Raw genomic sequence first — 54,806 nt, 5'->3', positions numbered from 1 at the left:
TTGAGTATTTTTTGTCACGCACTTACAATGGCAGTTACGTTATTGGTGGCAATGTGCTTGACGAAACTGGTAAGCCAACAAAATTCGAGGGAGAATTCCCTAAATCGAAGGAGTGATTATCTTGGGCAGACAAATTAAAACCACTGAAGATGGTAAGTGGCAGCTCTATTCTACTATTACCGAATCCAATATAGCCGAATTCGATACAGAAACTAAGATGAAGAAACATATAGCCATGGGAGCAATTTATGATGCTAAACGGGAAGCTATTAAGACTTTGATGGTATTTCCTTATGGCTTTATTGTTAACGACAGAAGAATCATGAATGATGCCGGTCTTTCTTCTAATCAAAAAGAATGCTATGAGTGGGAAAAAGAGCTACTGTCAACTTGTGATACTTTTGAAGAGTATTATAAAAAGATCGATGACAAACTTAATGAGCTTCTGGAGCAAAGCTAATTATGGGCGAATTCTGGAATGATTTATATACTTTGTATGCTGCCAAGCAGGCTTTTTCTGATAAGTATTGGTATATAGGTGATATACTAATCATGGGAGTTGTACTTATATTGGGTTATTCCGTAATTAAAATTAAAAGGAAATAAGGAGGTTAACATGAAAGGCTTTGCTAAGCGAATTAAAGAGATGGGCGGGACGGTCTATATTGTTGGCGGATACGTGCGTGATTCGCTACGGGGCAAGCAGCCAAATGACAAAGATTTTGTTGTCACCGGAATTACTGAAGATATGTTATTAACAGCATATCCTAAGGCTGAAAAAGTAGGTAAATCATTTCCCGTCTATTTAATCAAAGTCGATAATGAGCTTTGTGAGATAGCGCTGGCTAGAACAGAAGAGAAAACTGGTACTGGATATACTGGTTTTACTGTCCGATTTGACCCGGGTGTAACGATCGAAGAAGATCTAACGCGGCGCGATACAACAATGAATAGTATTGCTCTTGATATTCTTAGCGGCCAGCTCATTGATCCATTCTATGGCGTGCATGATATTAGAACCAAAACTATCAGGGCTACCTCGAATCATTTTAAAGACGATCCGGTTCGAGCATTACGAGCTGCTAGACAGGCTGCACAGTTTAAGTTTATGATCAGTACTGAAACTTACATGTTAATGTGTGATTGTAAGGAAGAACTTAAAAACGAACCTACAGAACGATTTGTAAAAGAACTTGAGAAAGCATTGCGGTGTGATAAACCGTCTTTGTATTTTCGGGCCCTAAAACAAGCCGGTATTCTTGATGCTGTATATCCTCAGATATATGATTTGATTGGACAAACTCAGCCGCCAAAGTATCATCCTGAAGGTGATGCGTTTGAGCATAGTATGCTCGTACTTGATGAAGTAGCAGCACTAACCGACCGTGTAGAAGTTCGGTTTGCAGCTTTAGTGCATGATTTAGGCAAGGGACTCACAGACAAGTCTGAACTTCCCCATCATAAGCATCATGATGATACAGGGGTAACAGCATTAGCTAGCTTTGATCGTTGTATGACATTGCCTAGTACCTGGTTGAAATGCGGCCGTTTTGCTATAGAAAATCATATGCGAGCTATGAATTTAGTGCGCTGTGGAAAAATCGTAGAATTGTTAAATCAATTAAGTAAAAACCCTATTGGCATCGACGGGTTTACTACTATTTTGTCTGTTGATTCTGGGAGCGTACCTTCGTATTTAGCTGATTACGATAAGCTTATTAAAGCTATTAAATCAGTTAGTGGTAGTTCAGCACCCGCTCAACTTAAGGGCAAGCAAATTGGTGATTGGTTATTTCAAGAACAAATCCGCGCTTTTCGAGCTTGTTATAAAAAATAATGGAGGTTAACATGCGTCGTTTACAGTTGATAAGCTTGTTAACATGTGTTATCATCTTGATGTTACCCATAGTAGCAATGGGCAAAACTTATGTTAAAGTCACTCACGAGGTTAAAACAGGAGAAGATCTTACCTGTATAGCTATGCAATATATTACACCTGATAGGTATTTACCTGAATTCCGTGAGGGAATCGTTGAACATAATTGGAATACTGTCTTTTACGATCGTGGCCGGCCTGCATATGTTGTGCCTGGAGACATACTGGAAGTATGCTACTGGAAAGATTAAGGAGGTATTATTTTGGCGCACGATCCGGAAAAGCTGCTACCATTCTGCATGCGTTGCTTTGGTGTGGGTTTTGTAGCCACCAGAAACGCTAATTTCTGCCATAAATGCGGTAGTCATGATACTTGTATCAATCTAAAATATAAGGAAATCAAATACATGAGCGATAATATCGATGTACTACTGAAACAACAAAAACCTGATTATATTAAATATATTCTTAAGGCTACTCAAATCATCTTAACCTTGGCATTGTTGGGTTATACGTATGCAGCTGTAAGTACAATCGCACAAGGAGGCATTTTTACCTGGATAGGTATCATCACACTAACGATCATTATTAAGTTCTGGAATGAAATCAAAAATATAAAGGAGTTATATCGATGAAAACAATTCTTGACCAGATAGATAAAGGCACTATCGAGATTAAATGCGAGCTTGGTGCTGGTTATGTAGAAACGCAAGACTTAGAAGGCCAACGGCAGCGTCGTGAGAGCTGGAAAAATGCATTATTGGATCTTGCTCGTCGTGGTGCAAAAACTCTCTGGATCGATATCAATCAAGAACGCCCTAAAAATCAGGAAATAGTTGATATATATCTTGAAAATGGTTCCATAGTAGCTGGTGTTATTTATAATGAAGAAACCGATGGACAAGGCGACGCTCATTTCTACGAGGAAGATTGGGATTATGTTTATGATTTATCAAAAGTCACTCATTGGATGCATCCTCCAGCAGCTCCGGAGCGGATACGATGAAATCTGGATTTATTAAAAGCTCATGGATTGCTATACACCCAACGCATCGTATGGATGCTTGTTTTTGGCTCAAAGTACTTGAAGCTATCAAGGCCGAGCAAACAGATATCAATGATGATATTGAGCTGGTCGACCTTGTTAAACGAATACAGCGAGCTTATGGCAACAATAATCCATACGATCCTATGTTTAGCGTTGAAAAGAAAAAAGAACATTTGGCTCAACTTGAAGCGGAAGCTAATAAGATTCGAGCTGCTATTCAAGAATTTGAAGAACGTAAATGGTAAGGGAGTGATATTTATGATTTCAATAGAGGCAATTAGCAGCTTTTTAGTAATATGGTTTTTCGTAAGCTGTATCTATATTCTTTTCAAGTTATTTCTTGAATTGAAACCTAAGTATCAAATTGGCGACATTATCTTATATCAAACCGACGAAGAAAATGGATATGGCACAATCGGTGCAGTCATTAAAACTGAAGTAACGAGAAGATGCGAATTATTCAATAAATATTCTTATGACACCGATTTTGACTATTACATTTCTAAAGATTCATTCGTCTATAATGACAATGAAAGTACTTATATTTCTGAGAACAATATTGTTTCTAAGTATATCGTTAAATAAAGAGCAGTAATGTAAAATAGATACGTTGAAAAACTAAAAAGGTATGAATATGCCTTAATTAGAGGTACTAAAAATGTTAGAAAAAGAGCAATGCCCTAACTGTGGATCGTTACTCGAAGAGATTGTTGATGGTGAAGAAGATATCGATCTAGATCACCGATATACAATTATTGTTGCTTCTCATAATGAATGTCCAAAATGCGGACTTGTTAGATGGGGAGATGATATTTTTCGTCCATATGCAGCTTTAACTCCAGGAAAGGAGGAGCAACCAAGTGGTTAGGTCCGTAACTACTTATTATTGCAGTAAATGTAACCAAGATTTTAAGACACGAAAAGAAGCCAAGCAATGCGAGGATAGTCATTATAAATTCGTTAAGGTATTCGAAAAGATATACCGTCCAGGAGCAAGAGCACCCAAATTATTGCATGTAGAAATAGATATTGGTGGGGATAAAAAAGAGGTCTATTACGAATTAGTGAGAGACGGATGGGGAAGTAAATAAACGGAGGAATGGTTGTTATGGCAAAAGTTAAATTTTATGCTGTTAGAGTAGGAAGAAAACCTGGCATATATAATTCATGGGACGAATGTGAAGAGCAAACAAAGGGGTTTCATGGAGCGGAATACAAATCGTTTACCGATATCAATGAAGCAAATAATTATATGTGTCCACAGGCTGCTAAGTTCATGGATACTTGCCCAGTATGTGGATATAAGGGCGCTCTTGAAGTTGAGTCATGTGTGTGTCACTTGAAAGGTGTTATATTGGAATCAGATGGATTTGTAATCCAACAAGCTAGACGCATCGATACTCATAATGAAATAATCCGATGTGGTAGATGTAATACTGATTTTAGTCTAAATGCATTAACGATTAAGGGGTAATTGCCGTGGCTAATTATGATCCAGTTTTTATGAGCGATGCCCATTTAAAAAATGCCATCGTATGGCATTACCAAAAAGGTAACAATAAGTATGTTAAGTTGCTTCAATTAGAGCTAGCTGAACGACCAAGGTGTTGGTTATAAAAACTTATACCTAGACAATGATCGATTACATAAACTTTGTATGAATAAAAGGAGCACATATGACAAAAACATGCAATGGTCATGATCAATCAATTGACTTAGTAAATGAATGTACTGTGATTATCTATCAACTACCCCAAGGCGATAGCCGTAAATTTTGGGGAAATAGCTCCAAATTTTCTAAACCGTTTGATAGAGCTGCTTATGAAAAAATCTATGAATGTAAGCGCATAAAAGAATACAATCAAAATACGGCATGGGAAGAATTTAATATTTGTCATCCCGCCGATTATAAAGGACATTCACTAAGTGTAAGTGATATTGTTTCGATCGATGGAAAAGAATTCTTTTGTGATTCAATAGGCTGGTTAGAAGTTGTCGACGGAAAATTACAACAATCTTAAAGAACGGTGAAACACAATGGACTTGATTAATGCTTATATTCAAAGAAGAAACCTTGTTAAAGCTGCACTTGACCGATACTATATGAAATGTAAAAATTGCAACGGAATCGGCATAGTATCACTAGGAGAAGAGGAACTGCGTCAGCTTCAGAATTATTGGTCGTTTCCAACATTTATATGTTGTCCAGTTTGCGATGGTGAAATTTATATTCATATGACCGAATCTGAAGCAACAAAAGAAGAAATAGAATGGGCAGTTCAACTATATATTAAACACAAAAATAGAAAAGAACGCCATGCGAAAAATCAAAAAACTAAGAAACCATGGCTTCAAAAATCTAATTACAATGATCCAAGATTTGGATAGTTAGGAGTGGTACTATTATTAGCTCATCGATTATAGCTATATTTACATTCAAGGCTTTTGATTGTGTGTTTGGCACCGTTAAAAGCATTATGTTGTACAAAGGAAAACCTTTTTCATCGGCTATGTGTAGTACACTTGCAACAGCTATGTATGCATTGTCTTTACTGTTTATGTTCCGTGATAATAGCATAGGTGGGCTAATAGCTCTATGCGCAGCAACATTTATTGGCAGTTATCTACCAGCGAAAGCCATGGACAAACTAGAAAAAGACAAGCTTTATGTTTATGAAATAACATCAAATACATTAGAAACAGGTAAAGAATTTGCCGATATATTACGGGAGTGTAATATTCCTGTTAGCACTTTGGTTATTCACGATAAAAATTTAAACAAAGTCTTATTTTGTAAGGCATATAGCCAAACAAAAGCAGATAGTAGAATAATTAAAAGCTTAATGCCAGATACTTTTAAGCTTACGATTATATCATCTGTCATTGTTAAGGAGTGATTAATTAATGTATATTCAGATTACGTCAAGATGTAACATGAATTGCTGCCATTGCTGTTATAATTGCACTGCTAAAGGCACTGATATGACTATGAAGGTATTCGAAACTGCTTGCGAACTCGCTAGTCAGTATAATCACGATATATTTATTGGAGGCGGCGAACCTACATTACATCCGAAATTTTGGGCAATGCTTGGTATGGCCATGACCTACTCAATTGAGGGTAAGGTTGGTTTAATAACTAACGGTAGTATAACTGAAACAGCTCTTAGACTTGCTAGGATGGCACATAACGGAATTATATATTGCGGGTTAAGTCAAGATATGTATCACGACCGAATCGACAAAGAAGTAATAGCTGCATTTTCTAATGGATTAAATCCTTATGGACGCAATAAGGATGAAAACGACTTACGTGAGGTTCGGAACGTTGGTTATAATGTATCGGCTATTGGCCGAGCTAAAACATATCAAATATCTAGTGATTTTCACTGTGTTTGCGAAGATATATTTGTAGCTCCATCAGGAAAAATTTATGAATGTGGCTGCAAAAAGAAATCACTGGGGACAGTATTTGAACCGAGCATCGAAGGCTATAAATATGAATGCTCAAGAGCGGCTTAATTATGGATCTTGTTGATTTATACATTGACAGCCATTTTAAAAGCGGCGAAACTGTTTATCATGAGCCCACCGGTGCAATAGGAAAGGTTTCATCGTTTTATTATGAACACGATGAAACGGGGTGGACTGGATCGTTAGTTGGAACAGTCTGTGTCGAAATAGAAAACCATGATCATCCACGTTATATTCCAAAAAAAGAACTTACTCATCATATTCCTCGCTTTGCGAGATGGAAGCATATCTACAAGAATTGTCCGAAGTATATTTATATGTGGCTTTATCTATTGGGCGGCGCTATGTTAGTTACGTGCGCATCCACCGGTCAACTTTATTTTGATATACTCGCATTGATATCGTTTTGGGTTTTAGTTCCGGATATGATATCAAAACGAAAAAAGAAATGGATTTATGCGCATCCGGAAATAATGGTACTGTATGGTGTTTACTTGTTAACCTTGCTATTATTAGCAATCCGATATCACATTTTGTATTAAAGGAGACTATATTGCATGAGAGTTTTAGTATTAATGAGAGGGGCCCCAGGAGTGGGCAAAAGCACATTTATTAAAAGTAATAGCCTAGAACAGTACGCATTAAGCGCCGACCAAATTAGGCTATTAATTCAATCTCCTATTCTTGATGTTAACGGAAGTCTTGCAATCACTCAGATGAATGATAAAAAAGTATGGCAGCTACTGTTTGACATGCTCGAAAGCCGTATGGAACGCGGAGAGTTCACTGTGATTGATGCTACAAATAGCAAAACTACTGAGATGAATCAGTATAAAAAGCTCTGTGATAAATATCGTTATCGGATTATCATGGTCGACTTTACCGATGTTCCCATCGATATTGTTAAATCACGAAATGTAGGACGGGACACATTTAAGCGTGTGCCTGAGTATGTTATTGACAACATGTACTCCAGATTTGAAACACAGAAAATTCCTAGTGGCTTTACTGTTATTAAGCCCGAACAATTCTATGAAACCATCAATTCACTGTATTCCTTACGTGATTTCTCTCAGTATAATAAAATTCATCACATCGGTGATATTCATGGATGCTATACAGCATTAGCAACTTACCTAGAATCAGCTGGCGGGATGAAAGATGATGAGCTCTATATCTTCTTGGGTGACTATATCGACCGAGGTATTGAAAATGGCAAGGTTATTAAATTCTTACTGTCAATTTACACAAAACCAAATGTCATCTTATTAACAGGTAATCATGAAGATCATTTGTATCGGTTCAGTCATGAGGTTCCTGGAGTGAGTGTTGAATTCGAATGCCATACTAAGCCACAATTAATCGATGCAGGAATCGACAAGAAAGAACTGAGACAGTTCTATCGTAAACTTGGTCAATTCGCTTTTTACCAATATGGTGAAAAAAGAATTTTAGTCACTCATGGTGGTTTAAGTACAATCCCATACAATTTTGCTTTCGTATCGACTCAACAACTGATCAGGGGCGTCGGCATGTACAAAGATATGGAGAAAGTTAATCAATCCTTCCTGGCAAATACTGATTCAAATGCATATCAAGTCCATGGCCATAGAAACGATTCAAGTTCTCCTACTCAAATCAATGAACGATGCTATAATTTATGCGGGACCCCTGAATACGGCAAAGAGCTACGTATCTTGACGCTAGATAAAGACGGCTTCTTAATTCATGAAATCAAGAATACTATCTTTGATGATGTTAAGTTCGCTGTAAAAGAAAATCCAGATGATGTTAATATCTCTGTTCAATCTATGGTTTCGCTATTAAGAGACAGTAAGTATGTGCAAGAAAAAGAATTTGGTAACATCTCTTCGTTTAATTTTACTCGTACAGCATTCGGTAACCGGATCTGGGATTCATTAACGACAAAAGCTCGCGGCCTATTTATTAATACGAATATTAATAAGATTGTTGCCCGCAGCTATAATAAGTTCTTCAATATGAATGAAGTAGAACAAACCAAAGTAAAACATCTACAGAATTCCCTTGTATTCCCGATCTCGCTCTACGTAAAATACAATGGCTTTTTAGGTATCGTGGGATATGATGAAGAGACGGATAGTTTGATGATAACTTCTAAAGCGTCATTGGAAAGCAGTCATACTCAGTATTTCAAAGAGATCTTCGATGCTAAGGTCAGAAATCAGAAAGATCTCAAGGAGTTCTTAAGAGATAGAAATCTATCACTTATCTTCGAAGTAATCGATCCAGTCAACGATCCACATATCATTGAATATTCAGAGCCAGACATCGTCCTGTTAGACGCCGTGTATCGCACGATGGAATACCAGAAGGTTGATCATTTTGAATTAACTATGATTGCTTTGCAATTTGGTCTAAAAGCAAAAGAGCAGGTCTTTATATTCACTAGCTGGAACGAGTTTTATGTGGCAAATGAACAGTTCCAAGAAAAAGACTACAAATGGATGGACGAGCATATCGAAGGATTTGTTGTCGAAGACGCGTCTGGCTTCATGTTTAAGCTTAAGCTTAATTATTATAACAGATGGAAGTTCATGCGCAGCGTAAAAGATGAAGTTCGTCGTTGTGGAAATATTAGACGTACTTCAGCATTAACCGATAGAGAACAGAACGAATTCTATGGCTATCTAAGGCAGCTGCCAAGAGAAGCGTTAGAACAAAGCATTATTCAATTGCGGAACAATTTCTATGCTCAACGAGATAAAGAAGATTTAGGACCAGCTGCATAAATTTAAAGCAACGGAGTGTTTAGTATTATAAAATTTGATAGCATTGAGATTGCAAAATGGATTATAGTCTTCTTAGCGGTTCTTCTTGTAGTGATACTTGGATTTTCTATATATTCGACAGTCGATAACTACAATAATCGTATGTCTGAAGGGATTATCGTTAAGAAAATTGTTGACGATGAATTCACTTCTGTACAAATGGTCGGTAAAACTCCAATATCGATATATCATCCAAAATCATATTCATTCGTTATAACAAACAATGTTAAAACATACTTAACGTCTGTCTCGGAAGAAGACTTTAACCGGTATAAGATTAAAGATCACTACGTTGTAAAAGGTGGTAATTAATATGTTTGACAAAGCTCAAAACCAAGACATCTACAACAGAATTATGTCGGCCGGTACTAAATCCGGTCACTTAATTGCTGACGAGATAAGCCTTAAGAAAATGGAATACAAAGACACAGATGATGCTTTACGATCTTTATGCACTCAACGTGGCTGCAAGGCAGACATAGAAACACCTGGGGATACCACCCCTATTAAGCTGTTAAAGACTGAGCGTGCCAATATCGATGCCGACATAAACAAACTCTGCTCCACCCAGTATGTAAGACTTTCTAGTGTGTTCAGAGCTTTAAACATTCAAGAGGAGGAAGAATAGTGTCATATATTCATGTGAAAGACGAGCGTATCGATCCATCCATTCAACCCTTAGCTGAAGGCGACATACTCTTGATGGGCAATGGTGGTAAGAGCATGATCATTAAGCTAAAAGAAGGCTATGGCGTGTTAGACTTGGGGCAATGTAACGTTCATTACACAGCTCCATCAATCGCACAATTGATTGGAATATTCAAGGATGCTAGATCAGCTCCGCGTCGAGCTGTGTCGTCGGCCCAAGTGCAGATCGTCATAACCGGTGAAAAGGGTTCTGAGATTAAAATAGAATACGGAGATGAACGCGATGCTAATGAAAACCGCAAAATTTAAAACCAAAAACACTCTATACGAGATCAACGAAGATGGCATACATCGTAATGGCGAGCTTATGATTAAATCAGAATGCATCAAGAATTATAATTATTACGGTGTACCAGAAGCAACTACGTTAGAGCCGCAAACGGGCGCTAAATTATGTGTTGTGTATTATGATCCAGAAGAGGACGCGATCATGAGTATGGACACTACACGAATTCAAGAGGTGTTTTGATGGAAAAAGCTTGGCTCTTTATATGGCTTGTTATGGGGCATTTTGTATTCGATTGGTTGTTACAAACTAACTGGATGGCTATGAACAAAAAAAATAATCCTTTCGCTTTGTTAGTGCATTCATTGGTATACGCCTTAGGAGTAACGATTACATTGTTTTTTGCTATAGGGGCAATGCCGACACTTTCAGTATTTGCGGTAGTATTTTCTCCTTTATTTGTTAGTCATGTGCTTCTCGATTCTTACCATTTTCACGTTTGGTGGTGCATCTATATAAAACGGATGCCGCCAGATGAAATACCATTATGGATGCTTATCTGTATCGATCAAATTTGGCACATACTAATATTGTTTGGATTAATCGAATGGTTGAAACATTAAGCCAAGATCTAACTCAATTTCTTATTTGTCGTCGTCAAGCATATGATTTATATCCAGGAGCAGAGGTTATATACAGATATCAATTTACAATGCATCTATGTGTAATCAATGAAGTACTTGAAAATACTGCTTACGTAACATTCGCAGGTAGTACGTATCCACGACGAGTAGCTAAAATGAATTTGTATTGCAAGGACTAGCCGCCTAGTAGGCGGCTTTTTGTATGTAAAAATAAAAGAAAATAAACGAAATGAGGAATTTTATTATGAAAAAGAAATATAGCCTTGAGTTTAAAAAAGAAGTACTGCTTGTAGCATTAAAAAGCCAAAGTGATTATACTCAAGTTTCAAAAGATTTTGGATTACCTGCAAATACCGTCTCTAGCTTTAAATGGCAGCTAAAAACCCTCGGTTTATTCAACGACATCTTAAAAGAAGCTCACAAAAAAGAACAAACAGTTCTTAGATTCGATTCTACTCCGCTAAGTTCAATGCCGAAAGCCAAACCTGTCAAATCAGATTTTGCTTCTGCTCTCGGTATAATAACATACTACAAGATTGATAATACCGTATTCAAGCAAGGCGGTATCGCTATATTCAAGAAAAACCAAGTTCGTGGTCCTAGAACGGGCAATGGCGAATATCCGGCTAGCATTATCAAGGTTAATCAAGATTCGATTGTTGTCGGCTATTATGAAGCTGCTTCGGAAAAACAGTTACGCCAGAAGATTACATTGGAAGACCTAATATCGCAAAATCCACGTTTTACATTGAAACCAGCAGTAATAAAAGCAATTAGTTAAAAAAAATAAGAGCAGGCGATCTTTTCGCCTGCTCATTTGTTATGCTACATGTTTTAATAGGAGTCCTTCTTTTTTTCGTAACAACTTAACGATATAATCAAGACCTCTTTGGCTGACTACTACTTTGGTGTTAATGCCAGATTTCTTTTCCTTGTTTCCCTTCATATAATACTCATAAGGAGATTCAATTACTTTGAAATAACAAGCTTCAACAAAACGACGATACGGTGTTCTGGAATCAACCAGGATTTCATTTTTAACTAAGAACTTAAATAGGTTATTGCGGCCATAACGCTTAAGATTAATAATGTTGGCCACATCCTGCATGCTTAACCAATTTTCTGAATTTGCAACCACATCATAAAACTCAGCTTTAGGTTTCATTTCTTCATTAGCTGTAGTTAGTTCAGTATTATGCTCTGTGAGTTGTCTAACTTCTTTTGTTTTAGTAAAGAAAGCAATAGCTCTATCTTCTTCGGATAATGCCAGGTATTCGGATACCATGGGTGGAATTTCAGGAACAGTTGTTAACTGTTGATATTGTTTTTCTACTTCGATGAAATAATTGCGAGCTTGTTCACCGCGAGCTGATTTGGAAACCATACAAAGCTTTTTTGCAAAATCAATTGACAGTTTGTAGTCAGTGGCTTTTTGTCCCCTACCAGAATACTCGCCCTGTAGTGCGAGTAATATAAAGTCAGTGTTTTCAACGGCAAATTGATTATCGACGATATTTCTTTTAACCCATTTTGAATAATGACTTGGATTTAATTCTAAGAATTCATAAAGCTCCCGGGCTGTAGTTGTTCTGTCCTCTTCGTTGATAATGATTAGTTGTTCCATAATATAAACCTCCAAATATTTTTTAATGGAGGAGGGCCGGTAACTATCCGGCAAGCCCTACGCTATAATATTACATACTGTTTTCAGCTTTTACAGTTTGTAAAAATAATTTAGTTAGCATCTTTTACTTGATGTTAACCTACATGTTAAGTATAATAGATATCAAACAGATTTACAAGGAGGTTTTCCTATATGTTTGTAAAATGTTGGCGCTGCGGCACAATGCACGCTTTGGACTCTATTTGTCCACGGTGTGGAAGCGGAGGCGGCAATAAAAGCAGTATTAGTATTTCTATCAATAGCCTCATCAGGACTACCAAGGTTATTCCGGCTATACCAAAAGCAGTTATTCAAGGAGGAATTTACGCATGAAAATTTGCAACTTAGAAGAATATTCAGCAAGTCGTCGGGTGTCTGATCTTATTGATTATATACAAGAAACTTTTCCGGTTGCCTTTCCTAAAAAACCTAACCCAAAGGTAGCTCTTAAAGTTGGTATTCATGAGGACTTAACAGCTTGGGGTGCTACTATTGGTATTCCAAAGAATATGATTAGCCAAGCTCTTCGTGCTTGGTGTCAAGGTATTCGCTATGCTGAAGCTCTAAGCTTTCCTGGAGCTCCTCGTTACGGACTTTCTGGCGTTGTTACCGGAAACGTTCGAGAGAAAGATGCTGCCTACGCTCAGGTGTTATCAAAAGAAATCATACGCCTAAGAGATAAGGCTAGACTAAACAAAGCTATTAAGGCTGTCTTAGAAAATGAAGTGGCAGCCGCATAAGGAGTGATCTTCGTTGGCTGCAAATAAATTCTTAGAAACATTAAAAAAGAAACCAAGGAGTAGCCAGGCTCTTGTACAAACAATTATACCTGGCGCAAAAACTCGTGGAAATTGCAACGATGGCTGCCTAATATTAAAAAACTGTCAAATTCTTAATAAGAGATTAATCAGCGTGTTGATTTTATACCGTGAACATATAAGCCAATTTTTAAATACATCACCTAGATCTTATCGTCGTCGTCAAAACAATAATACGAGCTACGAATACCAAGATGGCTATAGTCAATGCAGTAATGATATAAGCGGCATCGTTAATAAAATGTTTGAAAAAGAAGACCATACTATTATGGCTATGCAAAGCATATTAGCTGAATCCTACGCATTAATACAAGATTTGGAAGATCATAATCAACATTATTCTCGTCGGGCTAGAGCTATTCGTTTGCGATACGACAAGCTTTATCGTGATATGCGAGGAGAAAACGATTAAACGGAGGTATTTTTATGTATGAAGACAACCTACCTGAATATGAAGGTAAACGCCGAGTGTATGTTAATTTAACTCAAAGGAAAGGCGAAGAAGTTGTTTGTGGTTTACATCTCGAAGATACATTTCAAGCGGCAATAGACTTGTTAATGCCTGCTGCTTATGGTGGTTTAAATCTACAACCACATGATGAAGTGATGGCCAAGATCAAAGCCAAACAAGAGTTGCTTAAAGCTATGGCTGTCGGCGATCGCCTTCAGGGTGTTTGTGACATTATTGAGTGTCGCGAATTAGACTGTGACGAATATGCTTGCTTAGATTTGGAGGTTCTTGAAAATGGTTTTTAAACATCAAATAGGACATCGTACAAGGGCTGCCTTTCGTGAATGCTGGATCGATAAGACTCGTACTTTATATCAAGCCTGGTGCCCCCAGATTGAGGTAGACGGCAAGTTGATGTGTATTTCAGATCCATCCACGCCTACCAGGTGCATAGAGCTACCGACTCAACAAGAAGCGGTTGAATATGCTAAAAATTATCGTAATGAATTAAAGGGTATCACGGCATAAGGACATCGCAGAAAGGATATGTATTGTGTCGGAAAAACAAACGAAAAAGCTTCCTCCCGCTGTAGTAAAGCTATTCCCTGGCTATGAAGTATTTAAGATGCCATGGGGCGCAGCTACCAAGAATTTAAAGACTGGGAATTGGGACATGGCATTTTTCTCTGACGGTCAAGAATTAAGTTTAGAAAACTGGGAAGTTGAATTACACGACAACGGAATTGAAATTTTAGGCTTTTATGGAAAGGTCATCAAAAATGGATCTGATTAAGCTACATGGTATCCCACGATATAACTGGTCAAAAATAATTGCTGAAGAAAAATGGCGACCTATCCATAAGCATTACAGAGCTGGTGATCCTTGTCCTCGTTGTGGTGAACTTATGAACGACGACAGCGAATGTATTGATGTTGGCGTAGGTTCTAATGTACAAGTAACTTACCTAATGAATTGCTATGGCTGTGGGCTTGAAGCCGGTAATTCAGGAAGGGACATTATGTATTTCGAATGGGGTGAAGATGGAGAAGCGCATGAATGGATAGATCAAAATGAGCTTTAAATCACACTTCTCCACGTACCATTTTTCCATAAAGAGCCCATTCATTTATTTTTCTTAATTCATTACTTTTCACTAGAGGAGCGAACAAAACATGGGGTAACGAATTGCCAGCCTGTTGTTAATAGTAAAATAGGCAATAAGCAAACAGTTGTTAACTCTCAACTATCAAGTGAATTCGCTAGAATATTAGCAAAAGAAATAAGGAGGTCAGTTGTTGACAATAACCAACAAACTCATCGAAATGCCCAGGCATCCTCATCAAGTTTATATCCTTATGGGCCCTTCGGGAAGCGGTAAAACTACTATTGCTCAAGCACTTCGTAAATATGGCGTTCATGAACATGTTAGCTGCACAACAAGAGCTCCGCGTAATAACGAAACTAATGGTATTCAGTATTATTTCATGACCCGTGAAATGTTTAATCGTCAAGATATGCTGGAGTGCGCTGAGCATTCAGGAAATTTATATGGTGTTACCGAAACAGAATTCCTGCATAATCTCGGTAAATATAAAGCTAGTGTTATTGTTACAGAGATTCAAGGAGCTATCCAAATCAAGCAAGCATTCCCTGAATGTACTACTCTTATTTTTGTTAACGCCAGTCGCGATGAGGTTGTAGAACGTATGAAAGAACGCGGCGATTCGTTAGATTCTATTATGAAACGACTCCAGTATGATGATGAACGTGATGTATGGAACAACTGGATTCATGCCGATTATACAGTCGACAATTCTGATGGAGCCACTATTGATAAGATAGTGGAAGATGTATTATTCATTATGGGTATCGAGCCCAAAGAATTAACCAAAGCATCTTAGGGGGTAAATATGTCAATAACAATTCACTCGGGCGGGGCGCAAGGCGCTGATTCTTACTTTGGCAATATTGGTATAGAGTTGGGATATAAAGTAATCCATCATAGCTTTATGAACCACAGAGTTAACTGCAAAGGAACTGTGCTTGTTCATAATTTGTTTCAACTCTTTTTAGCTGATGCATACCTACAAAAGGCAAATAAGTCATTGCACCGTGCGTTCCCGCCCAGGAGTGTTTTTGTTAAGCGTTTACTTCAACGTAATTATTATCAAGTCAAAGATAGCTCATGTATTGTCGCTGTTAGTAAGTTAGACAAAAACATGAAATTAGTATGTGGCGGCACCGGTTGGGCATGCCAGTTGGGTGTCGACATGGGAAAACCGGTATATGTATTTGACGACGGTCAGACAAATGAATGGTACATTTATGATTATGATCAACAAATTTTTGCAAAACTATCATCTATACCTATAATTAGTGATTCGTTAGCTGGAATCGGTACGAGAGAAATTACTCCGGCCGGAATTCAAGCGATTCGAGGCGTATTGACGTCTAGTTCTTCGACCGATTTAAAATTAAAATTCTGGACTGCTCAATATCGCTATAGCGGCGAAGACCGCTTCGATATCACAGTCAAAGGCGCTGTTAATTATGCATTTGCTCCAACGTGGAATATGGTTAACGCGTATAAAAACGGTTCTATGACAGAAGAGCAATACACTGTTGAATATAGAGCCTTGATGAAGAAGTCAATAGGCACTAATAAAAAAGCTTGGGAAGAATTATTGGCACTCAAAGAAGCTACTCTTGTATGTTTCTGTCCATCCAACACATTCTGCCACAGGCATATCTTAGCTGATATCCTTAAACAGCTTGGCGCTCACTATATGGGTGAGCGTTCAGTAGCTTCAAAAAACATTAAGTAACCAGAAGCGCCCACGTCTTATTAGGATTCTTTGCAGCAAGGATGCGCTACCCAATTTAAAACATGCCGATTGGCTCATATCTTTTGGTTTAACACGGTATTTGCCGTTTGAACATACATACATAAGATAAGGGGCTGTTTTTAAATGGAAAACGCTACAAAAGAAAAAGAAATGATCGTAACCAACGTTTGTCCTACCTGCGGAAGAATGCCGCTCAAAGCAACAATATCAGAAACCTGTAATCTGTATACCGATAAGACTCAAAGCCTATTTACGGTATGCGCTAAATCCAAGGAGCTATTAAGTTTTAGATGTGCTATAATCAGAGCGGAAGAAGCTGGAGAAACCGATATTGCGATAGAAGATCCATGCATGGATTGCTCCCACAATATAATCGTGCAGGATCCAGGGACTTTTGTAAAAATGAAAGATTTCAATTTTGAATCTGATGACAAGCCTACATTTACTGAAATTCATCAATGCTCTTGTGGGACTGTTTTTGAGGTGAATAGGTAATTTCTTAATTCCTGATTTATATCTATCACACATGCTAAGTTAATTGCTAATTAAAATTTCACATCTTTGCTAGTTGTAAAAGACTTTACTATGCGTAATATGTTTAGCAGCGGTAAGGTTATTAGCTAGTAAATTTGTGAAAGGATTGAAAACCGTGAAAATAGTAGTTGAAGTAGACTTGGATTTTTTATGTGATATGAGAAATCTGCTAGGATTATCAATAAGTGACGTAGCTGCTGAATTAGGATACAAAACCCCTACAGGGTATTGGTTAATCGAAAATGGCCAGAGAAAAGTTAGCGTCAGTGTTCTTTACAAACTTTCCAAGATGTATGAACGCAATATGGAAGACTTCTTGCTTGTACAAGAATAACTGAACTGACTTACTGCTGGAGGGGGAAAGTAATGTCAACGAAAAAATATGATGTAATGCTATACCCATACAAGCATGAATCAAAAGAGCAAGCACAGAAATTTGTCGGTGCCATAAAAAATGGTATACTGAAGCATCCGCAGAAACTGACTGTATCACAAATAGCACAAGCTGTTGTTAATGGTCACACGATTATTCTTGGGCATGCTGAATACGGCAAAGAAGAAACCGATCTTATACAAGAAACAAAGAAAAACATTGGAGCTAGTATAAGGCATTGGAAAGGCCAACAAGTATTCGCTATCGATTTTGACAATGAAGAAACCATAAATAATAAAGCTGTTAAGTTAACAGGCGACAAATACTTTTCGATTGATAAAGTGCTAGCTCATTGTAAAACGGCTAAAATACCTCCCGCTTTTTTATATACAACGGGCAGCCATAAAGAAGATCATCATAAGTTTAGATTAGTTTTTGTCTTGAACCAGATGATCGATACTCTTGAACATCATCGAGAAGTAATGAATTCCTTATTTAACATGTTTTTGGTTAACAACGAATGTGTTGTAGATATTAAATGTTGTGATCCATGTAGATTATTCTATCCAGGCAAAAAAATAGTCTACAAGAATTACAGTGCTATCGTCGACACAGATCGGTTAATCGAAAGATTCAACGGTATAGCAAATACAGCCAGGCACTTGAAATCTAATTCTAAAAAATCTGCTGTTAAGAATAAAACTATACCATGCACAGCTTCAAGAATGATAAATCTGATCAAGTCGAATAACTTAGAAGAAATATTTCCAATATTAGTAAGAGAAATCAATACCCTTAAACCCCGCGTAATTACTGGCTCGGAGGACTCTAGACTAAACGCAGAACAAGTATCTATTATATACACGAAGTGTATATCCTATCTTTTGTTAACCCCAGATACCTGTTCTGCGAAAAGTCCAACCCCTACGAAGCCAGTAACGGTGCGGCTTCCAGAGGACTACTATGCTGTTACTCGTAAATTTCCACTGCATATTTTGCTAGGGCTACCACTTCATACAAATTTTGAATGTATTTTGCCTGCTCATATCGACAATAAACCTTCAGCTCGTATTGAGATCGATAAAAACGGTGATTATATTTATCATTGTTACGGATGCGATTCTTACTTAGATATCTTCGGTATTTTAGAACACATAACCGGTTGGAGTCATATGCAGGCGAAGGCCTTTATCAATAGCTTGCTAAACATTCGTTTTGAAACCGAATGGCAAATTCAGAAGAAAGCGGCTATTACCGAATACCAAGATTATATATGGGGCGATCAATTTAAGATAACACATGAATGGTTCAAAAAACGTTTGGTCCGCGCTAATGCACTCGGCATTCTTAATCTGATGCTACAAATGGCAAGATTGTATATTTATGACCGTAAAATTACGGGCAATGAAAATCCATTGTTTTATATGTCGCTATCTTTAATAGCAAAAAAAGCTAAAGACTTTGGATATGGTTACATGTCAAAATCCGCTATTCATACTAAGATCAAGTTGTTAACCAGGTTGGGCTTAATTGAAATTATCAAAGAAGAAGAGCTACCGGTTAAATTTAAAAAGGATTTGCAAAATCGTAGAACTGAAAAAGAACAATGCTATCGTATCAATTGTTTTTCCATACCAGAGTTCTCTATACAGCTGTTAAACAGCGCAGAAGCAAAGCTTCGTGAGATAGAGCAAAATGGTATGCGCCGCAGATACTATTGCCGTGAAGCGGAACTGAGAGCTAATGGATCTACTTCAGCTAACGAGCAATATGTTCAAGATGAAAATAAGGCTCGGTCGAAAAAAATCGAAGAGTTTTATATAAAGTACATGAAGGTCGCAACCAAGCTTATAGCTAAAGGCTGGACCACAGAAAAAGAAATATTAGCCAAAATAAAGGGCTACACCTCTCGCCGCAAGCAAGATCTGAGCGGCATATGTTTGCCGCAGCTCTTGAAAGAACTAAATCTGAAAAGAGTAGCTTACTCCAAACAATATGAAACCGACTTTGCTATTAAGAAAGGTTTGTTGTCTTACGGTGTCAATAAGATTATCGTAAGGGAGGTGAGCTTATAGCATGTTAAGAAAATGGTTACACAAACAACGGTGCAAAGCTGTTAGGCGTAGCTCTAACTTATATCAATGGATGGCAAAAAAGATGGTTAAGCTTGGTTTGTTTGATACATGTTTTAGCCAGGTACTGCTCGATACAATGGATTGGCCAGTAAACCAATTATGCAATTGCAAAAAATGTGATGTTTTACAAAGGAGAGACTGGTAATGTTTCATACCAAAGAGATTGAACGAAAGTTTTTAATAAAATCACTGCCTATAAACACCGAAGTGTATCCTGGGCTAAGTATCGAGCAGTTTTATATTTCTGACAAACCAGAAATACGTGCTCGGAAAACCGACAATATGTATCAGATTGATATCAAAACCGATGTTGCTAGTTTAGTGCGCAATGAGTATTCTATTACAATAACTGAAGAAGAATATTATTCTTTAAAAAAGCAATGCATCAGCTATATTATAACGAAACAACGTCATCAGGTTCCGCTCGATGCTTCTGTAAGCTGTTTTGCTGATGTTGATATTTATACCAGTTCTAACTTGTTGGGCCTAGAAATAGTAGAGGTTGAATTTCACGATGAAGAAGTTGCTAAATCATTTGTTCCGCCTGACTGGTTTGGCAGAGAAGTAACAAACGAACTGGAATATCGAAACAGAAATTTAGCGAAGTTGCCGTTTTATGTCATAAATTAAAGTAGCTCATTAACCTCGGAGGGGAATTTGGGAGAATTAAAATCCGAGGAGTGAATATCATGAATCCTATTGAAAATGCTAAAGAAGAATTGGAAAAGGCAAACACTTTAGTGGAAGCGCGCAAGCAAAATGCTGTATCATTTCTTACTCAAAATAAGAAAACTATCTCAGTTGTGCTTGTTGCTCTGCTTATTACAACAATCTTCACTGTTTTTGGTTTTGTTCTATGGAAGATTTTTAACAAGGTGAATGAGCCAACGAAACCATTTACGCCAGCAATCAACTTAAGCCTGGATGGTAAGAAATCCAGTGTTTCGGATCCGCAGGTAGTTTATGTTCAAGGACAAAATACTGTCACTAAAGAAATCTCTTATATCGCAAAAGAAATCGATTCACAAACAGGGATAAAAGAGCCGACTGATGTCCAGTTCGAGACAAAAGATAAGAAAGTATATGTTAAAGTTAATGGCCGACTGCACGAGGTTCCAATTGAAGTTACAGAGGATTCGAAGTTTGAAAATGGTAAGCTCGTAGTGGCCGAAACTACCAAGACAGATATTAATATTACCGGGCCCGATCCGGCCCAATGGAGTTTATCTTATTTACGCAATCTAAAAGGGGAACAAGCCGCCGGAATATCGTATGGATTAAATAAAGTAGTACGAGCAGATTTGTTATTCGTACAAAACAAAGATCCATTTATCGGCGTAACTGTATCACTTGGCGATTTGCAGAGCAGATCCGCTCCTAAAACTGTAGCTAGAGAGCCTGAGAAGGGCGCTGCTGCGTCAAAAGGTGCTTCCTCGAAGTAATAGTTGTCTCGACTTTAATCGTCGCTCACAAAGGAGAAGATAAAATGAGTAATGTAGTTCAATTAGTAAAACACGATCAAGATAAACTGTTTGACCCAGATAAATGCATTTTACCAACAATTTATGTCGGTAAAGATGAAATCGTTATTCGCGAATATAAAAAACAGCGTGTTATTACTTTTGATATCATCGATAAGTTACACGAAAAAGAAGAAGGCGTTTCTAGGTCAAATTTTAGTCGCCAGAAAAAGCACTTTATTGAAGGCGAAGACTACTTTGTTTTTAGAGGGCAAGAAGGCCGCGAAGCCTTACAACTCGGTAACTATAGCAATTTGCTAGAGTTAAGTACGAGTAAAAATTTCGTCTTTTATCTGTTTACTCAAAGCGGATATCTGATGCTCGCTAAATGCTTTAATGACGATTTAGCATGGTCCGTGCAAAGAACACTCGTCAATAATTACTTCTCTTCAAAGGCTGCAGGTAATATGTTTAGCCTCATGCGCCGCATTATCGATGTTCTTGAAGAAAACCAAAAAGTTATCGAAGATCAAAAGCTCCAAATTGAAGCTGCTACTGAACGGCTCGATGAAATCGATGAAATGCACGATGTCGAAGTTGATCCGTCATGGTTAACAGCAAATAAGATCGCTAAAAAGCTCAAGCTCTATTCGACCAATGGACTGCCCCATTCCTCGCTTGTGTCGGCAATAGCCACTAAAGCAGGTATTAACATATCTCGTCGTGCAAAGCATAAAGATGATTATGTAGCAGTTATCGCCAAAAGAGAAGGCGATACCGTCATCTGGGAAGTGTATTTCACTCCCGTAGGCGAAGATGCCATCGTTGACTGGTGGTATAAAAATGAAAACAAAACCCGTTTTACTAACCTTTATAAGCGTAGTACAGGAGAACATTCTCCTGGCGATGTTAAGCAAATGGGACACAAAATTGGAAGGAGGAGCTATTATCTCGCTATTTAACAAACGAATTTAATCAGAAGGGTTGTGACGACGAGTGAAACTACACTCATCCGTTAAGCACAAGGGAGCATTTATTGTTTCCATTCTGGTGATCCTTGCGATTGCCGGATCTGCTGTAGCGTATTACCCGCCAGCTCAGCAACCCACTACAGAGAAAATCTTAGATAATAAGATAGAAGTACCATCGACTGCTTTACAATTTACACTTCCAGAAGTAAAACCACCTCCAAAAGGCGAGATTTATACAGTAACTGCATATGATCTCAGTATCCAATCGTGTGGCAAATCGATTGGAGCCCCAGGATACGGCAAAACAGCAAGCGGATACTCCTTGGCGGGACATACATGGTATTCGGCTAAATCAATTGCTGTAGATCCAAATCGTATTCCGCTAGGCTCAAAAGTACTAATTAAGTTCTTGGATGAAAAATTCCATATGTACAATGGCGTCTATACAGCCAGAGACACTGGTGGCGCCATTCGCGGCGATAAGATTGATTTCTTTATGGGCGATTTTGAAAGTAACGAAACAAGTGATATCACATGGGCTTTCGGTAAACGCCAAGCTGAAATAATTATCTTAGGCGAATCATAAAAAGATCTTGCATACTTGTTAACCTCATGCTATAATAACTTTGCATCTGGTTAACAAGTATTTTTTTATTAACATGTACTTTTCAATGTGTAAAAAACATACATATATTGCTAATATACATATTGTAAAACAAACGGAGGTTTCTGTGTATAGTATTAAATATCTTGGCTGCGATATTGACAGCACATTGATTATGAATGAGCACAATTTCCCTGTATGCGCCAATCCAAGCGAAGGCTTTGAAGTTTTGAAAGACTTCCAAGCTAAGGGCGGCAAGGTAATCTTTTGGACTTGCAGAGAAGGCGAAGCATTGCAAATGGCTGTCGACTATTGCAAATCCCTTGGGCTATATCCGGACGCCGTCAATGAAAATTTGCGGGAACAGATCGCCTTGGCTGAAGCCAAGAATTTAAAATGTGGATCTCGCAAAATTTATTGCGACATGTACATTGACGATAAAGACCCCCGGGCACTCATGTATGGCATTGATTGGAACTTAATTCGCGTAATGATTATTGATTACAACACAGCACTACAAGCAGCATAATACTCATATCAAGCTTCCTTTGCGATTTATCGATCGGAAAGCTTGACATTGAGCTGGTAAAGCGTAACAGTACGGGAGCGACAGACGCCGTAAGGCTAGGAGCGCTAGGTCGCCGCACCGGCAGGGAAGACCGGTATCCACATTCGATAAAGCTTTAATAGCTACTACACTCCCGATAATAATATTAAACATTATGATGGGAGCGAATGAAAAATGCAAATTGAACAAACAACCTCAGTAGTCCTAGAAGGAAACCCTGAATGTAATCACGCTTTTTTAACCAAAGGAATGGGAAACCTTACTCTAAAGCCGCTTATCAAATCCACGATGCTTGGCAGATGGAAAGTAAATTCAAGGTTACACAGTATTGAGCGTATCTGTTTTAATTGTGGCCGCCTTGAAGTCGTCGATACCGATATTAACTGGTCGACTCCATTCTCATTCGAAGCAGTAATCGATCGTTTTAAGCAGCAATTGCCAAAATAAAACAGATGGAGTGATACAATTAATGGAACAACAAGAAAATCGGGCACATATCGTTGAATTTGCCGACGGAGAAAACAAAAGTTTTTTCGCTGTTAGCATGCTGGTTGAACTTAACAACAAGAAGTTTGCGTTGCTAAGTGAAGTTGAAATGAAAGACGGAATAGCTCAAATGATAGATTCACCGGACACATTCGTTGCTCGCATTGATATTGCCGAGGACGGGTTAGATGTTTTTGTAGAGCCAACAGAAGAAGAATTTGTTGAACTCATGAATAATATCGAAGAGCTCCAAGAGCAACCAGCTGCAAAATAAAATTGACAGGCGTTTCTCGCCTGTCGGGTGTTGCTATATTACTAACTGCAGCTTAACTGCCAGCCAGAGTTATTAGGTTCTTGACTCATGATAGAGAGCTAAAAACTGTCGATCTGGGTTCAATCCCCAGTAGGGCCGACATGGCCCTACGAGTAGGATCATTCGATCACTGGAGCATCTGTATGCCAAATATATAGCGATACCCGACAGGTGATAAATCTGTATTATGGGGATGTAAAGGTTTCGACGTGGTAAGTTTGGTGTAATAAGCGAGCTGGCAGGCGTCCTCCATAACGGCGCAAAGCAATAACTGCTACTGAATATAAAATGGCTGCGTAAGCCCATCCCGCCGATAGTAAACGGAGTCTGTCGGTTAATCAAGTGAATATTCCTAGCTTTCAGGGTAAGCCGTATAGTCTAGAATGCAGTCGACTATGGCTCACTTGTCAGGGGTGTCAATTAGTTCCGTGTAGGTGCAGTGTAAGCTGTCTCAACTGCACCGAAAACAAGATAGCGGACTTTGGGATTACACTAGCCACGGTGTTATTTCGTTCAGAGTGAACTAAAGATTGGCTGGCCCACACGAATCGTTGACGTTCGATGTAATGTGGGTAAGATTAACTGAACGGCTACGCTCGTAGAAAATTACATAGTGCTTATTGCGGACCCGAGTTCGACTCTCGGCATCTCCACCAAAAAATATTCCAAAAGGATGAAATATATAGTATGACAAAAAGAAAATATTGCAAGCTCTTTATTGGATGTGCCTAATGGATAAAAGAACTAAACATCTTTTATTAGCAGGTCCAATGGTATTTGGTTTTATCATGGCATTAACAACGCCAATTGTGCAATTATACTTCGTAAAATTAGTAGACTCTTCAGTCTATGCACTATCAGGAGTTATCGCAACAGGTCTTGCTGCTCTCGTACAGTCAGTAACAGCAAATGAACGCTTAAGACTAAAAATCCGTAAGTTTTTTTATTGGATTCTCTTATTTGACTGTATAGCGTTTACTATTGTGTCATTCGCAGGAATAGACAATGTAACTATACGTTTCATAGGGATTTCAATTTTGTCGGCGGTATCTGTGAATCTATGGATGACCATTATGAGAGATGCAATAAATAATGTTCTTTCCGGTGCGAAGCTAACTGATTTTCAATCATTGTCAACGGCTTCATACTTATGGTGTAATTTGGGCGGAGGAATATTATCAATATTGCTGATAGATTGTATCCCAATCAATTTTGCCATAGGAGCACAATGCGTAGCCAACTTTATATGTGCAACAAGTGATTGGGTAGCATATAAAAGAGTAACATAATCTAAATGTAATACTTTTTATAAAGGATGATATAAATGACACAAAAGATAACAATCTGGCAGTCTGTTAGTATAGACAAAGACGGTAAAACAACTACTGAACATAACCACTGTGAAGAAGGCTGGGTAAACGACGAATACCCATTACCGTTAAACTCAGATTTTACAAAACAAAAGACTTGGAAAAATCAAAAATGGAAAAAGTCATTTGGTTATTCGCATAACGGCAAGGTTATTGTCGATGAACGGCTGGAAAAATGGCTTATAACACAAACTAGGTATTTATCAATATTGAATTTGCTCAAAAATGCCAAACTCGGATTAAAATCCGAAGGAAATAGCAATAGTAATATCGTTCCATGTGCATTTTGCTCAGATGGGAAACAATGCTCGGAATGTGATTGGAGCCTTGTTTTTGGCTTATGTATTTCAGCCGGCGGCAATGGCGATGCAACGTACGTATGCGCTAGAAATCATTTAACAGCATCTATTACAGGTTTTGAGCTAATACTGAAGCGTATTAACGAAAGAATTGACAACTTGAAGTTAACATCAAGAGTATTCTTGGATAGACATAGTTAAAAATTTTTATTTATGAGGTGAGTGATATGAGTATGGCACAAGCACCATCTGTTTGTCCGCATTGCGGCAAAAAACAAGGTTTTTTTCATAGCAGCTGGACGTGTGGTAAATGCGGCAAATCAATGATTCAACCAAGGCCTTCGGCTCCTCCTGCTTCAGCGACCTGTTCTCGATCGTATTCATCGAATAGTAGTAACAGGAACAAACGTCAAGATGATGACGATGATTTAATCGATACAATTGCGACTGTTGCAATCATTGATTCTATTACCGCAATATTTGATGATTAATAAAAAGAGCGTGGGCGTGAAAAACTGTAACGGCTTGTCCACTTAAGGCAGAAAACCCAATTCTGTAGGACGCTTAAGGCGTGGATCGCTCTTTTTCTAAGTTTTTTTGCTGGATCTTTCGCGACAACCGCCGACTTTGACTCGTGTGAGTAGCTCTTAACTCCTAGCTTAGCGGCCGGGAAAGTGGGAGATAGACGGAGATTCAGCTGGCCATGGGTCTGAGCCAAGGCGGCAATCCGGCCTCCAAAGCCGTAGAAGCGGGTTCGATTCCTGCCAGGCCCGCCATTAATACAAGGAGAATAGAATAAGATGTTGATAACAGTTACTGTTGCATTGGTTTTTATTGGATTAATTAGCTACAATTTATATCGCGACAAAAAGAAAGCTAAGGCAAGACAACAAAAAATTGATTCTTGCGATCACGATATAGAATATGATTACGTAGGGCGCGGCTATGATGACGACTACAAATATGAGGTTTGTCACAAATGTGGATATAGAAAGTTTTTAGCTTGATATATCAGTTGGTTACATGTAATGGAGGCTAGCTTAAGATACGGAGAATTCAGTTCGGCTGTCAGCCCGTATCCTCCTTGATTAAAGGGAGCATGTCTGAAGTGTTGTGGAAAAAGCATGCGTATATCGTCCATCGGTGGGGATGGGCGGCTAAATATTTATAGCAAAAAACAATTATCAATTTGCAATGTAATGAATTTTGCTGGGCCATTCGTGACGGCGGCATCCAAAGGGATGTGCAGCTACGCGGTGAAATGCAAGAGTTGCTTCCTGCAGAGTAAGAACCCGATAGACGGTGACCTGGCTAGCCATATGCGGGAGTACATAACAAGGTGTGTCAGGGTAGCTCCCTGGGCTTAGCGGCTGGGTGGGTTCAATCCCCACACTCACGCTCCAATTTTATGCGCGGCATAGCTCAAGTGGTAGAGCGGCTTCTGAAAAGAAAACGACGTGAGTTCGAGTCCACCGCCGTGCAATCATGCGAGGGTAGCTCAATTGGCTAGAGCAGGGGCAATAATCGTGGTAAATGATAGCGCTGTCAGACTACGTAGCCTCAGGTTGCGCGTTCAAATCGCGTCCCACGCTTTCTGTTGCAAAGAGAACTGCCTTGTCGTGGCGCAACAGCCTAATCCAAGAGTTCTCTGTTTGAGCGCACTGGTAAAGCAGACGAGGTTCGAATCCTGCGATGCGTCATCGCGCTCAATCTTAATAAGATTTATCAGTAACTTCACGTTTACAGAAAAAATAATCAAAATTACAAAATGAAAAATAAAGGGGATAAACATATGTTCATCGATTTTAAAAATGCAGTAGCTAAACAGTTCAACGTAATGAAAACCCATGATCTTTACCATACTCAGGTAAGCAAAGATGAGTTATGGGACAAGTACTTATCCAGCTTTCCTGCTGGCACCAATCCGTTATATCGCGAGCGTACTGAGCACGACTGTAATTGCTGTAAACAATTTATCCGTGCTATAGGTAACGTTGTCGCAATCATTGATGGCAAATTAGTAAGTATCTGGGATGTTAAGGTAAATGATTCTACCTACCAGATAGTGGCCGATTCGTTATCGGAATTAGTCAAATCAAAACCAATCGAAAATATTTTCCTGCATACCGAACGTACTGCAGGTACAGATAAATCCTTCGAGGATACCCTCAGCGGTGTTAAGGAATGGGAGCATTTCTTTGTAAATATTCCTGCAGGCCGCAATGGCGAAAAGAATTTTGTATCTAATGATATCGGCACCCGCCTTGGCGAAACTCGTTCTGCATTTGATGTATTTCATCGCGGCCTAAAAGAATTAACTGCTGATGCGTTTGAGGCTGTAATCGATTTAATTAATCAAAATTCACTGCATCGCGGTATTGAGTTTAAGGCTGCCGTCGAGGGCTTTTATACCCTAAAGAAAGATTTTGACAAGATCAAAAAGGTAAGCGACCAAGTCTTGTTTGCATGGCAACATTCAGTTACAGACCATATTAGCGTTACCCGTATTCGTAATACGGCCATTGGTACGCTGTTAATCGATTTGTCTGAAGGCATGGACCTAGACAAAGCTGTTGACTCTTTTGAATCAAAAGTTTCCGGTAATACATATAAGCGGCCAAACGCTGTTTACACCGAAAAAATGAAACAAAGTGCCGCAAAGACAGTAGAAGAACTTGGCCTCACATCAGCTCTTTCCCGCCGCCGGGCCGTTATGTCTGATGTTGGTATAAATAATGTACTGTATGCTGATCGGGATGCAAAACCAAAAATGAGCGGTGATAGTCCGTTTGATCTAATCGATGATTCTACAGCTTCTAAAAAGTCCAAGAAATTAGATAAGGTAGAAGAAGTTAGCATCGAAAAATTTATTGCCGATATTTTGCCTACTGCAACCGGCATCGAAATCTATCTTGAAAATAACCATGCTAAAAGCCTTGTAAGCCTTATTGCACCAACCGATCCAACTGCCGGCAAGCTGTTTAAATGGGATAACAATTTTAGCTGGGCCTACAATGGTGGTGTTGCTGACTCATTTATCAAAGAGCGTGTTAAAGCAGCCGGTGGTAATGTTGATGCTGAAATATGTTTCCGTTTGGCTTGGAACAACTTTGACGATCTTGATCTTCACATGGTTGAACCAGGTGGAGCAGAGATCTATTACGGACAATATCGCAAAGGCCGTACTCGATCTGATTTTTCTCCATGCGGAGGCCAGCTTGACGTAGACATGAATGCCGGTCACAAAGATACTCGTAATCCGGTAGAAAATATCTACTATGCTGATACCTCTAAAATGAAAACCGGTCGTTATAAGTTGCATGTTCGTCAATTCAATAAACGTGAAAATGTCGATTTTGGTTTCGAAGTAGAAGTTCAGATCCGCGGCGAAATCACTCGTTATTCTTACAACAAACCAGTCTCTGGCAGCGTAGATGTCGTTACATTTGATTACGATGCCAAAACTGGCGAATTTAAAGTTGTAACATCTTTAGAAGGCGACGTAATCTCAAAAGATATTTGGGGAATTAAAACAAATGAGTTCCACAAGGTTTCCATGGTAATGTTGTCTCCAAACTATTGGGATGGTCAGGGTGTTGGCAACAAGCATTTCTTCTTCATGCTTAACAACTGTAAGAACGAAGAAACTGCTCGTGGATTCTTCAATGAATTTTTACGTGCCGATCTTAATCCGCATCGTAAAGTATTTGAAGCTCTCGGAAGTAAAATGCTTACATCATCCGCGCCCGACGAACTTAGCGGCGTAGGTTTTTCAAGCACCCAGCGTGCATCCGTTCTCTGCCGTGTATCTGGCAGTTTTAATCGTGTAGTTAAAGTTTTATTTTAAGGAGCGATATCGTGAGAACACCTGAACAAATCAAAGAAAAAGCCATTATAAATGCAATGTGTCATGTCTTTTCTGGCCTTGAAGAAGACAATGACACGAAAGCCGCTTATGAATCACTTCTTGAACAAGCTGAAAAACATCCGGATAATCAACTGGAAGAACTTGAACCGTGGGAGCCATTTGAGTATCGCAGTGCTCAAGAAATCTTGGATATTGTCGATGGCTTAATAGATTGCTTTGAACGTGTAATGAAATGGGCGCAAGAACAGCCCACCGAATAATAAAAAAACTTATTCTAAAGGAGAGTGTATATTATGTTTGAAAAAGCAGCTCGTTTAAAAATTAGATTCAATACTGAAAAAGGGGTACTTTCTGTTGAAGATTTATATGATAAAAGTATGCCGCTTACCAGCAACACAGGTAAGGTAAATCTAGACAGTATTGCTCAAGAGTTAGATAAACAACTCAAAACAAATGATACTGTATCTTTTGTTAATCCAGGTAAAGTATCTGATGACATCACTCAGCTCAAGCTTGATCTTGTTAAACATATTATCAATGTCCGGCTGAAAGAAAGAGAAGAAGCAAATAAAGAGCAAAACAATGCTCTACAAAGACAGCGGATTCTTGGACTTATTGCCAAAAAGCAGGACGAAAGTCTCGAAAGTATGTCTGAAGAAGAACTCCAAGCAATGCTCAAAACTCTTGACTAATTTGCAGGAGGCAAAATATGAAATCAACCGGTATTATTCGTAGAATTGACGACTTAGGTCGTGTGGTAATTCCTAAAGAGATTCGAAGGATCGCCAAACTTCGGGAAGGCGATCCAATGGAGATATATGTTGATCGCAACGGAGAAATAACTTTAAAAAAATATTCTCCTGTTGCAGGATTAGGAGAGTTTGCTCAAAAATATGCTGACTCATTACATGAAGCAACAGGCTATATAGCACTTATTGCTGACTGTGATGTTATACTAGCTGCTGCTGGCGCTCCATTAAAGAACTTCTTAGGGATACCAATCAGTACTCATATGGAAGCAGCCATAGAAAACCGTAAAACTATTATGCTTAACAATAATAATTCTGACCAATCCGTTTATCAGGCTATGACAATTGCTCCAATCATCGTAGAAGGCGACATTACCGGTACAGTTTCATTATTGTCATTAAAGCCGGACACTAAAATGTCTGATATGGAAATAAAGCTGTCCGAAACGGCTGCAAATTTTCTTGCTAAGCAAATGACTTTGTAGAGGTTAACATGGGTAAATATGATCCGCCGGCCGACGCCAATAAGAATTCTTCAGTCCGAATTGATTACTTTCGTGGTGACTATGGTTTTTGTAGTAACATGCACAGCTGCACTGTCTGGTGTGGAGGTATAAAATATCCATCCTCTGAACATGCTTTCGTTGCTTCAAAAGTTAAGCTTGATGGTGGATTATTGACGATATTGCATCGAATCAAAATAGCCAAAATTAAAAGCCCAGGCGAAGCTAAGAAGTATGGAAAAACTCTCACGCTATCTCCCGATTGGGAAACAAATAAAGTAGACATTATGCGTGAAATTGTGTTTGAAAAATTTACACAAAACTATGATTTAGCCGAAAAATTGTTAGCCACCGGTTCGGCTGAATTGATTGAAGGAAATCAGTGGTGGGATTTTTTCTGGGGTGTTTGTAATGGGCAAGGACATAATCAATTAGGAAAAATTTTAATGGAAGTTCGAGATTTCTTGCCTGAGTATTTTGCCAAAATGGATATGATCGCAGAAGCTGAATTCTGCGGAGACTAAGTAAGAAATGTTAGGAAAAAAGCAACTGGATAGGTCGGATAAAGCCCGGCCAAACCAGAGCTAAATCGGTACTCTTATGCGCTTGGCAATAAGTGTTTTGGTCAACATCTGCCAAAGTACACAATGAGAGTGGGTGGTTTGCATTAGACCAAATTGCAAACTGGTGCCTTCGGTGGGGAAGCGCACAAAAAAATTGGAAACCTATTTATGAAGGACAGGATGATTCGTTGCGTAAGAGATTCTATATCCTGAGAAGTAAATAGTGGAGTCGCGCCAAGTTTTAACGCAACAGCAACGCGGCTATGGCGACAGGTTGGGGCCGCCATTGAATTATAAAGCAGGGAATGAAGTTCTTTGCTTTATAATACCCGCTCTTCGCTTAGGAGGGCGGTCAAAAGAGGCCGTTGTGCCCACAGACTTGTTAGGTTGTTAGGTGAACAAGATGTTACGATGGTGTTGGTGGGGCTTTCGTTGCTGGCTGACAGGCGTTTGTCAGATCGTTTTTTCTCCTTTTGCACGGTAGCCCAAAAAGGAGAGGTTGTTAGACCTACAAAACTAACTCCTGTATAGTAAGGTAGACTATGCCGCTTAAAGCGTTGTGCGAAAACAACTGGCGAGGTGCATATCCTACCAATTATGCAGATGAATCCGTGGCAATTGCAAGCCGACATCAAATTGTAACGAGCTGTTAAGTTTTATACGGACAAACAGCGCCCTGTAAGGCCAGTGTGGATACAACTCAAAAAGACATATAGAGTATGGCGCCCAAATAATACGATAATATCCAGTATCTCTGGAGGCGCTTCGGCTATATGACTTACACCGGTAGGCGGCTATGTACATCAACGCGCCGCTGAATGGTGACCAAACGGAATAATTGGCCGTTGCATTGCGTGAGAGTGGGATGTGAATGGTAACGTAATGAAATTGAGTAGTGAAAATGCCACAGTATCAAAACTAGGTAAATCTCCACCTTAAGCGAGAATAAAATCAGCTGGTGCGGCGTGGTGTGAACACGTAGGCCGGAGTTTGGTGAATAAGCGAAAGCTCGGCCATAAAACTCGTTAAAAACATGCACTTTCGGTGGTGTGTCTTGAAGGACAAAGGTCACAGCTGTGCTTTTGTGAATCACACAGGAAGACGAACCGAGCAGGTTAGAATCCTGCCACCAAATTTTATGAACAAACTTGCTAACGTAACTATGTTGCGTTGTTCCTGAGAGTACAGCGGGGAATTAAAATAAAAGCTGTCAATGAATCCGTGCCGATAGCGATTCCCGTGTCATTTAGGGCAGCTGAAGAGTGTTGACTAGGTGAGGCAGGAGGAGGCGAGACGGTGGAGTCGATATGGTGTCGGCGAAAGGCGAAGGTAATACGAGGGAGCTTATACCCTGGAATTTACTGCAGGGTTCAGACCCGTATGGCGAACAAATCGCAGGGAGATGGAGAACGGGATGGTGCATAGCGGTGAGTTAGAGGGCTATGCGCAAATTGGAGGCCTGTTCGAGTGATCGAGCATGGACTTGGCCGTATTATACCAGCGAGATTCAGAGCTGTCCAATGATACGGACGCGGCATAAGCCGGTGCGGTAAAGAGATATAGCCGCAATCCCACGCCCACGGGAAGTTAAATATAGCGGGCTACGTCCTGACCCGGGTCTAAGCGGGTATGTCTCTAGGGATGACGATTGATATTTGATGATTGAGTATATCGAATGCCCGAAATTTGGACGAATAAAATCATCTCTCCGGAGTGCTAGCGAGTAGCTCAGTGATAGAGCACCTGACTGATAATCAGGAGGTCGTTGGTTAAAATCCAACCTTGCTGGCTGTAACCGGAGAATACTCAAAGGCGGTGAAAATATGCTGTGGTATCTTAAACAACTTTTTCCGTTATCTTATTGGACAGTTTACGGAAAAGATGGCAAAACCTATTTTACGATTTGGAGAATGTGGTTCGGCAAATGCTTCGACGTTATCGAATTTGAATTAAAGTAGATTGCATATGGCGCATACTGGCCAAAGTGGCCGTTAATGTATCGACAGAGGGGTTGATACATTCTCTAGTGGGGCCGTTACCCGCGTGCGTACAAAATAAAATATTTTATATTAATGGGAGGAGTCATTCACATGACAAACAACAACAACATTCCAACTGTAAGCGACAAGGACACTAAAGGGGTAATTATTGACAAGTTCAATCAAGTGGTTGAATTGCTCAAAGCAAAGGAAGCTGCTAAACTTGACCCCGCTAAAGAAGTCGCCCAGAAGGCTGTTACCTCCACATTAGAGAAAGCTGCCATTATCGTCAAGGCCGACGTTGGCACGCAAATTAATGAAATGGCCGATACAGTAACCAAAGCATTGACAACTGCATTAGCAGAGATCGATACTCGTGTTGCTAATTACAAAGAGCTGGACGATGCTATCAGTTTAAAACGGGATGAAATCAAAGAACTGTTTGATATTGAAGCTAGCGCTTATGCTCTTATCGCTCTTATCAATCTGCAAGAAGAGCAACAAACCACTTTCGACGAACACATGGCCGAAAGAAAAGAAAGGGCCCAAGCAGAGCTGCAGGCTGTTATTTCTGAGACCCAAGAACGCCGGACCGCATTCCGGACCGAAATCGATCAACTTCGCAAAGAAACCGAAGTTAGTCGCAAACGCGAAGAAACTGAATTTATTTATGCCCGGGATCGCGCTCGTAAGTTGGATAATGACAAATGGGAAGACGATAAAGCTGCCCGTTTAAAAGTATTTAACACCGAATTGGCTGTACAACAAACCGAACTAGACGCCTTCAAGGCGGATATCGACAAACGTGTCGAAGAAGTTACTGCCAGGGAAACTGCTGTAGCAGATCTTCAGGCTAAAGTAGATGAAATTCCTTCTTTGATTGAAGCTGCTGCCGCTAAAGCTGCAAAAGATGCTAAAACCTCTGCTGACATTAGTAATGGCTTTGCAGTAAGAGCTCTTGAAAAAGCGGCTGAATCTGCTAAGGCGTTAAGCGATATGAGAATCGAAAATCTTGAAAAAGCTCTCGCAAGCGAACAAGAGCGTGTTGCTGGCCTGGAAACAAAACTTGATGAGGCTTATGCTAAAATCGAAAATATTTCCGGCAAGGCTGTGGACGCTGCTTCTGGTGCTAGTTATGTGAATCGATTGGAAAGCGCATACAAGGAACAAACTAGCAAATTATCTGCTGTTAAGTGAAGCCTGAAATAAAGAAAATGTTTGACCAAGGAGCCGTCGCCGTAACTATGATCAACGGCAAGCTGGCGCCCTGGTCTCCCTTCGGGGTTTCCCCCGATCCAAGGGACTTTTCTAAAAAGAAACCAATAAAATGATTTGATAAAGGCCTTGTCCGTTGAGCCTATCAACGGTCTATAATGTCGGGGTAGCTTAAGTAGGTTAAAGCCTTGAGCGTAAGTGGATCTAAGTAAAAGCGAATGATCAGCGTTAGTAGCTTAGCAAAGCGGAAAAAGGGTTAGCAAGGAGCATAGTCTAATCCATGGCGCAGAATATGTAAGTAACTAATTCTTCTCTTGCAAGGAGGTTCAATTCCTTCCCCCGATACCATTTCATTATGTATGTAATAAAAAACAACTTATCAACTTTCATGTAGATAATAATGTAATTTAGTTTTTAAGACAAGTTTATAGAAATATCTGACGCTATAAACTTGTCTTTTTTTATATTAAGGAGGAACACTATGGTAAAAATAGCAGTATTTATTGAAGGTGGACTAGTACAAGGAGCCGTTGCTAATCAAGAAGATATTCAATTGCTCGTTGTAGATCGTGATATTGATGGAGCTATACCCGACGACCTCCAGCTAATAGAAGGCAGTAAAGTGTATGCCCACCAAGAAGATCTTGAAATTAACTCTAAACGAATAGAAACAGTCTTTGACGAATACAAGCAAAACATCCCTGTCAAGGAGAATTAGTATGAAAATAGGATTAACAGGAGCCGGCGGCACTGGCAAGGGCACTCTTGGTAATTTAATAGCAAAATATCTAGACGTACCATTCCTGCCTTCTCACATCAAAAATACCGGTATTACAATGGGCTTAGCCAAAAGTTATAAAGATGTAGAGCAAGCGGATAAGCACTTGGCATTCCAATGGACAATCATGATGGGGCAAATCTACCAAGAAAGATCTGCTCAAATCATAGGCACAAGCTACATAGCAGAGCGGACCACCCTGGACTATATTCCGTATTTCCTTGAACGGAAATTGGATGATCCATTTTATCTGCAAACAGCTCGTGAATGGGCAGAAAAAACTTATGATGGTATCATTTATCTACCTGTAGAATTCGAAGCACAAGATACGGTAGAAAACGCGTGGAAAGAACGCGATAAGGCTGCTCAAGAGCGCACTAGCGCGATTATTAATCAAGAGCTGTCCCATTTAACACTTGGTCCAGTTTTAACTGTTCACGGTACCGTAGAAGAGCGCTTTGAGCAAACTAGGTTTTGGCTTAAGCAAGTCTTAGCAGCTAAGAGCAAAATCGCATAACTCCACGTACTTTTACCACATCTTTTCTACTAAAATAATTATCTTATCTATAAAAACATAACTACCACTACACTTAAGGAGGAAACGAAAATGAACCATCAGACAAATAATTACATGACAAACATGATAGTTCCTACAGTAATTGAAGAAAGCGCAAATGGTGGAGCTCGTGCGTTTGATATTTATTCAATGCTATTAAGACAACGTATTATTATGCTTAATAGTCCTGTCGACGATCATATCGCTGGTTCCATCGTGTCACAGCTTATCCATCTAGAAGCAGATAATCCGGATGCTGATATCACACTATATATTAACAGCCCAGGCGGAAGTATTTCAGCCGGTATGGGTATTTACGACACTATGCGATATATTAAACCTGACGTATCAACAATTTGCATAGGCTTGGCAGCCTCGATGGGTTCGTTTTTACTGGCAGCAGGAGCTAAAGGAAAACGTTTTGCGTTGCCTAATTCAGAAATCATGATCCACCAGCCAAGCGGGGGCGCACAAGGTCAGTGTTCTGACATTCAGATTCAAGCTCAGCATATTCAGCGCACAAAGAACAAACTTAATCTTATGTATGTAGATATGACTGGGCAACCACTGGAAATGATCGAAAAAGATACTGATCGGGATAATTGGCTTACCGCAACACAAGCGTTAGAGTACGGATTAATCGATAAAGTTCTCGATAAAAGATAGGAGGTTATTCTTATGAATGAAACCGAACTTGAAGAAGAACAAATTTGTTTATTTTGCAATCGCGAATCAGATCCTACGGTAGGTAGAGTCTTGATTCAAGGACTTACCGATAGAGTGTTTATATGTACAGAATGCGTACATGAATGCGCAAAAGTAGCAGATGAATTCAAAGTAGAAGAAGATCTTCCTGTTATCAGAAAAAACATTAAGCCTTCTAGCGTGCGCAATTATCTTGATCAGTATATTGTCGATCAAGACTACGCTAAAACTGTTCTAGCTGTAGCTATTTATGATCATTACAAATACCTTGAATACAAGCAGCAGAAGAATCCTCCTGTTGATCTTGAAAAATCTAATATTCTTATGATCGGTCCAACCGGTTCAGGTAAGACAGCTATGGTTCGGCATTTAGCTAAAAAGCTCAATGTACCATTTGCTACGGCAGATGCCACTTCTATGACAGCTTCCGGATTTGTAGGTGAAGATGTTGAAAATGTTATTCGCCTGCTTTTAGAGAATGCCGGCGGTGACGTTGAAAAAGCTCAACACGGGATTATCTATATCGATGAGGTTGATAAACTATCTCGGAAGAGCGAAAACATGTCGGTTACTTGCGATCCTGGCGGTGAAGGTGTCCAGCAAGCACTGCTTAAGATTATCGAAGGTACTATATCAGAAGTTCCACCTAAGGGCGGGAGAAAACATCCTGATCAGTCTACAATAAAAGTAGACACTACCGATATCTTATTTGTCGTAGGTGGTTCATTTGAAGGTATTGAGAAAATTATTCAAAAACGTCAGCAGTCTAAGAAAACCAGTTTCGGTTTTGGCGGAGAACTTAGCAAGGATGAAAAAAAGTTTAACGACTTGATTTTAGATGTTAAGGTTGAAGACTTGAAGAAATTTGGTATGTTACCAGAGTTCCTGGGCAGACTGCCAATCATTTGTCCGTTGCAAGAGCTGGATGAATCCGCTCTTCTTAAAATATTGACGGAGCCTAAAGATGCTCTTGTAAAACAGTTTCAAGAGTTGATGAGAATCGACTCAGTAGAACTTAAATTTACTGAAGAAGCTCTAATGGCTATCGCCAAAAAGGCGATCGAGAGAAAAACCGGTGCTCGTGCATTGCGCTCTATCATGGAAAGCGTGCTGTTGAAACACAAATATGAGATACCGGAATTAGAAAACATTCGAAAAGTAACTGTTACCGATCAATGTGTAAATGACGGGACAGAACCCATCTATGAATACTCAGACGAAAAGAAAATTGCTTAAGGAGGCAAAAAACACTATGACCACAATTTCTGAAATGTTCACATCTGCCATTAATGAGGCACTTAAATCTGCAAGGGTGATTACTGATTCCTCACAAAAAGCACAGACTTATGCAGCCATTGCACAAGCGTTAGCTCAAACTGGCCATGTTACAAACACAGCCAAAGCTGAAGACGCTAAAACTGAAGCTACCTCAAGTGTAACTAATATGACCGGCGGCAAAGGAAGCTTAAAAAACAAACCCGCTACCAGCAAACCTGTAGCAACTCCAGAACCGGAGAAAGCAGCTCCCGCAGCGGCAACAACTGCTGAGCCTGAGTTGACAGAAGAATGGACTCCTGAGCTGCTAGAATCGTTAGCTGCCGAACTCGAATTCATTCAGGAAAAACAAAAGCAGTATTCTGAACAGGATTTGGATAACTGCGTAAAGGTTTTCTCTAACAACGTGCTTAATGGCATCGATGAAATCAATCCGATTAACATCAAAGGTTTTGTTGACTTCATTGAACAATGTGAAGCTGATCAACAAGCTAGTGCCTAATTAATAAACTGCTGCAAATTCAAAAATAAAATTATATTAAAAATGTTTCGGCAATACTCAGGAAGAGTATTAGCCAATAGGAGGAAAAATCTATGTCGCTTAATAAATGTATTCTTCAAGGCAGAATTCCTACGTCTGAAAAACTTCCGTTCGCTATTAACGATTATACCGATGAAAAGAAAGCTGTTCTTCGCGGTATGATTTCCGTTAAACGGTCTTATAAAAAAGAAGGCGAAAAATATTATCCTGAAGATCTGTTATTCTTTAAGGCTTTTGGCGCTACGGCCGTATTCATCGAAAAATACTTCAAGCGCGGTGATAACCTGATTATTGAAGGCGAAGTCCGGAAAGATGAAGATTACGTGAAAGACGGTCAAACCGTCCATGGCCAGATGTATATTCATGTAATTCCACAAGGCGTCTATTTCCAAAATGGTAATGCAAAAGATGATGATGGCGATAGCGGCAATTCTGCTCCTGCTAAAGCAGCACCGGCACCAGCCAAAACCAACCCATTGGCTAAAGGCGGCGCATCTGGTAGCTTAAATCCACTTAAAAAAGGTCGTTCTGTCCTTTAATTCTAAAGTAACAAGAGGGGCTGAAAAATTTCTCTTCTTGTTAACTTGTTTTTTTACTTGTTAACTGGTATGATGTTAAGTGTAAAACATGCTCTTGATGCGGAGGTATTAACATGACTGACGAACAGATCACACGCATACAAGAAGAGCTCATGTCTTCTATTCAAGAAAAAGTAGATACAGAAGATATGATTAAAAATACTGCAAGAGAAATTGCGGCTCGTCTTGTTTTTAAAGACAAGGTATCCGCGGAATTCGCAGACAAACTGTATATGTTTGCATATCAACAGGTTATTGCTCCTGGAGCTAAACTTGGGATCATGATGCTTGTTGCTGATATGCAGAACTTTACTCTGTTTAAAGAAAAATATCGTCCTTACACTGTCACTGTAGAGATCGATAACAAATTTACGCTTAGAGAAAACTTGCAAGCTGTCGTAGAGGCATTCTTTCGCCATATAACGGGAACTACGCAAGCAGAAGAATTAGAGTAGTGCATATCGAGAGGAGAAAATACTAATGAAAAATGTTTTATTAAACACTAAGCTATTAAAATCTAAGCGTAAAGAGAAGCGATTAACTATGCTACATATGGCAAATGTAACCGGTTACAAAGATGTATATAGCTATTGTGCTGTCGAAAAAGGGGATTTACTTCCTAGTCTACTCAGAGCTAAGCGTATAGCAACAGAACTAAAGTTAGACGTGAATGAGCTTATCGTAAATGGCAAGCCTTCCATGAAAAAATCGGCCTAACACAAAGATAAGGAGGTGCGCTAGATGGTTGTTGATGAACAAGCGCAGATATCAGTTTTACGTTTTCCTGAATGTGTGCGCCTACGAAAAGAAATGTATCTCACTGATCCTAATCATTGTGTATATGAAATCGTAGACAACTCAATTGATGAACATGCAGCTGGTCGTTGTAACGCGATAGCAATCGCTATTGTCGGCGACGAAGTAATTGTTGAAGATGATGGCAACGGAATTCCCGTTACTAAATCTGAAGATCCGGAATACGCCCATTTATCCCAAGCGGAAGTCGCCTACACCGTACTTCATGCGGGCGGGAAATTTGGTAAAGCCGGTGGATATAAGACCAATACCGGGGGATTGCATGGCGTAGGTGCCAGTTGTGTAAACGCCGTATCTGATAAGGTTAATCTTATTATTAATACCGGAGGAAAACAATATCAAGTTGATTTTGCCAAGGGCGTTATTACTAACGGGCTACACAAGGTCGGACCGGCCAAGGAAGGCCAAACCGGGACTGAAGTGCATTTCGTCTTAGATAAGGAAATTTGGGGCGAAGAGCAATTTGATTTTAAGAAAATCGAAAAAAGAATTCAGCAGCTAGCCTATTTAAACCCGGGGTTGACACTCTTGTTATATTTTGACTCCGTCGATGAAGAAGAGCAAGAAATTAAGTTGGAAAAAACTTTTTGCTATCCTGAAGGTATCAAGGATTATATCAGTAAACTGGTAAAAGGCAAAACAACGATTGCGGACACGGCCTATTTCGTCAAAAAGATTACAGACGAAAAGGTAGGCGACATCGAAGTATCGGTTGCTTATACTTATACTGATGGATACAGTCAGGATATTAAGTGCTTTGTTAACAACATTGCTACCGAAGCTGGCGGAGATCATCTTGCCGGATTCAAACAAGGTTCTTACAAAGCTGCTGAACAATATGCTCTTGAAAGTGGCGCGATCAAAGACGCCAAAGCTATCGAAAGCGATGATACCAGAGAAGGTATGACCGCCATCATTAGCATTAAAGTGAAAGAGCCTAAATTCGAAGGACAAGGAAAGTCCAAGATTAAGATGCCGGAAGTCCGCAATGCTGTTAAGCAAGCGACAGAAGAGTTCATGTTTGACTATTTAAGCAAGGATGCGAATAGAGCAAAAAGAATCATGGACAAAGTATTAATAGCAGCCAAGGCTCGTCTGTCGGCCAAACGAGCTCGTGAAGCGGCTCGTGGCCAAAAAGAAGGCATGGAGGGCGGCCTAGCTGCTAAGCTTGCCGATTGCTCCGAAAAAGATCCCGCCCTTTGCGAAATCTATTTGGTAGAAGGCGATTCAGCAGCCGGTTCGTGCAAATCAGCTCGTAACCGTAAAACACAAGCGATTTTGCCGGTTTTCGGTAAAATTCTTAATGCTGAAAAAAGTCGGTACGATCAAATTATCACTAGCGTTAAATTGCTTGATATGTTAAAAGCACTCAAATGTGGAATCGGTGACGAATTCAACATCGACAAGCTGCGATATCACAAAATAATTTTATTTAGTGATGCAGATGTGGATGGTGCTCACATTCAATGCTTAAACCTAGTATTCTTCTATCGGTATTTGCGGCCAATCATCGAAGCTGGACACTTATACATAGCTTGCCCGCCGCTATATAAAGTAGCAAAGAAAGTCGGCAAGAAAGAAGAAGTTGTGTACTTATTTTCAAAAGAAGAGCTTGAGGCCTACAACACTGAAGGCTGTACTATTCAGCGCTACAAAGGTCTAGGAGAAATGAATCCAGACCAACTGTGGGACACGACTATGAATCCAGAAACGCGTAAACTGATTCAGATTGAAATATCTGATTATGAACAAGCAGAGGAATATCTGTCGCTTTGTATGGGAAAAGATGTAGAGTCCCGAAAAGCCTTTATTATTGAAAATAGTAGCCTAGTAGCTTAATAGCTTGGCGCACGTCTTCCGATTTCTTTTTATTCAACACATTTCGTTGGCGTTTTAATCCAATTGATCAGTCATTGAAAAGAAGATATATCCGAAGATGAGTCACAAACACACGCAGATAAAAAGTTACTTAAGTAGCTTTGATATAACAATAATCACTAATGACAAATTTAGGAGGTTGCTTAAATGCAAGATAAAAATGTACTAACCGTTTCCGGTATGGTAAACGTAATCGAAAAATCTCATGACTGCCAGGGGGAACAATTTTACCGCGTTATGCTTGATGTAATTCGGTTAAGTGAAAATGTAGACACGATTCCAGTAATCGTATCAGAAAAACTTTTATTCAACAATGAAATTGTTCCTGGAATGTTCGTAACCATTGAAGGTCAAGTACGTACCAGGAACCAAAAAAATGGTTCTGACAAAAGCAAACTGTTGGTGTTTGGTTATGCAAATGATGTTAACCAAATTTCAGAAGCTGAGTTGTTAGCAACTGAAGTTAAAAATCAAGTGGAGATGGAAGGTTATGTTTGCAAAGCTCCCACCTACCGTGAAACTACAACGGGCCGGGTTATTACCGACCTGTTAATTGCTTGCAACCGTCAATACGCCAACAGTGACTACATCCCTTGTATCACTTGGGGTATTAACGCTAAAATGGCAAAAAAACTATGTGTTGGGGATAAAATTAAGTTCACGGGCCGTTTTCAATCTCGTGAATATCGTCGGAAAAATGACGAAGCCGGTACGATTAATGTTACTTATGAAGTCTCTATATCGCACTTGGATATTGTAAAAGGCAACGAAACCACTGAAACAGAGTCTGATTATCGTGAGCTCTATTCCGGAGCCGATAAATCTTACAAAGAAGCCATTTAGGAAGGAGGGGTCAGCTAAATGGCCGAATCAGAAAAAGGGGTAGTAATACAAGATATTGCTGAGCGGACAGCGATTTCGTTTTTATCTTATGCTAACGATGTAATTGAAGACCGAGCCGTGCCAAAAGTTAGCGATGGGCTCAAACCAGTCCACCGCCGGATATTATATACAATGCACGGCCTAGGGTTACGTTCAAATGGTCCATATAAGAAATCGGCTAGAACAGTAGGTCAGGTGCTTGGCCTCTATCATCCTCACGGTGATATTTCTGTGTACGATGCTATGGTTAATATGGCGCAAGATTTTGGTATGCGATATCCGCTTATTGATGGACATGGCAACTGGGGAAATTTGGATGGAGACTCAGCGGCAGCCATGAGATATACAGAAGCTAAACTTTCTCCGATCGGAGAGCTGATGCTTCAAGATCTCGAAAAGAATATCGTAGATATGGTGCCAAACTACGACGAATCCGAAACGGAACCTCTCATGCTCGGAACGCTCTTCCCGGCTCTCTTGTGTAACGGAGCCATGGGCATTGCTGTTGGTATGGCGTCATCGTTTGCTCCTCATAACGCAACAGATGTTTATAAAGCGTTGGATAAGATTTTAGAAGATGCACTAGCCGGAGAAGAAACTTCGATTGAAACTTTGGTTAGCATCATTAAAGCTCCAGACTTTCCAACAGGTGCTACTATTATCGACCTAAAAGGCATCGAAGAAGGATACCGAACAGGCAAGGGCCGCGTAGTCATTCGTTCAAACTTCTTTGTAGAAGAAGTGAAGGGCTATCAACAAATCGTCATTACTGAAGTCCCATATAAAGTGTGTAAGGCTACTCTGCACAATCAACTTGATGAAATGCGTAAAAATTCCTTGCCGGACATCAAAGAAGTTCGCGACGAAAGCGATAAAGAAGGAATTCGCTTAGTTGTTGAGCTCAAAAAAGATGCTAACGCGCAATGGGTTATTAAGAAGCTATTAAAGCATACATCTATGCAAAGTAGCTTCGGCATGAATCATGTCGCTTTGATTAATGGCAAGCCAGTTGAGAATTTGTCTCTTAAAGAAATGCTTGAACATTTCTTGGCTCATGCATCAGAAGTTGTACGCCGTCGCACAGTCTTTGATTTAGATAAAGCTCAAAAACGTGCTCATGTCATAAACGGGATCATCGCTTGTTTAGATATGATTGATGAAGTAATTCCAGTAATCCGTGGGTCTAAACCTCAGTCGGCTGTAGTACCTAATTTGATTGCAAGCTTTCAATTAAGCGAAGAACAAGCTCAAGCTGTATCAGATATGCGATTAGCTAGACTAAGTAATGCATCAGTGGATAGTTATATGGCAGAGCTTTCTAATCTAACAGGTGATATCGCTAAGTGGACCGCAGTATTAAATGATGAAGCAGCTTTATTAACAGCTGTGCGTTCCAACTTAAAAGAGGTAAGTGCATTGTTTAAGGACGAACGCAAAACCGTTATTGAGGTTGTCGCCGGTGAATCCGACGATGAACGTGATCTCATCAAAGAAGAAGCTCTGGTTGTTACTTATACAAACAATGGATTGATTAAATCTGTAAGTGATTCAGAGTACACCGCGATGGGTCGCCGCAATAAGGGCACGAAATCTGGAAAACTCAATGAAGAAGATTCCGTGCGCACTATGCTAGCTATTAGCTCAAGAGACGATATTTTATTCTTTACGAATCAGGGTAGATGTCATGTAATGCCTGCTTATAAGATCCCGATTTCTAGTCGGGCAGCATCCGGTAAATACATTAACAACTATCTAAACCTAGAATCGGAAGAAAAGATCGTTAGCATCTTATCAATTGCTCCTAATCTGACTGATACCGACCTGTTATTTGTAACCAAAAACGGGATCGGAAAACGATTAGAACTCAGCAATTTATCAAGGCGTATGAGCGTAACCCGGGTTGTCTCGTTCAAAGATAACGACGAGCTCGTGTCTTGCACCTTGGTTGAAGCAGATAAAGAGGTTATGGTTATATCTGCGGGAGGTCAAGGAGTTCGGTTCAAACTGGATGACGAGAAAAAAGGCATTCGCCCAATGGGTAGAACAGCTGCCGGCGTAAGAGCAATGAAATTACGCCAGTACGATAGTGTAGTTGATGTTCTCGTCCTCGATGGTCCTGAAACATTCCTTGTGATGACTGGAAATGGTTTTGCTAAACGTTGTGCGTTTAAAGATTGCCCATCTCAGTCCCGGGGTGGCCAGGGCGTAAAAGTTCTTGGAGTATCAGAAAAAACAGGATTAATCGTTTCGGCTATGACCGTACAAGATAGCGATGATTTATTTATCGCTAGCAAAAATGGTCAGCTAAGTCGCACATCCGTTTCTGAAATTCCAACCATGGGTCGTCCAGCAGCTGGGGTTCTTACAATAGGACTTAAAGCCGATGATGAAGTAGTGTCTATCAGTAAGAATACTGGCGATCCAGCCGAAGAAATAGAAGAACAAGAGGTGGCATAGATGTATAGCAACGATATGACACAGGTACGTGCCGGTCTTGTTAACTACATCGGTGCCATGATCAAAGCTTCGGGATATGAGGGTAAAGCCGCTAACCAATTGGTTGTGGCAGCCCTTATCGAAGAAGCACTTAAGTTATCGCAAGTAGATAGTGAAGCATGTGATATGTATGTGTTAAAACCACTTCTTCGAGCAAATATCTTCGTTCTTAAGCAAAGATGCGTCGAATTGACAAAACTATCATCTTTGGAGCCAGAAGCAAAGATTGCCATCGCTTCATCAATCAAACGTTACGAAGAAATTATCCAAACTTATGAAAACATGACCAAAGATTTATAAGAGAGGTGAATTGAATGGAAATTCAAGCACTTATGCATGTTAAAGCTGAGCTAAAGCCTGAAGAATACAAAGACTTGGTCGATAGTATTGACACTATGTATGCCACTTATGTACGGCATTTCCCCAAATTTCTTGAAGAAATTGCTCCAATAATGGCTTTCAAAAATGCCTTAGTGTTAGAGTCTTACGAAAAACAGCATGTTTAAGGGCTACAATAAAGTAGATACCTCTGGTCGCAATACGCTGCGCATCGAGAAGCGAGAACAAATTCTGTCTATTGCTATCCATGGGCTATTGAAAAAGGTTCCAACTAAAGAATCCCCGGGCCTAACTCGGTTGTCGATCATGGCTTACGATCGTGATTATCTTGAGTGGAAAATAAAAACAATTGAGAGCGCCGGATGGCTTACCAGGGAGAACGTTGAACGTGCGTCATATGCAAAATGGATGTCATGGGTGGATTCCAACAAATTGCGAATATATCACAAATGGCTGTACCGCAATAACGTGCTAATATTAAGCAACGTGTTGAAGTATATGTATTCGCCTCTTTTCCCGGCCGTGTTTTACATGGAACGTGGCGGAATTGACGATGAATATGATTGTGCTTATTTGCGACTATGGTTTATGGATGCCAAAGAAATCGGATCATTAAAGTCTTGGTTTAAAGACATTATGAACCTCGATACTGATGTTATTTGTGGGCAATTTGAAATTCCTCATTTAGCATTTTGCAATGAAAACAAGAAAAAATTTTTGGATGCCATTGAACCTATTGTTAAGCAAATCCCTAGTAAGCATGCCGAATTCTATACAGAATCAGCCACACGAGTGAGCTGATAATTTAGGAGGTATTTTCATGGCTAGTTTAACTCCAAAGAAAGCAAAAACTCTAGCTGAGAAATTAGCGATTCTAGACAAAGTGTCTGGCGCTATTAATGATACTGCAGGAAAAAAGATAATGGGACGAATTGGAGTAGATCCTGAAATAATGGATTGCTTAAAAATCAAATATATTCCAACCCCGTCTAAAAATGTTAATGAAGCAGCCGGTGGTGGTTTCCCTAGAAAGAGAGCTACTATACTTGCAGGTTTACCTGACTCTGGCAAAACTAGTTTAGCATTAGAAACAATTGGCGAAAACATGCAAGCAGATCCAGATTTTGTTGCAGGCTGGTTAGAATCTGAGGGATCATTAGAAGAAAGTTATCTAGTAAATACTTTCGGCATTGATCCAGCTCGATTCGTATACCTAGAGCTAGATCGCGACGGAGCTGGTGAAGTCGCACTAGATAGAGCTGAAGCCATCATGGGTACAGGCGCTGTCGATATGTTTGTAATCAATTCATTAAAAGCTTTGGTTCCTGCTGAAGAATTGGCTAAGTCAGCATCAAAAGCTGTAGTCGGTACACAGTCAAGAATGAATGCTAGAATGACAAGAAAATTTGGTGTTCTTATTGCGGAAAATAATTGCGCCTTCGTAATTATTACGCATCTTACAGTCGATATCGGATCTTCCAGTAAAGACCCGCTTATCGTATCAGGAGGACATGCTATTGCATTTATGTCAGCATTGACTTTTGATATGAGAAGACTATCAATACAAGAAGGCGAGCCAATTAAGAAGGATGAGGGCGTAAAAATTTGCGTTCGTGTTCGTAAAAACCACTGCGTTCCGGATCGTAATCCATATCTTAAAACCGAGTACTATGCCGTATTTGGAGAGGGTATTGAAAAGATACTTACTTCATTGGATACTGCAGTAGAACAAGGCATATTAAGAAAAGGCGGGGCTTGGATATATTGGGATGGCGCTGATGGTACTCCTATATATAAATGGAATGGTAAAACGGAATATCGTCAATTCATGCGTGAAAACCCAGAAGTTCTTAAGGAACTACTTGGCTTAGTCAACGCACAAGTTGAGCAAATGACCGCTGAAGAAGTTGACGCAATCAAAGCAGACGAAGAAGTTATTAAACAAATGGCTTCTAAAGATGTTAAGGATACAAAAAAAACTAATAAAAACCCAATTCAGGAGAGTGCTTAGTATATGGCTAACCCTTTGGCAAATTGTAAATTTGATCATATCGACTGCTCTCGATTAGGCGCAAATTGCGACTTATGTTTCGACAGTTTTCACTATCGAAAAAAGGTAGCGAAACAGCCTAGTCAAAGGAAACAATCTGTCGATAAGAGGATGGGCAGCAGTTTTGAATTCAAGAACCATCAAAACAATGCCGCCCTACTTGGGGTTTCTACCAATATGACTCCAAATAGTGGAGCCACTGGCAGAAAAAAAGGCGATGAGCAGATATCTGGAATTATTGAAATTATGGAAGAACTTAAGACAAAAATAAGCAAACAAGCACCAGGTAAAGAAACTTTTACTATGAAAAAAGAGTGGCTTGAAAAGCTTAATAAAGAAGCACAACGAGAAAACAAGGAATTTTGGTATCTTAAGTTTAGCTTTCATGAGCATGATGAAAATGTTTATGTTGTTACAGAGCAAGATATTATAATGTCTATGGTCAAAACTATGGTGATAGATCGGCAAAAAGCCAATAAGGCTGATGCGCTTGTAGATGTCGCTGAAAAACAACGACAAAAAATTCATGCAGATTTAATTGCAGCACAAGCAGAAATTGAATTGTTAAAATCACAGCTGAGATTAACTCAGCTAAAAAAGGAGAACCCAGTATGATTATTTTGAACGATTATAAGGTTGAATTTAACAAGTTTCCTAATGGGGAGACGAATGTAGATAAAAACACAATTTTGGTGATGCCGTATAATAATATTATTTTCAAATATGAAGACGACAGCGACTTAATAAAATTGATGTTAATCAAGCGGCATTTAGACGAACAATTCATTAAGGCTTGCAATCTAACAATTCTTTATATGCCGTACAGTAGACAAGACCGCACCGAAGGTAAATCTGTATTTACTTTAAAATATGTATGTGAATTCATTAATTCTTTGCATTTTGCTATCGTAAATATAGATGAACCTCATTCAGATGTAACGCCTGCCTTGCTTGACAGATGTGTAATCGAATATCCGACAACCATACTGCTAAATGAAGCAATCCTCGAATCGGGGTTTGACAGAGGAAAAGATTATATCTTTTATCCTGATGCTGGTGCTCAAAAGCGATATAGCAGCAAAAACCCGGGCTTTAAAGAAATTGTAGGATTCAAAAAAAGAAACTTCCAAACAGGAAAAATTGAGTCTCTGCAAGTTGTCGGCGCGGAGAACTTGTGCAATAGCAATGTAATTATCGTAGACGACTTATGTTCAAAGGGCGGCACGTTCATGCTCAGCGCAAAGAAGCTTAAGGAAATCGGAGCAGCAAAAATATATCTCGTAGTGACTCATTGTGAGGAAACAATTTTAGAAGGCGATGTTTTAAACTCTCCTTTGATTGAAAAAGTGTTTACTACGGGCAGTATTATTACCGATCCGCATATGTCGAAACTCAGTGTAATAAGGAGCTATGCGATATAATGAAAACGATTTATCCAGCAAGTTTGTTGTGTGATTTTTATAAAGTGTCTCACCGTGAGCAATACCCAAAAAGAACTGAAATGGTATATTCTACTTGGACTCCACGGGAAAGCCGTATTCCCGGCGTAGATAAGGTAATTGCTTTTGGATTTCAGGGGTTTATTAAGAAATATCTGATGGATTATTTCAATGAGCATTTCTTTTTCCGTCCTCTCAAAGATGTTGTCGAAGAGTATGAGCGTTTTATCAAGTATACGCTTAGCATCGAAAATCCTGACTGCGATCATATTATTGATTTACATGAGCTCGGTTACTTACCAATCAGAATCAAGGCCGTACCTGAAGGTACATTGGTTCCGATCCGCGTTCCAATGTTAACTATTGAAAATACAAATATGGCCGGTTACGGTTTCTTTTATTGGTTAACCAATTATCTTGAAACATTAATGAGTTGCTCATTGTGGCAGCCAAGTACTTCAGCAACGATCGCTAATGAGTACCGTAAAATTCTGGATTCGTATGCGTTAATGACTGTAGGCAATACAGATGCTGTACAGTTTCAAGGCCATGACTTTTCTATGCGCGGTATGGGCGGTTTAGAAGCGTCTGCCGCAAGTGGAGCAGGACATTTATTGTCTTTTGTCGGCACTGATACTATTCCAAGCATTTGTTATCTCGAAGAATATTATAATGCTGATATAACCAAAGAATTAGTTGGCACATCTATTCCTGCTACGGAGCATAGCGTAATGTGCGCTCATGGCCGTGATGAGCTTTCGTCATACAAGTATCTGATTACAGAAGTATATCCGAAAGGATTCGTTTCTATTGTGTCTGATACTTGGGATTTGTGGGAAGTACTCGATAAAGTAATCCGTCCACTTAAGAGCGATATTGTAGCTCGCGACGGTAAGGTGGTTATTCGCCCCGATTCTGGAGATCCGGTCAAAATCATTTGTGGCGATCCCGAATCTCAAAATGATTTTGCGCGTAAAGGCGTAGTTGAAGTTCTCTGGGATATTTTTGGTGGTACCGTAAATGAAAAAGGCTTCAAAATGCTTGATTCTCATATCGGCACTATTTATGGTGACGCTATCACGCTCCAGAGATGCCGAGAAATTTGTCAAAAACTTATGGACAAAGGCTTTGCCTCGATTAATATGGTCTATGGTATAGGATCATTTACGTACCAGTACAATACCAGAGATACTTTTGGTTTTGCTTTAAAATCGACTTATGTTGTAGTCGATGGAAAGGGACGGGAAATTTACAAAGACCCGTCTACCGATAAAAACAAAGTCAAAAAGTCGCAAAAAGGCATGGTTGTTGTTAAACGTGACAAAAATGGCAATATCGTATACGAAGACGAATTGTCAGAGCGTGAGCGCAGCGTAGGCGAGTTTTACGACGTAGACTTATTACGCGACATTTTTGTCGATGGTGAATTGATAGTAGATGATTCACTCGCAAACATCAGAGGTAGATTAAAGGCTGCCTCATAAAAGGAGGCGTTAACCTTATGAATTACGACGAACAAATCTTGGCCTTGGTCCAAGAAGCAAATCCCGAAAATCCGTTGGCTTATGTTCATAGTCTTATTAAGCCTATGGCAAGAGAAAAACTTGATAACTATATTCTCGATTGTACTGATTGTGAGATTTGTAATGGCCCCAAATGCCTTACTAGCGGTAATGAACATGGCGCTATAATGGTTATCGGTGAATCGATCATTGAAGAGCAAGTAAAAGATGGCGAAATTACAGTTTATCCTTTTCACGGTACCGCTGAAGGAGAGCTGTTAAATAAGCTATTTACTTATCATCATGTTAACTATGATGAATTATTTTTCATGAATGCCGTCAGTTGCTTTCCTTGTAAAGAAGTAAACGGCAAATTGATAAAGCGTGCTCCGGCTAAAACAGAAGTTAACAATTGCAAAGTCTTTCTTGAATATGCTATCGAAATCGTAAAACCTGTTGCTATCGTACTACTTGGAAACATTGCTCTAAACATGTTTCATAAGGAAGCGATTAGCCAGGCACGCGGTAATTGGATTGATGTGAAGGGTATTCCTGCAATGCCCACATATCACCCAAGTTATCTATTGCATATGCAAGACAAACAAGATCCAGAAATAGTCGAAGTTTACAAAGGCGATTTCTGTGAGGATATATTGCAAGTTTTTAAATATATTCAAGATAATTTTCCGGATAACAATGTACTATTAGAAAAATTAGAAGAAGAACAATAAAACATTTAGGAGGAAATATATATGAGCTTTCTTGACAAGATTAATGCTGCTAAAAATCCGGCCGCTGCCGCCGAAAAAAAGGTAAATCCATTATTAAAAAAACCGGCGCCTGTAGTCACAGCTACAGCTCCTGCGGATGCGCCGGCAGAAACTGCCGCTCCTATCGTGGCTGCTGAACCTGTTACAACTATTGCACCGAAACTTAATCCCTTTGCAAAGGCTGCTGCCGCAAAAGCAGTCGCCGATACTTCGGTCCAAAAAGCTGCTGAAACTCCGGCAGCACCGAAAAAGACTTTAGCTTTCCCGTTTAAAAAAACAGCAACACCTGTCGTTGAGCCAGCCCCTGCTGTTGCTCAAGAACCGGTAGTAGAAACACCGCCTCCAGCCGAAGAAGTTGCTCCGCCGACAGAAGCCGATGTTGCTCCTGTAGAAACGGCTAAGTCTGAGACTCCTGTTCCAGAGAAAAAAACAACTCGTCGTACTAGCAAGAGCAAAAAAACAGAAAAGGATGATTCAGAAACAGCTATTGATGATACCTTTGAAGGTTCTGCTGAAATGCCTGCTACGACTATGTCTTTTTCTGAAGTAGCCGCTGTATTAACCGCTCCATTAACTGATGAAGCATGGGAACAGTTTAAAACTGAAATAGAATCTGAAGTTAGCAGCATTGTTGTCGATCAAGAAATGAATCCAGGAGTTCTAAAAGTGGTTACTTCTGAACTCAATCTTGTGTATGACAAAATCGCACAGCCGCTCCATGAAACAAAAACGCTTCTCGATAATCTGACCAACAAAGAAGACGGCACCATTGCCGTTATTAAAAATATCTCTCTCGGAAATGGCAATAACGATATGGAACGAAAGAAAGCCGGCTTCTGTGCTGCTATGAACTTTACTAAGTATGGCGGCAACATCAACTTGTTTGAGGCGGTAGCCGAGGTTAGAGGACGGTACAACTTCCTCAAAAGCGTTCAAGATCGCTTAGACTATAAAAACAAATCACTTATCATCATGAGCGCTGCCCTAAAACTCGAAAGAGATTTTGTTGGTCGCGGAGAATAACCTAGACGAGCTGTTAAGTTCGTGCTATAATGATGCTAAGTTCGATGTTAGCAAGTCGGGCTTAGCGTCCAAACTTATTAAAATATGAAGGATGGATGCAAAATGGGTCAACTCATTCAATTCTCTACAAAAGCTAAGGAAGTAGTTTCTCGCCCAATCCCCGGGCAGCTAATTAAGCAGCGCGAAGGCGGCGGCAAGAAAATATTATCATACATATCTGGATCGACTGTAATTGATCTGTTGAATGAAGCTTTCGGCTACCTATGGAGCTGGGACGTGTCTGAACAATGGATTCAAGTGTCGCAACCAAAGTTCAACCCGAAATACGACAAAGAGCCAGTGCCACAAGGGCCTGTTGCTCACGTACGCGGCACTTTGACTGTTTACTTAGCTGCTGAAGATGGTAAAATCATCGAACTTCGCAAGACCGGTCTTGGATCTAAATCCGTTCTTGGCGGCCAAAATGATCAAGAAAGTATCTTTAAAGCCGCTGGTACAGATGCCCTCAAAAAAGCAGCTTCATTGTTCGGTATTGGAGCTCAGCTCTATCGTGATGAAGATGAACAAGCATTCTTTGACGCGATCAATTACGAAGATCCTTGGACTCCAGAACTTCTGAAACAATATGAGCCAGAACGTGATTATATCAAAGCAATAATGGAAGCTAATAATGCCACATCCGATGATATGGCTGAAATCATTGTTGAGTGGTCTAATGGCTCTTGCCAAGGTATTGAAGATTTGACTCCGGATAACATCGCTGATTTCGTCGAACATCTTAAAGCATCTCAAGGTTCAGAGGCTACCGCCTAATGACAATGCTATTTGAGGAGGATAAACGTCGTCTCGGTTGTGTATGCGGCAATAGCCGGTTATACAAAAGAGATGTGTTTACTTACCTACGTAGCACTTCAGATAAAAATGCCGTGGAAGAACACTTGCTTGAAACCGAAATACGTTGCGAAAGATGTAATAAGGTTATTCATGTGATTAAACCCAGGGTAAATAAAGTACTATCATAGAGGAGGCATTTAATATGCTTAGAAATACTACTGATATTCGTTTGTTCGGAGTAAAGTGGGCCACCGATCAAGGCGGCCCCTCTCCTGATAATAATATGCGTACCGAATTGTATTTCATGGGTTGCAGAAAAGCAATGTCCGGCGATCCTTGTGATGGCTGCTACAATCCTGATCTTTGGGAAACGCGCCTTGACGCAATTACCCGGTCTCCACAAGACATGGCTGAACACATAGCCAAGTTTGCACCAAACAAATATATTACGATTGTTGGTGGGGAACCTACTGATCAGATGGAAGGACTAACTGAACTCTGTAAGCTCCTGAAAGCAAAAGGATTCCACATTCTAGTATTCTCATGGCGCTCGCTGAAAATCGGGTCTACTGGTAATATTCACCCCGCTTGGAGAGGATTGATTCAAAATATCGATATTCTTGTTGACGGTGCATATAAAAAGTCTGAACGAATTTACAATGAAGACTTCGAGGATGGATTTCATAATACGATTGGTTCTGCTAACCAGACTATATGGGATCTTAAAGAGTGGAATGATGCTGGCCGCCCAGGTATAATTAATGGTCATACTGCCGGTGAACTTGTTGGCCTTTATGTATTACCAAATGGAGATCTACGCTATATCACAAAAGATAAAATTGAGCCTAAACAGGCTACTGTGATACAGAGGGGAGTCGCTTAAAAGATGGGAAGACAAGTAGGTAGCTTTACTATTCCAGGAACGACCCAAGAAGCATGGGTTGAAATGGATAATTTAAAAAAGCTTCCGTTAATCCCAGATCAAGTCACTAGGTTCAAAGATATTCAAAATTCAGTAATTTCATATCGATTTGAACCGGATGAAACCACAAAAACAGTTCAGCTTTTCGCTGAATACAGGTATCAAGGAGAAACCCTTGTATCATCGCCTGCAATTATTCCAGAGGATATATTCACGAAACAATTAGCCGATTGTGTCTTTGCTTATAACACTGTGGATATTGCTCCTACTGTCGTTGAAGCAAAAGAAAAAGCTGTACAAAGCATTGCGGAATTATTGCTTAAACAAGGAGCTATTCTTGGAAATTCAATTTTCTCCGGTATTGGTTTCATATGTTCTGATGAAGCTCGTATAATGACTATTGAGAAATTGCACATAATCGCTCACCAGAATGGAACAGCCGATATACGGCTGATAGATTGCGTAGGCAATGCAGATTTAAAAAATGTCGTTAACCCGTCTATCGAATTTTTCACTGATGATTATAAAATAACCATACCAAAATACAGCATTGAGGAAGACAGCAATGAGCTGCTCCGTAATTATGTTGTAACTACAGCCGATATCGACACTGAACTTGTTAAAGAAAAAATATCTTATGAGATTTTTGATCTTAACAAAGATGACGAAGCTTCGGTTGAACGGTTTTTAACATCTCGAAGAGGATTGCTTACACAAGAATCACGAGAAGAAAATATTCTGGAAGAACGGTTTGCCGACATATTTTTCGATGACTAAAAAAAGGATGATGAAAGTACATGAGAGAATGCATGACGCAGGTAGAACACCTGCTTAAAGGTAAGCGTCAAAAATGTCGTCACCTTGACA

General features: G+C 39.6%; 76 protein-coding genes, 2 tRNA genes and 1 other RNA gene (1 of these 79 running past the window's edge). 78 read left to right on the top strand and 1 reads right to left on the bottom strand.

Features of this window, described 5'->3' with window-relative positions:
- The 23 genes from ACZ449_RS00395 to ACZ449_RS00285 form a co-directional block, all read left to right on the top strand.
- A protein-coding gene (locus ACZ449_RS00395) for a hypothetical protein (protein ID WP_464256816.1) crosses the window boundary here: on the top strand, positions 1-116 show its 3' portion. The gene continues 178 nt to the left of window position 1, outside the view; 116 of the gene's 294 nt are visible here — the last part of the coding sequence; the start codon falls outside the window, past its left edge; the stop codon is at positions 114-116.
- Positions 117-121: 5 nt separating this feature from the next.
- Positions 122-460 carry a hypothetical protein gene (locus tag ACZ449_RS00390; protein ID WP_464256815.1) on the top strand — a complete coding sequence of 113 codons (339 nt, stop codon included), beginning with the start codon at positions 122-124 and terminating at the stop codon, positions 458-460.
- Between the two features lie 156 nt (positions 461-616).
- A complete protein-coding gene (locus tag ACZ449_RS00385) occupies positions 617-1,837 on the top strand; it encodes an HD domain-containing protein (protein WP_464256814.1) in 1,221 nt (406 codons plus the stop codon).
- An 11-nt stretch (positions 1,838-1,848) separates the two neighbouring features.
- Entirely contained in the window at positions 1,849-2,127 is a 279-nt protein-coding gene (locus ACZ449_RS00380) for a hypothetical protein (RefSeq protein WP_464256813.1), read from the top strand.
- 12 nt (positions 2,128-2,139) lie between these two features.
- Complete coding sequence (locus tag ACZ449_RS00375) at positions 2,140-2,511, top strand: hypothetical protein (RefSeq protein WP_464256812.1); 372 nt, start codon at positions 2,140-2,142, stop codon at positions 2,509-2,511.
- The gene (locus ACZ449_RS00370) at positions 2,508-2,882 is read left to right on the top strand and encodes a hypothetical protein (RefSeq protein WP_464256811.1); all 375 of its coding nucleotides are present in this window, start codon (positions 2,508-2,510) and stop codon (positions 2,880-2,882) included. The genes ACZ449_RS00375 and ACZ449_RS00370 overlap by 4 nt, the downstream gene beginning before the upstream one ends.
- The gene (locus tag ACZ449_RS00365; protein WP_464256810.1) at positions 2,879-3,169 is read left to right on the top strand and encodes a hypothetical protein; all 291 of its coding nucleotides are present in this window, start codon (positions 2,879-2,881) and stop codon (positions 3,167-3,169) included. Before ACZ449_RS00370 ends, ACZ449_RS00365 begins: the two co-directional genes overlap by 4 nt.
- Before the next feature lie 13 nt (positions 3,170-3,182).
- Complete coding sequence (locus tag ACZ449_RS00360) at positions 3,183-3,509, top strand: hypothetical protein (RefSeq protein WP_464256809.1); 327 nt, start codon at positions 3,183-3,185, stop codon at positions 3,507-3,509.
- 73 nt (positions 3,510-3,582) lie between these two features.
- Entirely contained in the window at positions 3,583-3,792 is a 210-nt protein-coding gene (locus tag ACZ449_RS00355; protein WP_464256808.1) for a YgiT-type zinc finger protein, read from the top strand.
- Positions 3,785-4,015, top strand: a complete 231-nt coding sequence (locus ACZ449_RS00350; protein ID WP_464256807.1) for a hypothetical protein — start codon at positions 3,785-3,787, stop codon at positions 4,013-4,015. Before ACZ449_RS00355 ends, ACZ449_RS00350 begins: the two co-directional genes overlap by 8 nt.
- A gap of 17 nt (positions 4,016-4,032) precedes the next feature.
- Positions 4,033-4,398, top strand: a complete 366-nt coding sequence (locus tag ACZ449_RS00345; protein WP_464256806.1) for a ribonuclease H1 domain-containing protein — start codon at positions 4,033-4,035, stop codon at positions 4,396-4,398.
- Positions 4,399-4,403: 5 nt separating this feature from the next.
- Entirely contained in the window at positions 4,404-4,541 is a 138-nt protein-coding gene (locus ACZ449_RS00340) for a hypothetical protein (RefSeq protein ID WP_464256805.1), read from the top strand.
- A 59-nt stretch (positions 4,542-4,600) separates the two neighbouring features.
- The gene (locus ACZ449_RS00335; RefSeq protein ID WP_464256804.1) at positions 4,601-4,945 is read left to right on the top strand and encodes a YodL domain-containing protein; all 345 of its coding nucleotides are present in this window, start codon (positions 4,601-4,603) and stop codon (positions 4,943-4,945) included.
- 16 nt (positions 4,946-4,961) lie between these two features.
- A complete protein-coding gene (locus ACZ449_RS00330) occupies positions 4,962-5,312 on the top strand; it encodes a hypothetical protein (protein WP_464256803.1) in 351 nt (116 codons plus the stop codon).
- Between the two features lie 65 nt (positions 5,313-5,377).
- On the top strand, positions 5,378-5,821 hold the full coding sequence (locus ACZ449_RS00325) for a hypothetical protein (protein WP_464256802.1): 444 nt from the start codon (positions 5,378-5,380) through the stop codon (positions 5,819-5,821).
- Positions 5,822-5,828: 7 nt separating this feature from the next.
- Positions 5,829-6,446, top strand: coding sequence for a radical SAM protein (locus ACZ449_RS00320; RefSeq protein ID WP_464256801.1), 618 nt, complete (start codon positions 5,829-5,831; stop codon positions 6,444-6,446).
- Between the two features lie 2 nt (positions 6,447-6,448).
- A complete protein-coding gene (locus ACZ449_RS00315) occupies positions 6,449-6,940 on the top strand; it encodes a hypothetical protein (protein WP_464256800.1) in 492 nt (163 codons plus the stop codon).
- A 15-nt stretch (positions 6,941-6,955) separates the two neighbouring features.
- Complete coding sequence (locus ACZ449_RS00310; RefSeq protein WP_464256799.1) at positions 6,956-9,169, top strand: RNA ligase; 2,214 nt, start codon at positions 6,956-6,958, stop codon at positions 9,167-9,169.
- A 352-nt stretch (positions 9,170-9,521) separates the two neighbouring features.
- Positions 9,522-9,836 (top strand): hypothetical protein, encoded by a 315-nt coding sequence (locus ACZ449_RS00305; RefSeq protein ID WP_464256798.1) that lies wholly within the window; start codon positions 9,522-9,524, stop codon positions 9,834-9,836.
- Positions 9,836-10,165: a hypothetical protein gene (locus tag ACZ449_RS00300; RefSeq protein ID WP_464256797.1), complete on the top strand. Its 330-nt coding sequence runs from the start codon at positions 9,836-9,838 to the stop codon at positions 10,163-10,165. Before ACZ449_RS00305 ends, ACZ449_RS00300 begins: the two co-directional genes overlap by 1 nt.
- Positions 10,131-10,385 carry a hypothetical protein gene (locus tag ACZ449_RS00295; RefSeq protein ID WP_464256796.1) on the top strand — a complete coding sequence of 85 codons (255 nt, stop codon included), beginning with the start codon at positions 10,131-10,133 and terminating at the stop codon, positions 10,383-10,385. The genes ACZ449_RS00300 and ACZ449_RS00295 overlap by 35 nt, the downstream gene beginning before the upstream one ends.
- Positions 10,385-10,765, top strand: coding sequence for a DUF3307 domain-containing protein (locus ACZ449_RS00290; protein ID WP_464256795.1), 381 nt, complete (start codon positions 10,385-10,387; stop codon positions 10,763-10,765). The genes ACZ449_RS00295 and ACZ449_RS00290 overlap by 1 nt, the downstream gene beginning before the upstream one ends.
- Before the next feature lie 265 nt (positions 10,766-11,030).
- Positions 11,031-11,567: a transposase gene (locus ACZ449_RS00285; protein ID WP_464256794.1), complete on the top strand. Its 537-nt coding sequence runs from the start codon at positions 11,031-11,033 to the stop codon at positions 11,565-11,567.
- A gap of 39 nt (positions 11,568-11,606) precedes the next feature.
- Here the strand turns inward: ACZ449_RS00285 and ACZ449_RS00280 are convergent, their stop codons facing one another.
- Positions 11,607-12,410, bottom strand: coding sequence for an antA/AntB antirepressor family protein (locus tag ACZ449_RS00280; protein ID WP_464256793.1), 804 nt, complete (start codon positions 12,408-12,410; stop codon positions 11,607-11,609).
- Positions 12,411-12,602: 192 nt separating this feature from the next.
- On the opposite strand from ACZ449_RS00280, the gene ACZ449_RS00275 reads away from it, so the two are divergent.
- The 55 genes from ACZ449_RS00275 (at position 12,603) to ACZ449_RS00005 (ending at position 54,716) form a co-directional block, all read left to right on the top strand.
- A complete protein-coding gene (locus ACZ449_RS00275) occupies positions 12,603-12,782 on the top strand; it encodes a hypothetical protein (protein WP_464256792.1) in 180 nt (59 codons plus the stop codon).
- Positions 12,779-13,189 (top strand): ProQ/FinO family protein, encoded by a 411-nt coding sequence (locus ACZ449_RS00270; RefSeq protein WP_464256791.1) that lies wholly within the window; start codon positions 12,779-12,781, stop codon positions 13,187-13,189. Before ACZ449_RS00275 ends, ACZ449_RS00270 begins: the two co-directional genes overlap by 4 nt.
- Before the next feature lie 13 nt (positions 13,190-13,202).
- Positions 13,203-13,679 (top strand): hypothetical protein, encoded by a 477-nt coding sequence (locus ACZ449_RS00265; protein WP_464256790.1) that lies wholly within the window; start codon positions 13,203-13,205, stop codon positions 13,677-13,679.
- 14 nt (positions 13,680-13,693) lie between these two features.
- On the top strand, positions 13,694-14,023 hold the full coding sequence (locus ACZ449_RS00260; protein ID WP_464256789.1) for a hypothetical protein: 330 nt from the start codon (positions 13,694-13,696) through the stop codon (positions 14,021-14,023).
- On the top strand, positions 14,013-14,246 hold the full coding sequence (locus ACZ449_RS00255; protein ID WP_464256788.1) for a hypothetical protein: 234 nt from the start codon (positions 14,013-14,015) through the stop codon (positions 14,244-14,246). Before ACZ449_RS00260 ends, ACZ449_RS00255 begins: the two co-directional genes overlap by 11 nt.
- Positions 14,247-14,271: 25 nt before the next feature.
- Positions 14,272-14,511 carry a hypothetical protein gene (locus tag ACZ449_RS00250; protein ID WP_464256787.1) on the top strand — a complete coding sequence of 80 codons (240 nt, stop codon included), beginning with the start codon at positions 14,272-14,274 and terminating at the stop codon, positions 14,509-14,511.
- Positions 14,498-14,800 (top strand): hypothetical protein, encoded by a 303-nt coding sequence (locus tag ACZ449_RS00245; RefSeq protein ID WP_464256786.1) that lies wholly within the window; start codon positions 14,498-14,500, stop codon positions 14,798-14,800. Before ACZ449_RS00250 ends, ACZ449_RS00245 begins: the two co-directional genes overlap by 14 nt.
- Before the next feature lie 214 nt (positions 14,801-15,014).
- Complete coding sequence (locus ACZ449_RS00240; protein WP_464256785.1) at positions 15,015-15,620, top strand: guanylate kinase; 606 nt, start codon at positions 15,015-15,017, stop codon at positions 15,618-15,620.
- A 9-nt stretch (positions 15,621-15,629) separates the two neighbouring features.
- Positions 15,630-16,544, top strand: coding sequence for a DUF488 family protein, N3 subclade (locus tag ACZ449_RS00235; protein ID WP_464256784.1), 915 nt, complete (start codon positions 15,630-15,632; stop codon positions 16,542-16,544).
- Between the two features lie 144 nt (positions 16,545-16,688).
- Positions 16,689-17,060 carry a hypothetical protein gene (locus tag ACZ449_RS00230; RefSeq protein ID WP_464256783.1) on the top strand — a complete coding sequence of 124 codons (372 nt, stop codon included), beginning with the start codon at positions 16,689-16,691 and terminating at the stop codon, positions 17,058-17,060.
- Positions 17,061-17,214: 154 nt separating this feature from the next.
- Complete coding sequence (locus ACZ449_RS00225) at positions 17,215-17,433, top strand: helix-turn-helix domain-containing protein (RefSeq protein ID WP_464256782.1); 219 nt, start codon at positions 17,215-17,217, stop codon at positions 17,431-17,433.
- Positions 17,434-17,465: 32 nt separating this feature from the next.
- On the top strand, positions 17,466-19,547 hold the full coding sequence (locus ACZ449_RS00220; protein WP_464256781.1) for a hypothetical protein: 2,082 nt from the start codon (positions 17,466-17,468) through the stop codon (positions 19,545-19,547).
- Between the two features lie 204 nt (positions 19,548-19,751).
- The gene (locus tag ACZ449_RS00215; RefSeq protein WP_464256780.1) at positions 19,752-20,237 is read left to right on the top strand and encodes a CYTH domain-containing protein; all 486 of its coding nucleotides are present in this window, start codon (positions 19,752-19,754) and stop codon (positions 20,235-20,237) included.
- 59 nt (positions 20,238-20,296) lie between these two features.
- Positions 20,297-21,049: a hypothetical protein gene (locus ACZ449_RS00210; protein WP_464256779.1), complete on the top strand. Its 753-nt coding sequence runs from the start codon at positions 20,297-20,299 to the stop codon at positions 21,047-21,049.
- A gap of 44 nt (positions 21,050-21,093) precedes the next feature.
- Complete coding sequence (locus ACZ449_RS00205) at positions 21,094-22,029, top strand: ORF6N domain-containing protein (RefSeq protein ID WP_464256778.1); 936 nt, start codon at positions 21,094-21,096, stop codon at positions 22,027-22,029.
- 34 nt (positions 22,030-22,063) lie between these two features.
- A complete protein-coding gene (locus ACZ449_RS00200; protein WP_464256777.1) occupies positions 22,064-22,624 on the top strand; it encodes a 3D domain-containing protein in 561 nt (186 codons plus the stop codon).
- 145 nt (positions 22,625-22,769) lie between these two features.
- Positions 22,770-23,171, top strand: coding sequence for a hypothetical protein (locus ACZ449_RS00195; protein ID WP_464256776.1), 402 nt, complete (start codon positions 22,770-22,772; stop codon positions 23,169-23,171).
- A gap of 213 nt (positions 23,172-23,384) precedes the next feature.
- Positions 23,385-23,657: a hypothetical protein gene (locus ACZ449_RS00190; protein ID WP_464256775.1), complete on the top strand. Its 273-nt coding sequence runs from the start codon at positions 23,385-23,387 to the stop codon at positions 23,655-23,657.
- A gap of 22 nt (positions 23,658-23,679) precedes the next feature.
- Complete coding sequence (locus ACZ449_RS00185; RefSeq protein WP_464256774.1) at positions 23,680-23,970, top strand: hypothetical protein; 291 nt, start codon at positions 23,680-23,682, stop codon at positions 23,968-23,970.
- Between the two features lie 228 nt (positions 23,971-24,198).
- Positions 24,199-24,665: a transfer-messenger RNA gene (gene ssrA, locus ACZ449_RS00180) on the top strand.
- A gap of 75 nt (positions 24,666-24,740) precedes the next feature.
- Positions 24,741-25,298, top strand: coding sequence for a hypothetical protein (locus ACZ449_RS00175; RefSeq protein WP_464256773.1), 558 nt, complete (start codon positions 24,741-24,743; stop codon positions 25,296-25,298).
- A gap of 35 nt (positions 25,299-25,333) precedes the next feature.
- Positions 25,334-25,879, top strand: a complete 546-nt coding sequence (locus ACZ449_RS00170) for a hypothetical protein (RefSeq protein ID WP_464256772.1) — start codon at positions 25,334-25,336, stop codon at positions 25,877-25,879.
- A gap of 26 nt (positions 25,880-25,905) precedes the next feature.
- A complete protein-coding gene (locus tag ACZ449_RS00165; protein WP_464256771.1) occupies positions 25,906-26,169 on the top strand; it encodes a hypothetical protein in 264 nt (87 codons plus the stop codon).
- 309 nt (positions 26,170-26,478) lie between these two features.
- Positions 26,479-26,685 carry a hypothetical protein gene (locus ACZ449_RS00160; RefSeq protein ID WP_464256770.1) on the top strand — a complete coding sequence of 69 codons (207 nt, stop codon included), beginning with the start codon at positions 26,479-26,481 and terminating at the stop codon, positions 26,683-26,685.
- Positions 26,686-27,165: 480 nt separating this feature from the next.
- Positions 27,166-27,270 (top strand) — tRNA-Tyr (locus ACZ449_RS00155).
- Between the two features lie 200 nt (positions 27,271-27,470).
- Positions 27,471-29,525: a hypothetical protein gene (locus tag ACZ449_RS00150; RefSeq protein ID WP_464256769.1), complete on the top strand. Its 2,055-nt coding sequence runs from the start codon at positions 27,471-27,473 to the stop codon at positions 29,523-29,525.
- A gap of 11 nt (positions 29,526-29,536) precedes the next feature.
- A complete protein-coding gene (locus tag ACZ449_RS00145) occupies positions 29,537-29,806 on the top strand; it encodes a hypothetical protein (RefSeq protein WP_464256768.1) in 270 nt (89 codons plus the stop codon).
- A gap of 33 nt (positions 29,807-29,839) precedes the next feature.
- Complete coding sequence (locus ACZ449_RS00140) at positions 29,840-30,238, top strand: hypothetical protein (protein WP_464256767.1); 399 nt, start codon at positions 29,840-29,842, stop codon at positions 30,236-30,238.
- Between the two features lie 17 nt (positions 30,239-30,255).
- Positions 30,256-30,780, top strand: a complete 525-nt coding sequence (locus tag ACZ449_RS00135) for a stage V sporulation T C-terminal domain-containing protein (RefSeq protein ID WP_464256766.1) — start codon at positions 30,256-30,258, stop codon at positions 30,778-30,780.
- 8 nt (positions 30,781-30,788) lie between these two features.
- A complete protein-coding gene (locus tag ACZ449_RS00130; protein ID WP_464256765.1) occupies positions 30,789-31,322 on the top strand; it encodes an NADAR family protein in 534 nt (177 codons plus the stop codon).
- A 1,756-nt stretch (positions 31,323-33,078) separates the two neighbouring features.
- Positions 33,079-33,150: transfer RNA gene (locus tag ACZ449_RS00125), tRNA-Ile, on the top strand.
- A gap of 301 nt (positions 33,151-33,451) precedes the next feature.
- On the top strand, positions 33,452-34,537 hold the full coding sequence (locus ACZ449_RS00120; protein ID WP_464256764.1) for a hypothetical protein: 1,086 nt from the start codon (positions 33,452-33,454) through the stop codon (positions 34,535-34,537).
- Positions 34,538-35,036: 499 nt separating this feature from the next.
- Entirely contained in the window at positions 35,037-35,273 is a 237-nt protein-coding gene (locus tag ACZ449_RS00115) for a hypothetical protein (protein WP_464256763.1), read from the top strand.
- A gap of 1 nt (position 35,274) precedes the next feature.
- Positions 35,275-35,850, top strand: a complete 576-nt coding sequence (locus ACZ449_RS00110) for an AAA family ATPase (RefSeq protein WP_464256762.1) — start codon at positions 35,275-35,277, stop codon at positions 35,848-35,850.
- A 114-nt stretch (positions 35,851-35,964) separates the two neighbouring features.
- Complete coding sequence (locus ACZ449_RS00105; RefSeq protein WP_464256895.1) at positions 35,965-36,555, top strand: ATP-dependent Clp protease proteolytic subunit; 591 nt, start codon at positions 35,965-35,967, stop codon at positions 36,553-36,555.
- 12 nt (positions 36,556-36,567) lie between these two features.
- Entirely contained in the window at positions 36,568-37,830 is a 1,263-nt protein-coding gene (gene clpX / locus ACZ449_RS00100; protein ID WP_464256761.1) for an ATP-dependent Clp protease ATP-binding subunit ClpX, read from the top strand.
- A gap of 16 nt (positions 37,831-37,846) precedes the next feature.
- The gene (locus ACZ449_RS00095; RefSeq protein WP_464256760.1) at positions 37,847-38,371 is read left to right on the top strand and encodes a hypothetical protein; all 525 of its coding nucleotides are present in this window, start codon (positions 37,847-37,849) and stop codon (positions 38,369-38,371) included.
- A gap of 92 nt (positions 38,372-38,463) precedes the next feature.
- Positions 38,464-38,949, top strand: coding sequence for a single-stranded DNA-binding protein (locus ACZ449_RS00090; protein WP_464256759.1), 486 nt, complete (start codon positions 38,464-38,466; stop codon positions 38,947-38,949).
- A 113-nt stretch (positions 38,950-39,062) separates the two neighbouring features.
- Positions 39,063-39,443: a hypothetical protein gene (locus ACZ449_RS00085; protein WP_464256758.1), complete on the top strand. Its 381-nt coding sequence runs from the start codon at positions 39,063-39,065 to the stop codon at positions 39,441-39,443.
- 25 nt (positions 39,444-39,468) lie between these two features.
- Entirely contained in the window at positions 39,469-39,705 is a 237-nt protein-coding gene (locus tag ACZ449_RS00080) for a hypothetical protein (RefSeq protein ID WP_464256757.1), read from the top strand.
- 24 nt (positions 39,706-39,729) lie between these two features.
- Positions 39,730-41,643, top strand: coding sequence for a DNA gyrase/topoisomerase IV subunit B (locus ACZ449_RS00075; protein WP_464256756.1), 1,914 nt, complete (start codon positions 39,730-39,732; stop codon positions 41,641-41,643).
- A gap of 186 nt (positions 41,644-41,829) precedes the next feature.
- Positions 41,830-42,525, top strand: coding sequence for a single-stranded DNA-binding protein (locus tag ACZ449_RS00070; protein WP_464256755.1), 696 nt, complete (start codon positions 41,830-41,832; stop codon positions 42,523-42,525).
- Between the two features lie 18 nt (positions 42,526-42,543).
- Positions 42,544-45,021, top strand: a complete 2,478-nt coding sequence (locus ACZ449_RS00065; protein ID WP_464256754.1) for a DNA gyrase/topoisomerase IV subunit A — start codon at positions 42,544-42,546, stop codon at positions 45,019-45,021.
- Positions 45,022-45,360, top strand: coding sequence for a hypothetical protein (locus tag ACZ449_RS00060; RefSeq protein ID WP_464256753.1), 339 nt, complete (start codon positions 45,022-45,024; stop codon positions 45,358-45,360). It abuts the gene before it with no gap.
- Positions 45,361-45,374: 14 nt separating this feature from the next.
- Entirely contained in the window at positions 45,375-45,566 is a 192-nt protein-coding gene (locus tag ACZ449_RS00055; RefSeq protein WP_464256752.1) for a hypothetical protein, read from the top strand.
- The gene (locus ACZ449_RS00050; protein ID WP_464256751.1) at positions 45,559-46,200 is read left to right on the top strand and encodes a hypothetical protein; all 642 of its coding nucleotides are present in this window, start codon (positions 45,559-45,561) and stop codon (positions 46,198-46,200) included. Before ACZ449_RS00055 ends, ACZ449_RS00050 begins: the two co-directional genes overlap by 8 nt.
- 19 nt (positions 46,201-46,219) lie before the next feature.
- Positions 46,220-47,410, top strand: a complete 1,191-nt coding sequence (locus ACZ449_RS00045) for a RecA family protein (RefSeq protein WP_464256750.1) — start codon at positions 46,220-46,222, stop codon at positions 47,408-47,410.
- Between the two features lie 3 nt (positions 47,411-47,413).
- Complete coding sequence (locus ACZ449_RS00040; protein ID WP_464256749.1) at positions 47,414-48,064, top strand: hypothetical protein; 651 nt, start codon at positions 47,414-47,416, stop codon at positions 48,062-48,064.
- Positions 48,061-48,870, top strand: a complete 810-nt coding sequence (locus ACZ449_RS00035) for a hypothetical protein (protein ID WP_464256748.1) — start codon at positions 48,061-48,063, stop codon at positions 48,868-48,870. Before ACZ449_RS00040 ends, ACZ449_RS00035 begins: the two co-directional genes overlap by 4 nt.
- Positions 48,870-50,372 (top strand): nicotinate phosphoribosyltransferase, encoded by a 1,503-nt coding sequence (locus ACZ449_RS00030; RefSeq protein ID WP_464256747.1) that lies wholly within the window; start codon positions 48,870-48,872, stop codon positions 50,370-50,372. The genes ACZ449_RS00035 and ACZ449_RS00030 overlap by 1 nt, the downstream gene beginning before the upstream one ends.
- Before the next feature lie 17 nt (positions 50,373-50,389).
- Entirely contained in the window at positions 50,390-51,121 is a 732-nt protein-coding gene (locus ACZ449_RS00025; protein WP_464256746.1) for a uracil-DNA glycosylase, read from the top strand.
- A gap of 21 nt (positions 51,122-51,142) precedes the next feature.
- Positions 51,143-52,183, top strand: coding sequence for a hypothetical protein (locus ACZ449_RS00020; RefSeq protein WP_464256745.1), 1,041 nt, complete (start codon positions 51,143-51,145; stop codon positions 52,181-52,183).
- 102 nt (positions 52,184-52,285) lie between these two features.
- Positions 52,286-52,996 carry a Rad52/Rad22 family DNA repair protein gene (locus tag ACZ449_RS00015; RefSeq protein WP_464256744.1) on the top strand — a complete coding sequence of 237 codons (711 nt, stop codon included), beginning with the start codon at positions 52,286-52,288 and terminating at the stop codon, positions 52,994-52,996.
- 223 nt (positions 52,997-53,219) lie between these two features.
- The gene (locus ACZ449_RS00010) at positions 53,220-53,900 is read left to right on the top strand and encodes a 4Fe-4S cluster-binding domain-containing protein (RefSeq protein ID WP_464256743.1); all 681 of its coding nucleotides are present in this window, start codon (positions 53,220-53,222) and stop codon (positions 53,898-53,900) included.
- A 3-nt stretch (positions 53,901-53,903) separates the two neighbouring features.
- A complete protein-coding gene (locus ACZ449_RS00005) occupies positions 53,904-54,716 on the top strand; it encodes a hypothetical protein (protein WP_464256742.1) in 813 nt (270 codons plus the stop codon).
- Positions 54,717-54,806: the final 90 nt, after the last annotated feature.

It is taken from the genome of Desulfosporomusa polytropa, assembly GCF_055380075.1.
Note: the sequence above shows the minus strand (reverse complement) of the source record. Positions and strands in the feature narration are given on the sequence as shown.

What these genes read in the sequence shown, in the direction of transcription:
- ACZ449_RS00385 (WP_464256814.1), top strand. Translation starts at nt 617, where the DNA reads ATGAAAGGCTTTGCTAAGCGAATTAAAGAGATGGGCGGGACGGTCTAT.
- ACZ449_RS00380 (WP_464256813.1), top strand. Translation starts at nt 1,849, where the DNA reads ATGCGTCGTTTACAGTTGATAAGCTTGTTAACATGTGTTATCATCTTG.
- ACZ449_RS00370 (WP_464256811.1), top strand. Translation starts at nt 2,508, where the DNA reads ATGAAAACAATTCTTGACCAGATAGATAAAGGCACTATCGAGATTAAA.
- ACZ449_RS00365 (WP_464256810.1), top strand. Translation starts at nt 2,879, where the DNA reads ATGAAATCTGGATTTATTAAAAGCTCATGGATTGCTATACACCCAACG.
- ACZ449_RS00360 (WP_464256809.1), top strand. Translation starts at nt 3,183, where the DNA reads ATGATTTCAATAGAGGCAATTAGCAGCTTTTTAGTAATATGGTTTTTC.
- ACZ449_RS00355 (WP_464256808.1), top strand. Translation starts at nt 3,583, where the DNA reads ATGTTAGAAAAAGAGCAATGCCCTAACTGTGGATCGTTACTCGAAGAG.
- ACZ449_RS00345 (WP_464256806.1), top strand. Translation starts at nt 4,033, where the DNA reads ATGGCAAAAGTTAAATTTTATGCTGTTAGAGTAGGAAGAAAACCTGGC.
- ACZ449_RS00335 (WP_464256804.1), top strand. Translation starts at nt 4,601, where the DNA reads ATGACAAAAACATGCAATGGTCATGATCAATCAATTGACTTAGTAAAT.
- ACZ449_RS00330 (WP_464256803.1), top strand. Translation starts at nt 4,962, where the DNA reads ATGGACTTGATTAATGCTTATATTCAAAGAAGAAACCTTGTTAAAGCT.
- ACZ449_RS00320 (WP_464256801.1), top strand. Translation starts at nt 5,829, where the DNA reads ATGTATATTCAGATTACGTCAAGATGTAACATGAATTGCTGCCATTGC.
- ACZ449_RS00315 (WP_464256800.1), top strand. Translation starts at nt 6,449, where the DNA reads ATGGATCTTGTTGATTTATACATTGACAGCCATTTTAAAAGCGGCGAA.
- ACZ449_RS00310 (WP_464256799.1), top strand. Translation starts at nt 6,956, where the DNA reads ATGAGAGTTTTAGTATTAATGAGAGGGGCCCCAGGAGTGGGCAAAAGC.
- ACZ449_RS00305 (WP_464256798.1), top strand. Translation starts at nt 9,522, where the DNA reads ATGTTTGACAAAGCTCAAAACCAAGACATCTACAACAGAATTATGTCG.
- ACZ449_RS00295 (WP_464256796.1), top strand. Translation starts at nt 10,131, where the DNA reads ATGAACGCGATGCTAATGAAAACCGCAAAATTTAAAACCAAAAACACT.
- ACZ449_RS00290 (WP_464256795.1), top strand. Translation starts at nt 10,385, where the DNA reads ATGGAAAAAGCTTGGCTCTTTATATGGCTTGTTATGGGGCATTTTGTA.
- ACZ449_RS00285 (WP_464256794.1), top strand. Translation starts at nt 11,031, where the DNA reads ATGAAAAAGAAATATAGCCTTGAGTTTAAAAAAGAAGTACTGCTTGTA.
- ACZ449_RS00280 (WP_464256793.1), bottom strand. Translation starts at nt 12,410, where the DNA reads ATGGAACAACTAATCATTATCAACGAAGAGGACAGAACAACTACAGCC.
- ACZ449_RS00275 (WP_464256792.1), top strand. Translation starts at nt 12,603, where the DNA reads ATGTTTGTAAAATGTTGGCGCTGCGGCACAATGCACGCTTTGGACTCT.
- ACZ449_RS00270 (WP_464256791.1), top strand. Translation starts at nt 12,779, where the DNA reads ATGAAAATTTGCAACTTAGAAGAATATTCAGCAAGTCGTCGGGTGTCT.
- ACZ449_RS00260 (WP_464256789.1), top strand. Translation starts at nt 13,694, where the DNA reads ATGTATGAAGACAACCTACCTGAATATGAAGGTAAACGCCGAGTGTAT.
- ACZ449_RS00255 (WP_464256788.1), top strand. Translation starts at nt 14,013, where the DNA reads ATGGTTTTTAAACATCAAATAGGACATCGTACAAGGGCTGCCTTTCGT.
- ACZ449_RS00245 (WP_464256786.1), top strand. Translation starts at nt 14,498, where the DNA reads ATGGATCTGATTAAGCTACATGGTATCCCACGATATAACTGGTCAAAA.
- ACZ449_RS00235 (WP_464256784.1), top strand. Translation starts at nt 15,630, where the DNA reads ATGTCAATAACAATTCACTCGGGCGGGGCGCAAGGCGCTGATTCTTAC.
- ACZ449_RS00230 (WP_464256783.1), top strand. Translation starts at nt 16,689, where the DNA reads ATGGAAAACGCTACAAAAGAAAAAGAAATGATCGTAACCAACGTTTGT.
- ACZ449_RS00220 (WP_464256781.1), top strand. Translation starts at nt 17,466, where the DNA reads ATGTCAACGAAAAAATATGATGTAATGCTATACCCATACAAGCATGAA.
- ACZ449_RS00215 (WP_464256780.1), top strand. Translation starts at nt 19,752, where the DNA reads ATGTTTCATACCAAAGAGATTGAACGAAAGTTTTTAATAAAATCACTG.
- ACZ449_RS00210 (WP_464256779.1), top strand. Translation starts at nt 20,297, where the DNA reads ATGAATCCTATTGAAAATGCTAAAGAAGAATTGGAAAAGGCAAACACT.
- ACZ449_RS00205 (WP_464256778.1), top strand. Translation starts at nt 21,094, where the DNA reads ATGAGTAATGTAGTTCAATTAGTAAAACACGATCAAGATAAACTGTTT.
- ACZ449_RS00190 (WP_464256775.1), top strand. Translation starts at nt 23,385, where the DNA reads ATGCAAATTGAACAAACAACCTCAGTAGTCCTAGAAGGAAACCCTGAA.
- ACZ449_RS00185 (WP_464256774.1), top strand. Translation starts at nt 23,680, where the DNA reads ATGGAACAACAAGAAAATCGGGCACATATCGTTGAATTTGCCGACGGA.
- ACZ449_RS00175 (WP_464256773.1), top strand. Translation starts at nt 24,741, where the DNA reads ATGGATAAAAGAACTAAACATCTTTTATTAGCAGGTCCAATGGTATTT.
- ACZ449_RS00170 (WP_464256772.1), top strand. Translation starts at nt 25,334, where the DNA reads ATGACACAAAAGATAACAATCTGGCAGTCTGTTAGTATAGACAAAGAC.
- ACZ449_RS00165 (WP_464256771.1), top strand. Translation starts at nt 25,906, where the DNA reads ATGAGTATGGCACAAGCACCATCTGTTTGTCCGCATTGCGGCAAAAAA.
- ACZ449_RS00160 (WP_464256770.1), top strand. Translation starts at nt 26,479, where the DNA reads ATGTTGATAACAGTTACTGTTGCATTGGTTTTTATTGGATTAATTAGC.
- ACZ449_RS00150 (WP_464256769.1), top strand. Translation starts at nt 27,471, where the DNA reads ATGTTCATCGATTTTAAAAATGCAGTAGCTAAACAGTTCAACGTAATG.
- ACZ449_RS00140 (WP_464256767.1), top strand. Translation starts at nt 29,840, where the DNA reads ATGTTTGAAAAAGCAGCTCGTTTAAAAATTAGATTCAATACTGAAAAA.
- ACZ449_RS00135 (WP_464256766.1), top strand. Translation starts at nt 30,256, where the DNA reads ATGAAATCAACCGGTATTATTCGTAGAATTGACGACTTAGGTCGTGTG.
- ACZ449_RS00130 (WP_464256765.1), top strand. Translation starts at nt 30,789, where the DNA reads ATGGGTAAATATGATCCGCCGGCCGACGCCAATAAGAATTCTTCAGTC.
- ACZ449_RS00120 (WP_464256764.1), top strand. Translation starts at nt 33,452, where the DNA reads ATGACAAACAACAACAACATTCCAACTGTAAGCGACAAGGACACTAAA.
- ACZ449_RS00115 (WP_464256763.1), top strand. Translation starts at nt 35,037, where the DNA reads ATGGTAAAAATAGCAGTATTTATTGAAGGTGGACTAGTACAAGGAGCC.
- ACZ449_RS00110 (WP_464256762.1), top strand. Translation starts at nt 35,275, where the DNA reads ATGAAAATAGGATTAACAGGAGCCGGCGGCACTGGCAAGGGCACTCTT.
- ACZ449_RS00105 (WP_464256895.1), top strand. Translation starts at nt 35,965, where the DNA reads ATGACAAACATGATAGTTCCTACAGTAATTGAAGAAAGCGCAAATGGT.
- clpX (WP_464256761.1), top strand. Translation starts at nt 36,568, where the DNA reads ATGAATGAAACCGAACTTGAAGAAGAACAAATTTGTTTATTTTGCAAT.
- ACZ449_RS00095 (WP_464256760.1), top strand. Translation starts at nt 37,847, where the DNA reads ATGACCACAATTTCTGAAATGTTCACATCTGCCATTAATGAGGCACTT.
- ACZ449_RS00090 (WP_464256759.1), top strand. Translation starts at nt 38,464, where the DNA reads ATGTCGCTTAATAAATGTATTCTTCAAGGCAGAATTCCTACGTCTGAA.
- ACZ449_RS00085 (WP_464256758.1), top strand. Translation starts at nt 39,063, where the DNA reads ATGACTGACGAACAGATCACACGCATACAAGAAGAGCTCATGTCTTCT.
- ACZ449_RS00080 (WP_464256757.1), top strand. Translation starts at nt 39,469, where the DNA reads ATGAAAAATGTTTTATTAAACACTAAGCTATTAAAATCTAAGCGTAAA.
- ACZ449_RS00075 (WP_464256756.1), top strand. Translation starts at nt 39,730, where the DNA reads ATGGTTGTTGATGAACAAGCGCAGATATCAGTTTTACGTTTTCCTGAA.
- ACZ449_RS00070 (WP_464256755.1), top strand. Translation starts at nt 41,830, where the DNA reads ATGCAAGATAAAAATGTACTAACCGTTTCCGGTATGGTAAACGTAATC.
- ACZ449_RS00065 (WP_464256754.1), top strand. Translation starts at nt 42,544, where the DNA reads ATGGCCGAATCAGAAAAAGGGGTAGTAATACAAGATATTGCTGAGCGG.
- ACZ449_RS00060 (WP_464256753.1), top strand. Translation starts at nt 45,022, where the DNA reads ATGTATAGCAACGATATGACACAGGTACGTGCCGGTCTTGTTAACTAC.
- ACZ449_RS00055 (WP_464256752.1), top strand. Translation starts at nt 45,375, where the DNA reads ATGGAAATTCAAGCACTTATGCATGTTAAAGCTGAGCTAAAGCCTGAA.
- ACZ449_RS00050 (WP_464256751.1), top strand. Translation starts at nt 45,559, where the DNA reads ATGTTTAAGGGCTACAATAAAGTAGATACCTCTGGTCGCAATACGCTG.
- ACZ449_RS00045 (WP_464256750.1), top strand. Translation starts at nt 46,220, where the DNA reads ATGGCTAGTTTAACTCCAAAGAAAGCAAAAACTCTAGCTGAGAAATTA.
- ACZ449_RS00040 (WP_464256749.1), top strand. Translation starts at nt 47,414, where the DNA reads ATGGCTAACCCTTTGGCAAATTGTAAATTTGATCATATCGACTGCTCT.
- ACZ449_RS00035 (WP_464256748.1), top strand. Translation starts at nt 48,061, where the DNA reads ATGATTATTTTGAACGATTATAAGGTTGAATTTAACAAGTTTCCTAAT.
- ACZ449_RS00030 (WP_464256747.1), top strand. Translation starts at nt 48,870, where the DNA reads ATGAAAACGATTTATCCAGCAAGTTTGTTGTGTGATTTTTATAAAGTG.
- ACZ449_RS00025 (WP_464256746.1), top strand. Translation starts at nt 50,390, where the DNA reads ATGAATTACGACGAACAAATCTTGGCCTTGGTCCAAGAAGCAAATCCC.
- ACZ449_RS00020 (WP_464256745.1), top strand. Translation starts at nt 51,143, where the DNA reads ATGAGCTTTCTTGACAAGATTAATGCTGCTAAAAATCCGGCCGCTGCC.
- ACZ449_RS00015 (WP_464256744.1), top strand. Translation starts at nt 52,286, where the DNA reads ATGGGTCAACTCATTCAATTCTCTACAAAAGCTAAGGAAGTAGTTTCT.
- ACZ449_RS00010 (WP_464256743.1), top strand. Translation starts at nt 53,220, where the DNA reads ATGCTTAGAAATACTACTGATATTCGTTTGTTCGGAGTAAAGTGGGCC.
- ACZ449_RS00005 (WP_464256742.1), top strand. Translation starts at nt 53,904, where the DNA reads ATGGGAAGACAAGTAGGTAGCTTTACTATTCCAGGAACGACCCAAGAA.